Here is a 56,628-nt window from a genome sequence, read left to right as displayed (position 1 = left end):
TCGGCGGCGACCTTGATCCGTTCGGTCAGCGCGGCGTGCTGACTCTCGTCGCAGGCGAGGACGCGCTTGAGCTGCATGCCGTCCTGGGTCCAGCCACCCAACAGGGCCAGGGCGTCGCTCAGGTAATCCCCCCGAGTTCCCCGTGGTTTCCTGGCCCGCATCAGCCACACCCCCTTGGCGTCGTTGCCGGCTTGTGGCCAAATCGTCGCCATGTCGTCATGGTCGGTGGTGACAGTCTTGCCTCCCGCGTCAAGCGTGTCCACGCCCACATATCTGTGTTCTCCCGACGTTCGGGGCGGACTCGGGCAACCTGAACGGTCAAGATTTGTGGCACGCTGTTTGCTCATGCCCCAGGGACACCACGTCAGCAGCGCTTCGTCACCCAGAGTGATCGTGGCCGCCGTCATTGTCATCGATGGCCGGGTGCTGGCGTGCGAACGCTCGGCGCCGCCCGAGGCGGCCGGGCGCTGGGAGTTCCCCGGGGGCAAGGTCGAGCCGGGGGAGACCGACGCGCAGGCACTGGCCCGCGAGTGCCGGGAGGAGCTCGGCGTACGGGTACGGGTCGGCGCCCGGGTCGGCCCGGACGTGCCACTGGCGCGCGGCCGGGCCGTGCTGCGGGTCTTCGTCGCCGAGGTGCTGGACGGCGGGGTGCCGCGCGCCCTGGAGCACTCCGCGATGCGGTGGCTCGCGGCCGGCGAGCTGAACAGCGTGCCCTGGCTGCCGGCCGACGAGCCGATCGTGGCGGAGCTACCCGCCCTGCTGGGCGGGATCGGCGAACGTTCGGCGTAGCTCCCGCTTGAGCACCTTGTGGCTCGGGCCCAGTGGCAGGGACTCGGCGAAACGCACCTGACGCGGGTACTTGTGCTTGCCGAGGCGTTCGCGCGCCCAGGCGGTCAGATCCTCCTGCGTCACCCCGCCCGGATCGGCCACCACCACGGCGCAGATCTCCTCGCCGAGCACCGCGTCGGGTACGCCGATGACCGCGACCTGCACGACGGCGGGGTGCCGGGCCAGCACCTCCTCTACCTCGCGCGGGTACACGTTGAAGCCGCCCCGGATGATCATGTCCTTCTTGCGGTCCACGATGGTGAGGAACCCGTCGGCGTCCTTCGTGCCCAGGTCGCCGGTGCGGAACCAGCCGTCCACGAGCGCCGCCGCGGTCTCCTCCGGCCGGTTCAGGTACCCCGCGAAGACGTTGTGCCCACGGATGACGATCTCGCCCAGCTCGCCCGCCGGGAGGAACTCGATGCGCTCCTCGATCTCGGGCCGGGCGATCTCCGCCTCCACCCCCCAGATCGGGTGGCCGACCGAACCCGCGCGGGTGCCGAAGGCGGCCTGGTTCGTGGTGGCGGTCGGGGAGGTCTCGGACAGCCCGTACCCCTCGTAGATGGGCGCGTCGAAGGTCTCCGCGAACCGTTCCAGCACCGCCACGGGCAGCGACGCACCACCCGACCCGGCCAGCCGCAGCCGCGGCAGCGTCTCCGCCTTCGCAGCGGCCTCCAGCAGGGCGACGTACATCGTCGGCACCCCGTAGAAGCTGGTCACCTTCTCGCGCACCATCACGTCGATGGCCGCCTCCCCGGTGAAGCGGGCCAGCAGCACCATCGTGGCGCCCAGCCGGAACGTGCCGTTCATGCACACCTGGCCGAAGCTGTGGAACAGCGGCAGGCAGCCCAGGATCACGTCGTCCGGATGGCACTCGCTGGTGTCGAACACGCTCACGGTCGCGTTCAGCACCAGGTTCAGGTGGGTGAGCAGGGCGCCCTTGGACTGTCCGGTGGTGCCGCTGGTGTAGAAGACGACCGCGACGTCCTCGGCCTCGCGGGTCACGTACGTGCGCAGCGGCGGCACGGCCGAGGCCGCCTCCTCCAGCCGCGGCGGGGCGTCGGGCACTCCGGCGGGCAGCGGGCCGACCGTGGCCAGCCGGGTGCCCGCGGCGTGCGCGGCCGCGGTGGCGTTGGCCAACTGGCTGGAGTGCGCCACGAGCAGGTCGGTGCCGCTGTCCCGCAGGACGTACGCGATCTCCTCGGGGGTGAGCAGCAGGTGCACCGGCACCAGGGTGGCGCCGGCCGCCAGGGCGCCGTAGTAGACCCGGGGGAAGTCCAGCACGTTGGGGATCTGCACGGCGACCGTGTCACCGGGGCGGACCCCGAGCTCGCGCAGCCCCGCGGCGTACGCCCGGGCCTGCTCCCACAGCTCGCGGTACGTCACCCGGGCGTAGTCGTCCACGACCGCGACCTTGTCGGGGTAGCGCCGGGCCGCCTCGGCCAGCACGGTCGCCAGGGAAAGCGTCGTCACGCGGGTCCTCCTCTGCTCAAACGGATGTGGGTCCCCCGCGACAAACGATTCAGGCCCTAGCCGGTCAGGCCAGCGAGCCGCCGATCTTGGTGTAGCCCCGGAGCAGGTCACGGGCGATGATGAGGCGCTGCATCTCGTCCGTGCCCTCGTAGATGCGCATCAGCCGGACCTGCCGGTACCAGCGCTCGATGGGCAGCTCCCGGGTGTAGCCCATGCCGCCGTGGATCTGCAGGACCCGGTCGACGACCCGGTTCACCATGCCCGCGCCGTACAGTTTGGCCATCGACGAGGTGTGGCGCGGGTCCTCGCCCTGGTCCACCGCCCACGCGGCGCGCAGCACCAGCCAGCGCGCCGCCTCGAGCTCCACCTCGGAGTCGGCCAGCATCCACTGGATCGCCTGGTTCTCGCCGATGCGGCGGCCGAAGGTCTCGCGGCTGTTCGCGTACTCGAGAGCCATGGACAGGGCCCGTTCCGCGATGCCGATCGCGGCCGACGGGATCAGGTAGCGGCCCTTGCCGATCCACCTCATGCCGAGCTCGAAGCCCTGGCCCAGCTCGCCCAGGATGTTGCGCTGCGGCACCCGCACGTCCTCGAAGATCAGTGAGGCCGGGCCTCCCTCGCCCATCGTCTGGATGAACTCCGAGCGCCAGCCCATCGCACGGTCCACGAGGAACGCGGTCGCCCCGCCGCGCCGGGCGCCCTTCTCGGGGTCGGTGACCGCGACGACGATCGCGAAGTCGGCGTCGTTGCCGTTGGTGATGAACGTCTTCTCGCCGTTGAGGACCCAGTCGTCGCCGTCGCGGCGCGCGCTGAGCTTGATGTTCGCGGCGTCGGAACCGGCGCCCGGCTCGGTGATCGCGAAGCAGGAGATCCGGTCGCCCTCGATCGTGGGGAGCAGGTACTCGCGCTTCTGCTCGTCGTTGCCGAAGTACAGGATGTTGTCCGCCTCGCCGCCGAAGCGGAACTGCACGAAGGTACGGCCCACCTCGGTCACGATCAGCGACTGCAGGACGGCGGACAGGTCCATGCCGCCGTACTCGGCCGGGGTGCTCAGGCCCCAGAAGCCGAACTTCTTCGCCTTGAGCTGCAGCTCGCGCAGTTCGCCGGGCTCCAGGCCGGGCCGGTGGGCCCGCTCGCGGCGCAGCGCCTCCTGCTCCAGCGGCATGACCTCACGGCTGATGAACTGGCGGGCCGTGTCGCGGATCGCGCGTTCCTCGTCGCTCAGCGAGAAGTCCATGCGACTAAACTAGCGGTGCAAGTTTTCGCACGTCCAGAGCGAGAAACCGGCGAATTCAGGAGCACCCATGGCCCGGCCCCGGCAGACGCTGCTCACCCGGCAGCGGATCGTCGAGGCCGCCGCCGCCCTCGTCGACGCCGAAGGGCTGGCGGCGGTGTCGACCCGTCGCCTCGCCACCGAGTTGGGCGTGGCCGGGCCGTCGCTCTACCACCACTTCCCGACCAAGAACGAGATCCTGGACGCGGTGGCCGACGCGGTCGTGGCCCGGGTGGACGTCTCGTCGTTCGCCACCCACGACTGGCGCGACGCGCTGCGGCTCTGGGCGTGCTCGTACCATGCGGTGCTCTGCGCCCACCCCAACGTCGTGCCCGTCCTCGCGCACGGGCCCGGCCGCCGCCCGGCCGCGCTGGCCATGGCCGACACGGTCTACGGCGCGCTGATCGACGCGGGCTGGCCCCCCGCCCGGGCCACCCACATCGGGGCGCTGATGCGCTACCTGGTGCACGGTTCCGCGCTCGGGTCGTTCGCGCGCGGCTTCGACGAGGACCCCGGCGTCTACGCCGAGCGCTACCCGCACCTGCGCCACGCCCACCTGCTGGCCGAACACCAGCACAGCGTCGACGAGGGCGCGTTCGAACTCGGCCTCGACACGGTCCTCGCGGGCCTCGGCCGCCTGCTACCCCTCACGAAAGGCACGCGAACGTGACGCTCAGCCCCGACGTCCTGCTCAGCCGCGACCGGCTCTACCTCGGCGGGGCCTGGGTCCCGCCCGCCTCCGGCGAGCGGATCGCCGTCGAGAACCCGGCCACCGGCGACATCCTCGGCCACGTGCCCGCCGGCTCGGCCCCGGACGTGGACGCCGCGGTGGCGGCCGCCCGCGCGGCCTTCGACCGCTGGGCCGCCACCAGCGCCGCCGAGCGCGGCGCGGCGCTCACCCGCCTGCACGCGGCGCTGTCCGCCCGGGCCGCCGACATTTCCCGTACGGTCGGGCTGGAGCTGGGCGCGCCCCTGAAGATCGCCGCCGCCACCCACACCCGGCTGCCCCTGACCGTCCTGCAGGGGTACGCGGAACTGGCCGCCGGCCCGGCGCCCGCCGAGACGGTCGGCCACTCGCTGGTCGTGTCCGAGCCGGTCGGCGTGGTCGCCGCCATCACCCCGTGGAACTACCCGCTGCACCAGATCATCGCCAAGGTCGGCGCGGCGCTGGCGGCGGGCTGCCCGGTGGTGCTCAAGCCCAGCGAGCTCACCCCGCTGGTGGCGTACCTGCTGGCCGACGCGGCCGAGGAGGCCGGGCTGCCCGCCGGGGTGCTCAACCTGGTCCCCGGCACCGGGCCCGAGGTCGGCGCGGCGCTGGCCGCCCACCCGGACGTCGACATGGTGTCGTTCACCGGGTCCACGGCCACCGGCCGCGCGGTCGCCCACGCCGCCGCCGACCGCATCGCCCGCGTCTCCCTGGAACTCGGCGGCAAGAGCGCCAACGTGATCCTCGACGACGCGGACCTGACCCGGGCGGTCAAGGTGGGCGTCGGCAACGCCTTCCTCAACTCGGGACAGACGTGTACGGCGTGGACCCGCATGCTGGTCCACCGCAGCCGCTACGACGAGGCGGTGTCGATCGCCGCTTCGGCCGCCGCGAAGTACCACACCGGAGACCCGTTCGACGAGTCCACCCGGCTCGGCCCGCTCATCTCCGCCGCCCAGCTCGAACGGGTCCGCGGGCACGTCGAGCGCGGGCTGGCCGACGGGGCGCGGCTCGTCGCGGGCGGCCCGCACGCGCCCGTGCCGGAGCGGGGCCACTTCGTCGCCGCCACGGTCTTCGCCGACGTCGACCCGGACAGCGCCCTGGCCCAGGAGGAGATCTTCGGACCCGTGTTGTCGCTCATTCCGTTCACCGACGACGATGAGGCGGTGAGCATCGCGAACAACTCCCGCTACGGCCTGGCCGGCGGCGTCTGGTCGGCGGAACCGGAACGGGCCCTCGCCGTGGCCCGCCGGATGCGCACCGGCGCGGTCGACATCAACGGCGCCGCGTTCAACCCGGCCGCCCCGTTCGGCGGGTACAAGCAGTCCGGCGTCGGACGCGAACTCGGCGCGTACGGGGTGGCGGAGTTCCAGCAGATCAAGGCGATCCAGCGGTGACCGCGTACATCAAGGGCCTGGTCGCCCGGGACCGTGGCGTGCCGCCGGTGGTGGCCCAGCTGCGCCTGCCGGAGGTCGGGCCCGGGCAGGTCCGGGTACGGGTCCGGGCGGCCGGGGTGTGCCACTCCGACCTGGCCATGCTCGACGGCACCCTCGCACCGCCGCACCCGCTGGTGCTGGGTCACGAGGCGGCGGGCGAGGTCGTCGAGGTGGGCGCCAACGTCACCCGGGTCGCGGTGGGCACCCACGTGGCGCTGAACTGGTCGCCGGTCTGCCGTACGTGCTGGTTCTGCACCCACGGCGAGCCGTGGCTGTGCGCCACCGCGAACGTGGCCGCGCTGGAGAACGGCATGACGCTGGACGGGGCGCCGGTGCACGTGACGCTGGGGCTGGGTGCCTTCGCCGAGCAGGTCGTGGTGCCGGAGAACGCGGTCATCGCCGTACCGGGAGAACTTGCGTGGGAAAGCGCGGCCCTGCTCGGCTGCGCGGTGCTGACCGGTGCCGGCGCGGTGCGCAACACCGCCCGGGTGGCCCCCGGTGACGCGGTGCTGGTGCTCGGCCTGGGCGGGGTGGGCCTGACCGTGGTGGCGGCGGCCCGCGCCGCCGGGGCCGCCCAGGTCATCGCGGTCGACGTGGCCGAGTCCAAGAAGGCGCTCGCCGAGGCGGCCGGGGCGACCGAGTTCCTGGTCGCGGCGGACACGCTGTCCAAGGACATCCGGGTACGGACGCAGGGGCGCGGCGTCGACCACGCGTTCGAATGCGTCGGCAAGGCGGCGACGATCCGGGCGGCCTGGCGGGCCACCCGCCGCGGCGGCCACGTCACGGTCGTCGGCATGGGCCGCGCGGACGACATGCTGCAGCTGAGCGCGCTGGACATCTTCACCTCGGCGCGGACCCTGCGCGCCTGCGTGTACGGCGGCGCCGACCCCGAGGCGGCGCTGCCGGAGCTGGCCCGCGAGCTGCTGGACGGCACGCTGGCCGTGGAGCACCTCATCACCGACCGGATCGGTCTGGCGGAGATCCCCGCCGCCTTCGAGCGGATGGCGAGGGGCGAGGGGGCCCGCTCGGTCGTGGTGCTGTGACCTGGGTGTTCAGCGGGGATTCACGGGACAGTCGCGGACCCGTGTGACGGCGGGACCAAGGTCCCGACGAGTCGGTGAATTCGACCCGGGTGCTGCGGTGGGCGCGGGCGGAAGGTTGATCTGTCAAACGGTGAAGGACACGGAGGCAGCGATGACCGTCCACGCATCCACCAAGCGCACTCTGGAACGCCCCCTCGAGCAAGCCGAGATCCCCGGCTCGATGATGACCAAGTTCGCCGCCAAGGCGATCGCCGTCATGCGGATGGCCACCGGCTTCGTCTTCCTCTGGGCCTTCCTCGACAAGATGTTCGGCCTGAACTACTCGACCCCGTCCGAACGCGCCGTCATCAACGGTGGCTCGCCGACCAGAGGCTTCCTCTCCAACGTCGAGGTGGGGCCGTTCCAGTCGATGTTCCACTCGATGGCCGGGACCTGGTGGTGCGACTTCCTGTTCATGGCCGGTCTACTGGGGCTCGGACTGGCCCTGATGCTGGGCGTCGGCCTGCGGATCGCCGCGGTGGGCGGCACCATCATGATGGCGATGATGTGGCTGGCCGAGTGGCCGCTGGCGCAGCACACCGCCGGTGGTGACCCCAGCGGCTCGACCAACCCGATCGTCGACTACCACGTCATCTACGCGCTCGCGATGATCGTCGCCGCGGCGACCTACGCCGGGCACACCTGGGGCCTGGGCAAGATCTGGGGCCACATCCCCTTCGTCCGCAAGAACCACTGGCTGCTTTGACCTGACACCGCACCGCGTGGCCGGCGACCTACGGGTCGCCGGCCACGCGGCGTGGGCTGCGCCGCAGAGGTTGGAGAGTTTGGGTGAGCAGCTCGCCACAACTCGCCAAGATCCGCGACGATCGGCAGCGCCGATCAGGCGGTGAGAAGGGCGGCGACGGTACGGGTCAGCGCCGCGCGGGACTGCTCCGGGTCCAGCCCCATGGCGTCGCGCCAGGTGCCCCAGGTGGGCCACATGCTGACGCCGACCAGCGCGGTCAGCAGTTCGGGAGCGCGGTCGCCCGCGGCCGCCAGCTCCGGGGCGAACAGCGTACGCAGCTCGTCGCGGACCCCGTCCACGTGCGCGCGGCGGTTGCGCTGCAAGGCCGGGGAGAACGGCTCCTTGAGCGACGCCGCCTTGGCGGCCGGCGCGACCTGCTCGAGCAACCGGGCCCGCTGCACGCAGTACGCCTCGATCCGCCGGGGCAGCGGTAGGTCCACCGGTACCGGCTCGAACGCGGCGTCGCGCTGCTCCATGACCCGCTGACCGCTCGCCGCGAACAGCGCCTCCATGTCGGTGAAGTGGCTCCACAGTGCCCGCAGCGACACCCCCGCCAGCTTCGCGATGCGCTCCGCGGTGGGGCGTAACTCGCCGCCGAGAATCAGCTCGACGTGCGCGTCCACGATCGCGTTGCGGGTTCGCTCGGCCCGGGCCGTACGCCCGTCGATGCGCTGCGGTCGGGTCATCGCGCCCTCCGATGTCGGTCGGGGTTCCGGCGGTGGCGTTACCGATGGTGGTTCGCGGCGCCCGAGGGGCGTCATCGGCCGCTGCGGTAGCGGTTCAGCTCCCGGCGGGCCAGCGAGCGCTTGTGCACCTCGTCCGGGCCGTCGGCCAGCCGCAGCGTGCGGGCCTGGCTCCACAGCCGGGCCAGCGGGGTGTCCTGGCCGACACCGGCCGCACCGTACGTCTGGATCGCCTTGTCGATGATCCATTCGGCCGTGGCCGGAGCGATGATCTTGATGGCCTGGATCTCGGTGTGCGCGCCCTTGTTGCCGACCGTGTCCATCAGCCAGGCGGCCTTCAGCACCAGCAGCCGGGCCTGCTCCACGCGGACCCGGGACTCGGCGATCCACTCCCGCACCACGCCCTGGTCGGCCAGCGGCTTGCCGAACGCCGTGCGGTCCAGCGCCCGCCTACACATCAGCTCCAGCGCGCGCTCGGCCATGCCGATCAGCCGCATGCAGTGGTGGATGCGGCCCGGGCCCAGCCGCGCCTGCGAGATGGCGAAGCCGGAACCCTCCTCGCCGATCAGGTTGGCCACCGGTACCCGGACGTCGTCGAAGTCCACCTCGGCGTGGCCGCCGTGGTCGCCGTCGTCGTAGCCGAACACGGTCATGCCCCGGCGCACCGTCAGCCCCGGCGTGTCCCGGGGGACCAGCACCATGCTCTGCTGCAGGTGCCGGGGCGCGTCCGGGTCGGTCTTACCCATCACGATGAAGATCGCGCAGTTCGGGTTCATCGCGCCGGAGATGTAGAACTTGCGGCCGGTGATGACGTACTCGTCGCCGTCGCGGGCGATGCGGGTGCCGATGTTCGTGGCGTCCGAGGAGGCGACCTGCGGCTCGGTCATCGCGAACGCCGAGCGGATCGTGCCGTCCAGCAGCGGCGCCAGCCAGCGTTCCCGCTGCTCGGGGCTGCCGAACTCGGCCAGCACCTCCATGTTGCCGGTGTCGGGTGCGGCGCAGTTCAGCGCGGCCGGTGCGAGCGCGGGGCTGCGGCCGGTGATCTCGGCCAGCGGCGCGTACTGCAGGTTCGTCAGCCCGGCGCCGTGGCTGCCCGGCAGGAACAGGTTCCACAGGCCCAGGCGCCTGGCCTCGATCTTGAGCGGTTCGAGGACGCCGGGCGGCGACCAGTCGCCCCGGTAACTCGCCTCGAAATGCTCCTCGGCCGGGTAGACGTGTTCGTCCATGAAGGCCAGCAGCCGCTTGCGGTAGTCCTCGGTGGTCTCGTCGTACGCGAAGTCCATCAGTCTCCCTCCAGCGCCTCGTGTCCCTGGCGCACCAGCGGCGCGACGAGGTCCCCTACCGTGTCGAATCCTTCGCCGACGGTCTGCCCCTGCACGAAGCGGTAGTGCACGCCCTCCAGGATCACGGCCAGCTTGAACGCCGCGAAGGCCACGTACCAGTGCAGGTCGCTGACGTCGCGGCCCGAGCGTTTGGCGTAGTGCCCGGCCAGCTCGGACAGGCCGGGATGCCCGGGTACGGAGATCGGGGCGACCTGCCCGCCCGGGCCGGTGAGCAGCGGGCGGCCCGCGTAGACCAGCAGCAGGGCCAGGTCGCTCAGCGGGTCGCCCAGGGTGGACATCTCCCAGTCCAGCACCGCGTTGACCCGTAGGTCGGGGCCGATCAGCGCGTTGTCGAGGCGGTAGTCGCCGTGCACCACCGCGCCGCCGGGCGGACCCTGCGGCACGTCGACCGCCAGCCGGGCGTGCAGCTCGTCGATGCCCGGCACGTCGCGGCTGCGGGACGCGTCGAGCTGCTTCTTCCAGCGGCGCACCTGGCGGTCGTTGAAGCCCTCGGGGCGGCCGAAGTCGGCCAGTCCGATCGCGGCGGGTTCCAGCGCGTGCAGGTCGGCCAGCGTGTCGACCAGGCCGAGGATGAGACGGTGCACGGCCTCGGGTCCGAGCGCGGTCAGCGCGGCGGCGTCCCGGTAGATCACGCCGTCGACGTGCTCCATCAGGTAGAACGGGGCGCCGATCGGCTCGGGGTCGGTGCACAGTGTCACCGGGGCGGGCGCGGGGAAACCGGCCTGTGACAGCGCGGTCAGCACCCGGTGCTCGCGCGCCATGTCGTGCGCGGTGGGCAGGACGTGGCCGAGCGGCGGGCGGCGCAGCACCCAGCGGCTGGTGCCGTCGGTGACCGCGTACGTGAGGTTGGACCGGCCCCCGGCGAACATGGTGGCCCGCAGCGGCGGGCCGTCCCCGAGGTAGGCACGCAACCGCTCCAGGTCGAGTCCCTTCGGCCCGGTGCGTTCGCTCATGCTGTGCCCGCCTTTCGCCCGCGCTCGTGGCCCACGCTCACGCGGCGGGACCTTCGAAACCGCGCTGGATCTTGTTCATGCCGGCCAGCCAGCGGTCCGGGTCGTCGGCCCGGTGCCGGTAGTACTCGGCGACCTCGGGGTGGGGCAGCACCAGGAAACGGTCGCCCCGGATCGCGTCGGCGACCACCGCGGCCACCTCCTGCGGGTCCAGGGCGGTCGCGGCGAGCTGCGCCTTGCTGGCACTGTCCCCGCCGTCGGTGAGCATCGCGGTGCGCACGCCCTGCGGACACAGCGCCTGCACGACGATGCCGCGGTGCGCGTACGTGGCGCGCAGCCACTCCGCGAAGCCGAGCGCCGCGTGCTTGGTGACCGAGTACGGCGCGCTGCCCAGCAGCGTCAGCAGGCCGGCCGCGCTGACCGTGAGGAGCAGCCGCCCGCCGCCGGAGTCGAGCCAGCGGGGGAGCAGGGCGCGGGACGCGTACACATGCGACATGACGTTGACCTGCCACGCCCTCTCCCAGGCGGCGTCGGGGGCGTCCTCGGCGCCCCCGGGCAGCACCCCGGCGTTGGCGCAGAACAGGTCGCAGCCACCCAGCTCGGCCCAGGTGGTGTCGACGAGCTGCCGCACGAACGCCTCGTCGGCCGCGTTGCCCGGCACGGCCAGGCCGCCGATCTCGTCGGCGACGGCCTGGGCGGCTGCCGCGTCGAGGTCGTTGACGATGACGCGGGCACCGTCGGCGGCGAACCGGCGGGCCAGGGCCGCGCCGATGCCGCCGCCCGCGCCGGTGACGACGACCCGGGGGGCGCTCACTCGCCCGCCCCGGCCAGCGTCACGCCGCCGTCGATGACCAGGGTCTGCCCGGTGATCCAGCTCGCGTCCGGGGAGCTGAGGAAAGTCACCGCCCCGGCGATGTCCTCCGGCACGCCGAGGCGTCGCAGCGGGTACGTCGCCGCGACCTTCTCCTCCCGGCCCTCGTAGAGGGCGGTGGCGAACCGGGTCTTCACGACCGCGGGGGCCACCGCGTTGACCCGGACCTTCGGGGCCAGCTCGACGGCGAGTTCCTCGGTGAGGTGGATGAGGGCGGCCTTGGTGACGCCGTAGAAGGCGATGCCGGGGGCGGGACGCACGCCGGAGACCGAGGAGATGTTGACGATCGAGCCGCCGTGCTCGGCGAGACCGCCGCGCAGGGCCTCCTGCACCCAGCCGAGGGTGCCGACCACGTTGACGTCGAACATCTTGCGGGCGGCGCCCAGGTCCAGCGTGCCCAGCGGGCCGTACGCGGGGTTGATGCCGATGTTGTTGACCAGCTGGCTGATCGGGCCGAACGCGCCGACCGTGGTGTCGATGACCTCGGCGCGGTGGTCCGGGTCGTCGCCGCGCCCGGCGACCGCGATGGCGTGCTCGGCGCCGCCGAGGTCCTTGACGGCGGTCTCCAGAGCGGTCGCGTCGCGGCCGGTGATGCACACCCGGGCGCCTTCGGCGACGAAGCGCTGGGCGATGGCGAAGCCGATGCCGCGGCTGGCTCCAGTCACGATCGCCACTGCGCCTGCCAACTGAGTCATGCGAGCTCCTTCGGACATATCTGCACTCAGAGTGCGAACATTACCGGCCAGTACGCCCGTCGCCTACCCTCCCCCGAGCAGCGGTGCGACCGCAACAGGTGGCCGACGTGCCGCATGACACCCGGCGCCGGACCGGGACGCGGTACCGGGCGACGCGGTGGCGCCGCCCGGTGCCCCAGAGTGATCAGTCGACGGTGCGCGGCAGCGTACGGTCCGCCTCGCGCAGGGCGGCGGCCGCGCCCGCGTACGGGTTGTACGTGTAGGCGCGCGACAGGCCGCCCGGGACCGTGAAGTACTCGGCCGACAGCTTCGCCGGATCCGTGGCGATCTCGCCCCGGCCCACCGTGTCGTCGCCGTCGTCCCAGCCCCATGGCGCGTTCGCCGAGTCGGTCGTGCAGTCCCACGTGCCCGCCCCGCAGTCGCCGGAGTCGTCCCCGGCGAACGTGCCGAGGTGGACGAACAGGCTGGGGTTGGCGCGCTGCGCCCACAGCCCGCCGGGCGCGAACACGTCGATCAGCCGGTACCGGACGTCCCGGTCGTTGCCGCTGCTGGGCGTCTCGCCCTCGGTCGCCGGGTAGTAGACGATGCCGTCACCGTTGATCTTGTACTGCGGGTACGCCTTGAGGCCGTGCCCCCGGGCCTCCTGCGCGGTCACGGGATGCGGGAAACCGTCGTGCGGGGACGACTGGAACTGCAGCGTGCCGTCCACATTCTCCCGCCCGCCGGTCCACGTGCTGCCGGACGGCGTGTAGGAGTAGAAGTTCGTGTGCGCCACGGTCACCGCGGCGCGCAGCACCCCGTACGTCGAACCGTCCTTCTCGATGGCCAGCGTGGTCCCCTCGCCGTCGTTCTCGTGCTCGGTCTCGAAGAACGGGTGATCCACCCAGTCGCGCGGGTGGTAGAAGAAGTACGTGATGAACCAGTGCGTGCTGGTCTCGGCGACGGAGTAGTACGCCGCCGCGGTGAAGTCGGCACCGGCGCGCGCCGCGTCGTCCCAGTTGTCGCGGCCGATCAGGTCGCCGTCGAAGTCGACCCGGGTCAGGTAGTCGGACCTGCCGCCCAGCGCGTGGCTGCCCGTGGCGTCCACGTCCTGGTAGTGGATCGGCGCCCAGCGCAGCGCCAGCTCGGCGCGGCTGGGTGCCGCGGCGCGGCCGGGTGCCGCGTGCGCTGGAGCCTCGGTGCCGGTGATGACCAGAAGGGCCGCGGCGGCAGCCGCGGCGACGACCCGAATCCTGTCGAGCATGTGCGCTCCCACATCCGGTGTGATAGATCACCGTGAATCTATGTGATCGGCGGCACACTGGAAATGGAGATCAGGCTCCCATTAGGCGACATTGCGGGGTCGGAACTGGACGCTCACCCGTGGCCCCACGGGCCGGGCCGTCTTCGGGATCGCGTGCTCCCAGGTGCGCTGGCAGGACCCGCCCATGACGATGAGATCCCCGTGACCCACCGGGAAACGCAGGCTCGCGCCGCCCGCGCGGGGCCGCAGCATGAGGTTGCGGGGCGAGCCGAACGACACGATCGCCACCATCGTGTCGGCGTGGGCGGAGCGGCCCAGCGTGTCGCCGTGCCAGGCGACGCTGTCGCGGCCGTCCCGGTACAGGCACATGCCGGCGGTCACGAACTCCTCGCCCAGCTCGTCCGCGTAGTGCTCCGACAGCCGTTGCCGGGCCTCGGTGAGCGCCGGATGCGGCAGCGGCTCGCCGGGCCCGTACCAGTGCAGCAGCCGGGGCACGTCGACCACGCCGTCGTACATCTGGCGCCGCTCGGCCCGCCAGTCCACGTCGGCCAGCAGCGCCTCGAAGACGCTGTCGGAACCGTGCACCCAACCGGGCAGCACATCCACCCACGCACCCGCCGTCAGCGGATGGCGGGTGAGCCGGCCGGGCAGCGGCTCCAGCGTCACCCCGGCCGCCAGATCGAGCATCGAAGGCTGATATGCGCTGCTCACCGGCCCACTCTAGGCCGGATTAGTACGGGTGTGCCAATCACCACCGGACCGGCAGGGTGCGCAGGCTGTTCAGCAGCATCCCCTCCTTGAACGGCAGCTCCTCGACCGGCACCGCGATCCGCATGTCGGGCAGCCGGGTGAGCAGCCCCCGCAGCGCCTCCTGCAACTCGAGGCGGGCCAACTGGGCGCCGAGGCAGTGGTGGGGCCCCGCCCCGAAGCCCAGGTGGGCGGTCTGCGAACGGGTCACGTCGAGCCGGTCCGGGTCCGCCATGGCCGCCGGGTCGCGGTTGGCCGAACTCATCACCGGGAACACGGCCGATCCGGCCGGGATCCGTACGCCGCTCAGCTCGACGTCTTCGGTGGTGACCCGGGGCAGGCCCGCGCCGCCCGAGCCGAGCTGGACGAAGCGCATCAGCTCCTCGACCGCCTGCGGGATCGTCTCGGGCCGGTCGCGCAGCCGGTCCCGCTGCTCGGGGTATTCGTGCAGCGTCAGCAGGAACATGTTGATCTGGTTGGCGGTGGTCTCGTGGCCCGCCACCAGCAGCGTGTAGCAGAGCCGGACCAGCTCCGGCTCGGTGAGCCGGTCCTGCTCGTCGCGCGCGGCGATCAGCGCGGTCATCAGGTCGTCGTCGGGCCTGGCGCGCTTGCTGGCGATCAGCCGGCCGAAGTACTCGCCGAGCTGGTCGAGCGCCGCGTCGATCTCCTTGGGGTCGCGGCTCAGGTCGCTCATGACGGTGTCGGACCACTCGCGGAACTGGTGACGGTCGGCCGTCGGCACCCCGAGCAGCTCGCAGATCACCTGGATCGGCAGGGGCAGGGAGAAGTTCTCCACCAGGTCGGCGGGCTGCGGCAGGGTCAGCAGCCGGTCGATCAGCTCGTCGACCAGCTTGGTCACCCGGGGCCGCAGCGCCTCCACCCGGCGGGCCGTGAACGCGCCCGCGACCAGGCGGCGCAGCCGGGTGTGATCGGGTGGGTCCAGGCTCAGGATGGAGTCGGCGGCGGCCTGGCCGAGCCCGACGTCGGGAACGTCCGGGCCGGTCGCCGCGGCACGGCTGAACCGCGGATCGATGAGCACCTGCCGGACGTCCTCGTAGCGGGTGACCAGCCACGCGGTCTTGCCGTCGGGGAGCTGGACCTGCACGACCGGGTGGTGCTGCCGCAGCTCTGCCAGCTCCGGCTGCGGGTGGAAGATCGAGGGTGCCGGCGGGAACGGGAACGGGATCGGTGCCTCGGGCGCGGCAGACGGTCCGGCCAACGGGCTCACCTCCGTAGCGTGACGTCCCGCTAACGTATCGAAGTCGAGCGATCGACAACACCCTCGCCGCCCGCGCATACGGCGAAGGCCCGCCGGTCCACCGGCGGGCCTTCGGGAACGCGTTGCTCAGTGCGAGCTCGGCGGGGCCGCGTCCTTGCCCGGTGCGGGGTGCCGGTACGTCAGCTCCGAGCCCGGCAGGGGGAACTCCTGGTCGTCACCGAACGGGGACGGGCCGCCCGCGTTCGAGGCGATCAGCTCGGAGACCTCCATGCGGCCGTCCGGCCCCAGCGGCGGGCCCTGCGGCGGCCGGGCGCCCGACGGGCCCAGGCCCGCCGCGACACCCGTCACGCCCGCGGTGACGCTGGGCGTCATCTCACCGGCGTGCCCGGACTCCAGCTGGTCGCGGCGGAAGATCTTCCGGCCGAGCCAGACCAGCGGGTCGTAGCGGCGGTCGACGACCCGTTCCTTCATCGGGATGATGCCGTTGTCCGTGATCTTGATGTGCTCGGGGCAGACCTCGGTGCAGCACTTGGTGATGTTGCAGTAGCCCAGGCCCATGCTGGCCTGCGCGAACTCCTTGCGGTCGGTCCTGGCGTCCAGCGGGTGCATGTCCAGCTCGGCGGCGCGGATGAAGAACCGGGGGCCGGAGAACTCCGGCTTGTTCTCCTCGTGGTCGCGCACCACGTGGCAGGTGTTCTGGCAGAGGTAGCACTCGATGCACTTGCGGAACTCCTGCGAGCGCTCCACATCGACCTGCTGCATCCGGTACTGGCCGGGCTTCACCCCGGCCGGCGGGGCGAACGCCGGGGTCTCGCGCGCCTTCTCGTAGTTGAAGGAGACGTCCGTGACCAGATCCCGGATCACCGGGAACGTGCGCAGCGGCGTGATGGTGACGGTCTCGTTCGCCTCGAACGTGCTCATCCGGGTCATGCAGCCGAGCTTCGGCATGCCGTTGATCTCCATCGAGCACGAGCCGCACTTGCCGGCCTTGCAGTTCCACCGGCAGGCCAGATCCGGGCTCTGGGTGGCCTGGATGCGGTGGATGATGTCGAGGACCACCTCGCCCTCGTTGACCTCGACGTCGTAGTCCTGGATCTCGCCGCCCGACTCGTCACCGCGCCAGACGCGGAAGTGGCGCTTGGTGCCCATTACTTCGCCCCCTTGGTGGACGCGTCGAAGTCCGCGAGTTCCTCATCGGTCAGGTACTTGCCCAGCTCGGCGCGGTCGAACAGTTGCATCAGCTCGGTCCGGATCGTCGGCAGCGGCTTGCGTTCCAGCACCACGTCGTTGCCGTCCAGGGAGCAGACCAGGTTCACCCGGCGCCACTGCGGGTCCATCTTGGGGTAGTCCTCGCGGGTGTGCCCGCCGCGGGACTCCTCGCGTTCCAGCGCCGCCTTCGCGGTGCACTCGCTGACCACCAGCATGTTGCGCAGGTCCAGGGCCAGGTGCCAGCCCGGGTTGTAGCGGCGGCCGCCGCCCGCGCCGACGTTGGCCACCCGCAGCTTCAGCTCCTGCAGCCGCTTGAGCGCGTCGCTCAGCTCACCCTCGCGGCGGATGATGCCGACCAGGTCGCCCATCACCGCCTGGAGGTCCTGCTGCAACGTGTACGGGTTCTCCCCGCCCTCGCGCTGCAACGGCGCCAGCGCCGCGTCCACCGCCTTCTCCACGTCGGCCGTGGCCACCTTGGGCCGCTTGGCCAGCGAGTCGGCGTACGCGGCGGCGTGCTCGCCCGCCCGCTTGCCGAAGACCAGCAGGTCGGACAGCGAGTTGCCGCCGAGCCGGTTGGAGCCGTGCATGCCGCCGGACACCTCGCCGGCCGCGAACAGCCCCTCGACGTGACCGTGCGCGGCCGCCGAGTCCGGGTCGACCTCGACCCCGCCCATCACGTAGTGGCAGGTCGGGCCGACCTCCATCGGCTCCTTGGTGATGTCGACGTCGGCCAGTTCCTTGAACTGGTGGTGCATCGACGGCAGCCGCTTGATGATGGTCTCGGCGGGCATCCGGGTCGACACGTCCAGGTAGACGCCGCCCGCCTTGGTGCCCCGGCCCGCCTTCACCTCGCTGTTGATGGCCCGGGCCACCTCGTCCCGGGGCAGCAGCTCCGGTGGGCGCCGGTTGTTGTCCGGGTCGGTGTACCAGCGGTCCGCCTCCGCCTCGGTGTCCGCGTACTGCTTGCGGAAGACGTCGGGGACGTAGTCGAACATGAACCGCTTGCCCTCGGAGTTGCGCAGCACGCCGCCGTCGCCCCGGACCGACTCGGTGACCAGGATGCCCTTGACCGAGGGCGGCCAGACCATGCCGGTCGGGTGGAACTGCAGGAACTCCATGTTGATCAGCGTGGCCCCGGCGCGCAGGGCGAGGGCGTGGCCGTCCCCGGTGTATTCCCACGAGTTCGAGGTGACCTTGTAGCTGCGGCCGACCCCGCCCGTGGCCAGCACGACGGCGGGCGCCTCCAGCAGGATGAACTCGCCCGACTCGCGGTAGTAGCCGAACGCGCCCGCGACCTTGTTGCCGTCGAGCATCAGGTCGGTGATCGTGGTCTCGGCGAACACCCGGATGCGGGACTCGTAGCTGCCGGTCTCCCGGTGGTCCTCCTGCTGCAGCGAGACGATCTTCTGCTGCAGGGTGCGGATCAGCTCCAGGCCGGTCCGGTCACCGACGTGCGCCAGGCGCGGGTACTCGTGACCGCCGAAGTTGCGCTGCGAGATCTTGCCGTCCTTCGTACGGTCGAACAGCGCGCCGTACGTCTCCAGCTCCCAGATCCGTTCCGGGGCCTCCTTGGCGTGCAGTTCGGCCATGCGGAAGTTGTTGAGGAACTTGCCGCCGCGCATGGTGTCGCGGAAGTGCACCATCCAGTTGTCGCGGCTGTTCACGTTGCCCATGGCGGCGGCCGCGCCGCCCTCGGCCATGACCGTGTGCGCCTTGCCGAACAGCGACTTCGAGATGATCGCGGTCTTCTTGCCGGCCAGCCGGGCCTCGATCGCCGCCCGCAGGCCCGCGCCCCCGGCGCCGATCACGACGACGTCGTAGTGGTGTCGTTCGATTCGGGTTGTCATGTATGGGGGCCCTCTAGTTGATGAACCGCAGGTCGTTGATCCAATTCGCGGCGACCGCCATGACGTAGAAGTCGGTCAGCGCGAGCGTGCCCAGGGTGATCCAGGCCAGCGCCATGTGGCGGGTGTTCAGCTTGGACACGAGGTTCCAGAAGCTGTACCGCACCGGGTGCTTGGAGAAGTGCTTGAGGCGCCCGCCCACGATGTGCCGGCAGGAGTGGCAGGACAACGTGTACGCCCACAGCATCACCACGTTGCCGACCAGGATCACGTTGCCCAGCCCGAACCCGAAGCCCTCGGGGCTGTGGAACGCCACGATCGCGTCCCAGGTGTTGATGATCGAGATGACCGCGGCGGCGTAGAACGCGTAGCGGTGGATGTTCTGGAAGATCAGTGGGAACCGGGTCTCACCCGTGTACTTCTGGTGACCGTCGGGCACCGCGCAGGCCGGCGGCGACAGCCAGAACGCGCGGTAGTACGCCTTGCGGTAGTAGTAGCAGGTGAGCCGGAACAGCAGCAGGAACGGCAGCGTGAACGCCGCGTCCGGGATGAACCAGTTGGCCGGCAGCGGGGTGCCGAACTCGGCCGCGTTCCCACACCGTTCGGTGACGCACGGCGAGTAGAACGGGGTCAGGTAGTGGTACTCCTCGACCCAGAACCATTTGTGCATGAACACGCGGACGGTCGCGTAGGTGACCCACGCGGTCAGGCCCACGAAGGTGATCAGCGGCGGGAACCACCACCGATCCGTACGCAACGTCTTCGCCGCGATCGCAGCGCGTGTCCGCCCCGCGTCCGGCCTCGTTGCCGTCGTCGTCATTCAAGGTCTCCCTGAGAGTGCCCTGCATCGCGCGGCCCGCGCCCGATTTGCGGGCGTGTGCGGTTCCTGTGTGTGGCACACGTTACGCCGCGACTCCGGCGGTTCGTGCGCAAGGGAGTCTCGCGTGTGATCCCCGCGTGAAGCCAGAGCGTGACGTCGAACACAGCCACAGTGTGTACAACATCACTTTCAATCCCTCCGGCCCCGCCGGTCTCACCAGTCCCATTCGTGACTAACAGCCAGAAAAGGGATGAAAAGCTCAGCCGGAGGCATTGCCGGTCAGCTGCCACGAGGCCAGGTGCAGGGCGGGCGCCCGGTGCCGCACGCCGGACCAACGATCCGGCAGCGGCACGGACTCGGCGCCGATCCCGCGCACCGCGCCCGGGGCCAGCGCCAGCGGGTACGACTGCGTGAACCGCATGTTGCCGACCGCCCGGGTGATCCGGCCGTCCTCGATGAGCCAGACCCCGTTGCGGGTCAGGCCGGTGACGACCAGGCTCTTCTGATCCAGCACGCGGGTGTACCAGAGGTCCGTGATCAGCAGCCCGCGCGCCACGCCCGCGACCAGCGGAGCCGCCGACGGGGCCACCGGACCCGGCCCACCGCCCGCAGGACCGGCCGGGCCCGACGCGTCGCCCGCCCGGAAGGGCCCGGCCGGACCGGCCACCAGGCGCAGGTGGTGCGCGACCGGGCCCCACGACCGGGACACCGGCGAGCCGTGGCCGGTCGACGCCGCGCCCGCGTCAGCACCGGACCGGCGATCGTGCGTCACCGCCGCCGTGGTGCCGTTGCGGACCAGCACCAGCGCCGCCCGCGGCGTGCCCTCCACGTCGAACGGCAGGCCCGGCACCGGCTCGCCCGCGATCCCCAGCGGCTCGTCCACCAGCGTGATCGCCGGGTCGAACTGGGCCGCGCCCAGCTCCGCGAAGGACTCACCCTGCGCCCACGCCTTGCCGTTGAACCCGAACGCCGCCAGATTCGTCAGCAGATCCGCCACCGCCTCCGGCTCCAGCACCACCTCGTAGCGGCCCGGCGGCAGCTCGACCGGGTCGGCGGCGGCGCGCGCCTTGGCCGCCGCGCGGGCACCCAGCGCCGCACCGTCCAGCTCGGCCAGCCGACCGGTCGCCCAGCGGGCCACCCCGTCGGCCCCGGGCACCCGGGCGATGCCGTCCATGCCCGCGTCCGCCGCCCGCCCCTCGACGGACTGGCCGGCGCTGTTGGCGAACGCGGCGCCGGTGTGGCTGGTCCGGCAGAACCCGGCCGTCTCCAGGCCGCCCGCGGCGGCCACGAAGTCGCGGATCCGCGCGGCCCGCTCGTCCGGAGTGGCCTGCGCGGTTCCCTCGTCGACCAGGCCCGCCGCCGCCAGCGGTGCCGGCGGGGTCAGGCCCGGCCAGCGCGCGTCCGGCGGGCTGATCCGGGCGGCGGCGACCGTACGCTCGACCAGCGCCGCCAGCCCCGCCGCGTCCGTGACCGTGGTGGAGCCGACCGCCGTGCGCCCGTCCACGTGCAGGCGCAGCCGGACCGCCGTGGTGGCCTCCGCGACGTTCTGGTGGATCGCCGAGTTGGCGAAGCGGGTCAGCGCGTCCGCGGTGTGCGTCGCCACCACCTCCGCCTCGGCCCCCGGCCCGGCGATCCGGGCGGCGAGCTCCACCACGCGGCCCGCCAGCGTCAGCTCCGCGCCGCCGCGTACCGTCTCGGTCGTCATCCCCGCACCCCCACCCGGACGCCGGTGAAGCGGGCCGGTGCCGCCGGATGGCCGGTGTGGCCGATCTGGCCGGGCTGGCCCTTGCCGCAGTTCGGGGTGCCCCAGGCGACGATCTCCGACGACAGCATGTCCATCGACTGCCAGAACCTCGGGCCGATCCCCGTGTACGTGGGGTTGCGCAGCATCCGCCCCCGCTTGCCGTTCTTGATCTCATAACCGATCTCGCAGCCGAACTGGAAGTTCAGCCGCCGGTCGTCGATCGACCAGGAACGGTTGACGTCCATGAACACCCCGTCGTCCGTGGCCGTGATGATCTCGTCGAGGGTGTGCGGGCCCGGCTCCAGGCCCACGTTGGTCATCCGCACCATCGGCAGCCGCGCCCAGCCGTCGGCGCGGACGCTGCCCGCGTAGTCGAGCCCCGCGGCGGCGGCCGAATCCCGCCCGGCCAGCACCCCCACCCACCGCCCCTCGCGGACCGCGTCGCGCGGCGCCGCCGGGGTGCCCTCGTCGTCGTAGCCGAAGCTGCCGAGCGCGCCCGGGATCGTCGGGTCGATGGTGATGTTCATCAGCTCGGAGCCGTACCGCAGTGCGCCGAGCCGCTCCAGCTCCAGCCAGGACGTGCCCGCGAACGCGGCCTCCCAGCCGAGGATGCGGTCCAGCTCGATGGCGTGGCCGACCGACTCGTGGATCTGCAGGGCGAGCTGCTCGCTGCCCAGCACCAGGGTGGTCTCCTCGGCGGGGCACAGCGGCGCGCTCAACAGCGCCCGCGCCTCCTCGGCCATCCGGGGCGCGTGCTCCACCAGCGCCAGTTCGTCCACCAGCTCCCAGCCGCGCGTGCCGTACTGGCCGCGGTAGGACGGCCAGGACCGGCGCTGGATCTCGCCGTCGCCGAACGCGCTCGCGCTCACCCCGGCGCCGCACTCGCGGATGTGCTGGTCGATGCGGTGCCCCTCGCTGGAGACGAACCACTTGCGGGTGTCCCACAACTGGCAGATCCCCTCGGCCACGTCGGCGCCCGCGTCCCGGGCGGCGGCGGTGGCGCGCACCAGCAGATCGCCCTTGACCGACAGTGGCACCGACAGCGGGTCCACCTCGCACGGACTGGCCCAGCTCGCCTGCGCGGCGCCCGTCGGCACCAGCTCACCGGCGGCGCCGGGCACCGAGGCCGCGGCCTTCGCGAGCTGCGCGGCCTGCCGCCCGGCGGCCCGGGCCGCGGCGGAAGACAGTTCGGGTACGGCGTAGAAGCCCCAGCCGGAGCTGGTCAGCGCGCGTACACCCAGACCCGCGCTCTCGTCCGAACTCAGGTCCTCGATGTCACCGTCGCGGGCGGACACCGACTCGGTGCGGCGCAGCATCACGCGCGCGTCGGCGTAGCGGGCCCCGGCGTCGAGAGCGGCCTGCACCGCCGCCGACGCCTCGTCAAAGTGGCTCATGACGCGACCCTAGGCGACGGCTCCGACACGCCGCGCCCGAACCGTACGGTCATCCTGGCGGCAGCAGATCCTCCGGCCTGATCGTCGCCTGAACCGGATCGGTGAGGGTGAGCACGCCGCCCGGCAGCGTGACGGAGTGCTCGAGGTACCTGTCACCGGACAGCCGGTACAGGTGCAGCGCGCCGGTGTCCTGCTCCACGAGCAGGTACCAGGGAATCGCGGCGGCGGCGTAGTAGTGCATCTTGAGCACCTTGTCCGCCGAAGCGTTGGACGGCGACACGATCTCGCACACCATCCGCACCACGGCCGCGCTGACGAACACCTCGTCGAAGTCGAGGGGATCCGTGACCACTACGTCCGGGATAGGGACGCGGCCGGGGCGCAGCCGGACGTTGACGGCTTCGTGCACCTCAAGCTCGCCCGTATCCAGCGCATTGGCAAGACGTCGGGAGATGCGCTGGTGCCGGGGGGTGGGGGCGGGGGTCACGAACAGGCTCCCGTCGAACAGCTCGACGCGGTCGTTGGTCTCGCCGAGGGCGAGGAAGTCCTCCTCGGTCCACGGCCGCCCATGGCCGAAGATCGCTGTCGTCACGGGCACCTCCGGGTCCAATGGCGAACCTCGTCAGTCTCCCACGCCTCAGCGGCCGAACTCGACGCCTGTGACGCCGCCCAGGTGCATGACGTTGTCCTGGACGTACACGCCCTCCTTCAGGACGTAGCTGTACAGGCCGTTGAACTCCTGCTCGGCCAGCAGGTACCAGGGGATGCCCGCCGCCGCGTAGCAGTACATCTTCATCGCCCGGTCCACGGCCGCGCTGCCCGGCGACACCACCTCGCAGACCAGCCGCACCGCGGCCGCCTCGATGAACGGCGCGTCCAGGTTGATCGGGCCGGTCACCACCAGGTCCGGCACCGCGATCCGGCCCGGATCCAGGCGTACGGCGACGCTGGACAGGATGTTCATGTCGGCGCGCCCGGCGCGCAGCGCGACCGCCAGCGCGCCCACGATGAGCTGGTGCCGTGGCGTCTCCCGGGGGCAGGAGTGCAGGCTGCCGTCCCACAGTTCGACCCGGGCGCCGGTCGGGCCCAGCGCGAAGTAGTCGTTCTCGGTGAGCGGCAGGCCGGTGGTGGGCAGGACGCTGTCCGAAAGCAGGATCGTCATTCAGCGCTCCAGGCGGTCGGTGTGGTGGCGGATGAAGTCGAGCTCCCGCGCCGGGTCGGCGGCGCGGTCGAGCACGAGCAGCGCGTCGGTGGCCGGGTCCTCGGCGAGGCGGTGGTGGGCGTAGACCTCGGGGGAGTCGGCCTGGCGGCCCAGGTAGCGCTCGGCGAGGGCGGTGGGCAGGCGGGTGAAGTCGGTGACCGGGTCCCGGGCCACCGCGCAGCGGAACATGTCGTGGCGGCGGATCACCGCGAGGGCGGCCAGCCAGCCGCCGAGGCCGGTGCCGCGTACGGCGACCCGGGTCAGTTCCAGGTCGGGGTTCTTGCCGGTCAGCGCCAGCAGCGCGTCCACCTGGTCGGCGAGCGCCACATCGGCCAGCCGCCGGTGCACCACCTTCTCGAAGCTGGGCGCCACTCCGGGCGTACCCCGGGAATCGACGCTGACCACGGCGAACCCGGCGGCGGCCCACCACCGCCGGTCCCGCCAGGCCGCCTCGTCGAGGACGACCTGCTGGTGGCCGGGGCCGAGGCCGAGGTCGACCAGCACGGGCAGGCGGTTGCCGCTGAGATGGCCGGGCGGGTACAGCACCGCGGCGGGCAGCCGCCGGTCGGTGACCCGGGCGAGCGCCGGCTGCGGCACCTGCCGCGCGGATGCGGGGGCGGGGGCGGCCAGGATGCCGACGGCGGCGTCGCCGCGCCGGATCGTCCACGTCGGCGGCCCGGCCAGCGACGAGGAGGCCAGCACGACCACGTCGCCGCCGACCTCGGCGCGGTGCCAGCCGGGCTCGGTGGTCAGCCGCCGGGCGTCGGCCCCGCCGCCGACCATCGCGGTACGGATCGCGAACACGTGCTGCTCGGCCGGCTCGCCGTCGGTGCCCTCGACGATCAGGTCGGGTCCGGCCGCGGGGACGCCCGTGCGGGGCAGCACCCCGACCACCCGGCGCACGTAGAGGCCGGGCGGGGTGAGCAGGCTGCCGTCGGCGAACAGGCAGCGCGCGTCGAAGCCGTCGTGGGCGAGTTCCCCGCCGACCAGCACGCGGCCGTCGGGCAGGTGCCGGGGGGTGCCCGCGACCGGCTCGACCCAGCGGGCGTCGGCCAGCTCGGCGTGCACCTGGGTCTCCCCGGTACGCGGGTCGATGGAGAGCACCAGCCCGTGCTGCTGGGTGCGGCGCAGCACCGTGATCAGCGGCCCGCCACCGTCGCCCCAGTGCACGTCGACCAGGTACGGGTACGTCTCGCGGTCCCAGTGCACGTCGACCCAGCCGCCGTACAGGTCGAGCAGGTGCAGGCTGACCGACCCGGCGGCGCGTACGGCGAGGATCTGCCCGCCGCCGGGCGCCCACCACCAGCCGCGGGTCCGGCCGAACTGGGCGCTGGCCTCGTCCACCCGGCCCCAGCGCACGCCCGCCTCCCCGGCCAGCAGCTCGTCCGTGCCGTCCGGCGCGACGACCCGCAGGGTGTCCGCGTCGAGGTAGCCGATGTGGGTGCCGGTGGGATCGGGGTGGGGGTCGTCGGCGGGTGCGGGGGTGTCGACCTCGGTCACCTCGCCGGTGGCCAGGTCGGCGCGGTGCAGCCGCCCGTCGACCGTGAACGCGGCCGTGCGGGCGGGGCCGTCCACCCCGTACGCGCGGACCGGCCCCGGCGTGACGCAGCGCTGCGCGCCGGTGGCGACGGTGTGCACCCACAGCGCGCCCGCGCGCAGGAACGCCACGCGGGCGCCGTCCGCGCCGACCGTGACGGCGTACGGCGTGTCGGCCGCCCCGTCGGCCTGCTCCGTGAGCGTGGGAACCTCCACGACCACCAGCATCGCTGATCCGGCCCCCCTCGTGCGCCCCAAACCGGCATGACGGGCGCCGAACAGGGGCGCCGCGCGCAAGTGGGACACCCCTCGGGCGGCGGCGCCGCGCGTAAAGTTGCCGCCGTGACCGAGCCTTTACCGTCCCGCCGCCTGCTGCTGGTGCATGCCCACCCCGACGACGAGGTCATCGGGACGGGCGCCACGATGGCCCACTACGCCGCCGAGGGTGCCCTGGTCACGCTGGTGACCTGCACGCTGGGCGAGGAGGGCGAGATCCACGTGCCGGAGCTGGCGGAGCTGGCGGCGGGTCGGGCCGACCAGCTCGGCGGGTACCGGATCGCCGAGCTGCGGCGGGCCTGCGCCGCGCTGGGGGTCACCGACCACCGGTTCCTCGGCGCGGCGGGCCGCTACCGGGATTCCGGGATGATGGGGCTGCCCACCAACGAGCATCCCCGGGCGTTCTGGCAGGCGGATCTCGACGAGGCCGCCGGGTACCTGGTGGAGATCATGCGGGAGGTCCGCCCGCAGGTGGTCATCACGTACGACCCGAACGGCTTCTACGGCCACCCGGACCACATCCAGGCGCACCGGGTGGCGATGCGCGCCGCCGAGCTGGCGGACGCCGAGGGCTTCGGGCCGCAGAAGATCTACTGGACGGCGATGCCGGTCAGCGTGCTGGCCGAGGGCATGGAGGCGTTCCGGGAGTCGGCCAGCAACCCGTTCGCGGAGATCGAGCGGGTGGAGGACCTGCCGTTCGGCACGCCGGACGACGAGATCGCGGCCCGGGTGGACGGCACCGACCGGTACGAGCAGAAGATGGCGGCGATGCGCGCCCACGCCACCCAGATCCCGGACAACTCCTGGCTGTACGGCATCGCGGGCGACTTCGGCGGCGAGTTCATGGGCGTCGAGTACTACACCCTGGTCCGGGGCGAGCGCGGCGAGGTCAGTGGCCCGCACAAGTGGGAGAGCGACCTGTTCAGCAACGTCGTCGGCGCCGAGCCCCGATGACGGTTCAGGAGGCCGTGGTGGCCGAGCCGGTTCCGCCGCCGGGGCAGCCGCCGCGGCGGGCGCTGGAGACCGCCCTGCGTACGGCCGGGCTGGTGATCTCGGTGCTGGCGGCGCTGTTCAGCGGTCTGCTGGAGCTGTTCCTGACCCCGCTGCGGCTGGGCGGCGTGTGGGTCGGTGCGGCGGCGATTCCCGTCGCGGTGGCAGCCAACCTGGCACTGGCCTGGTTCGCGGTGACGACCGTGGGGCGCCGCTGGGCGCTGGGCCCGCCGTGGGTGGCCTGGACGGTGCTGATGCTGCTGGCCACGGGCTTCCGGCGGACCGAGGGCGATCACCTGGTGGACGCCCGGAATTGGGTGGCGCTGGCGACGGTGCTGGCGGGCAGCCTGGCGTTCGCGGTGTACGCGTACCGGATGATCCTGCGCTGGCCACCGGCCCCGCCGCGTTGAGGGCGGTGACCGCGGGGTCCCCGGGGCGCTACGATGCGCAGCCACGGCCGGTGTGCGTGCCGGGGCCGTGGCGCGTCCCCAGGGGAGGGCAACGATGAGGCAGCAGCGGTGGTTTCCGATCGTGGTTCTGGCGCTGAGCCTGTTCGCGATCAACGTGGTGGCCCGGCTGGTGATCCGGATCGGGTTCCCCGGAAACGAGACCGCCGAGAGCCGGGCGTCGGTCGTCATGTTCGCGGTCATCGGGCTGGTGCTGGCGACGCTCACGTTCCGGTGGTGCCAGCGGATGTCGCTGAGCCGGTGGCTGCCGGACCTGGCCGCGGCGGCGCTCGGGGGCATGCTGCTGACGGTCCTGGTCGGACCGTTCATCAGCGGCGACACGCCGTTCGCGGGCGGCGCGGGGAACTTCTTCTCCCAGATCTGGCTCTACAGCGGTTTCGCGATCGTCGGCACGCTGCTCGGCTACTGGATCGCCACGGCGCTCGGGCGCGACTACCGCTCGAAGTCGCTGCGCGCGTACGCGCAGGCCCGTACCACCCGGCCGCGCCGCGTCGTGGGTCGCTGACCGGCCTCAGACCGGGGCTTCCCGGGTGAGGTAGGTGTGGTGGGTGTCGAAGCCGACCCGCTGGTACAACGCGACCGCGCTCGTGTTGCGCTCCTCCACCTGCAGGTAGGCGCGGCTGGCGCCGCGCTGCGCCGCCCACCCGGCCATGGCCCGCAGGACGTGCTGCGCGAGGCCCTGCCGCCGCGCCCGGGGTGCGACCTGCAGCAGGCCGATGCCGTGCCACCGCCCGGCCCCGGTGACCGTCCCCCGGGCCACCGCCAGCAGCTCACCGTCCGCGTCGCGGACCTGCGCGAACACCGTTTCGGGTACGCCGGTGAGCACCCGCACGGCGGCCTCCGGCAGGCTGCCCTTGTGCTCGGCCACCATGGTGAACCAGTCGTCGGTCGGGGCGTCGGCGAGCTCGACCGCCGGTAGGTCGGGGCGCTCGGCGGTGGTGGCCAGCACCCGGCTCAGCGGCGCGGTCTGCACGAGGGTGAGCGGGCGGGCGGTCCAGCCGCGGTTGTCGAGGGCGGCGTTGACCGGGGCGGCCAGCGGCATCGGCGCGTTGATGAGGGCCTGCTGGCCGTGCCGGTCGTACCAGTCGACGACCGCGTCGATCGCGGCTTCGAGGGGGCGGTCGGGGTCGCCCACGGCGAGCGCGGAGTTGGCGCGGCCGGTCCAGTTCTGCGCGGCGCGCAGCACCCAGGCGCCGAGCCGGGCCTGGACGGCGGCGGGCCAGCCCTCGTTCGAGGCGAGTTCGAGGGCGATGACGTCGGCGGCGCGGGGGCGGCGGGTGGCCGGTACCCGTTTGGCCCGGTGCACCTCCTGCAGCGGCACGCGCAGCGGCCCCTGGGCGGTGGCCAGGGTGAGTTCCGTCTCGGTGAGGTCGACGAGTTCGCCGAGCGCATCCGTGAAAAGTGGGCGATCCTCAGATACGCCCACAATTCGGCGTACCACCACGCGGTGTCCTACATCCTGTCGCCGGAGCACGTGCGACCACCTCCGGCGGAGATACTAGGCTCACAACCGCCGTGGTCTGGTGCGGCGAGTCTTTGGAGGGAAAGGCCCGTGACCTACATCATCGCCGAGCCCTGCGTCGATGTCCTCGACAAGGCATGCATCGAAGAGTGCCCCGTCGACTGCATCTACGAGGGCAACCGGATGCTCTACATCCACCCCGATGAGTGTGTGGACTGCGGGGCCTGTGAGCCGGTCTGCCCGGTGGAGGCGATCTTCTACGAGGATGACGTCCCCGAGCAGTGGAAGGACTACACGAACGCGAACTACGAGTTCTTCGAGGACCTGGGCTCGCCCGGCGGCGCCTCGAAGGTCGGCAAGATCGACAAGGATGCCACGTTCGTGGGCGCCCAGCCCCCGCGCGGGGAGTGAGCACGCTCTCGTCGGCGCTGCCCGACTTCCCCTGGGATCTGCTGGAGCCCGCCAAGGCGGTCGCGGCGGCCCACCCGGGCGGAATCGTGGACCTGTCCGTCGGCACGCCGGTCGACCCCGTGCCGCCGGTGGTCACCGCCGCGCTGACGGCCAACGCCAACCTGCCCGGTTACCCGCTGACCGCGGGTACCGGGGAGGTCCGGGCCGCGATCGCCGCCTGGACGGCGGCGGCCTGCGGCGCGTCCGGCGAGGTCGGGGTGCTGCCGACCATCGGCTCCAAGGAGCTGGTGGCGTGGCTGCCCACCCTGCTCGGCGTGCGCCCCGGCGACACCGTGGTGATCCCCCCGGTCTGCTACCCCACGTACGAGGTGGGGGTGCGGCTGGCGGGGGCCACGGCGGTGCGTACCGACGCGCTGACCGCGGTCGGCCCGGATCCCCGGGTGCGGCTGGTGTGGATCAACTCGCCGTCGAACCCGACCGGCCGGGTGCTGCCCGCCGCCCACCTGCGCAAGGTGGTCGCCTGGGCCCGCGAGCGCGGCGCGGTCGTGGCCAGTGACGAGTGCTACCTGTCGCTGGGCTGGGACACCACGCCGGTCTCGGTGCTCTCCGACGAGGTCTGCGGCGGCGACTACACCGGCGTACTCGCCGTGCATTCGCTGTCCAAGCGCTCGAATCTGGCCGGCTACCGGGCCGGTTTCGTCGCCGGGGACCCGGCGCTGGTGGGCGAGCTGCTGGCCGTCCGCAAGCACGCCGGCATGATCGTGCCCGGCCCCGTGCAGGCCGCCATGGTGGCCGCCCTGTCCGACGAGTCGCACGTGGCCGAGCAGCGCACCCGCTACGGCGCCCGCCGCGAGCGGCTGCGCGCCGCCCTGACCGGCGCCGGGTTCGAGATCACCCACTCCGAGGCCGGGCTCTACCTGTGGGCCTCGCGGGGCGAGGACTGCTGGAAGACGGTCGACTGGCTGGCCGCCAAGGGCATCCTCGCCGCCCCGGGCGAGTTCTACGGCCCGGCCGCGGGCCAGCACGTCCGGGTCGCCCTGACGGCCACGGACGAACGCGTCGACGCGGCCATGCAGCGCCTGGCCGGCTGACGCGAGGCCCCGTCGCGGACGGCGCGGGGAATGATCAACGTCATATTGATTGGTGTCCTCCTGGGGCAATCGTTATGGTTCGCCACCATGACCAACATCAAGCGGGGGATCGCCGCGGTTGCGGCGGGTGCGGTGGCCGGCGTTCTCACTTTCGGCTCGGCGGCCTACGCCCGGCCCGTCCCGGTGACCGATTCGCCCTGTACCGACGAGCACATCTGCTTCTACGCGGGCGAGAACTTCGCCCGGCCGGCGCAGAGCGAGAACGCCGTCGACGACAACGGCTACCCCTGCCACAACATGTCCAGCGCGCTCAACAACAAGACCACGTCGATCGCGAACTTCACCCACTTCCAGTTCTACGTGTACGACAACGGCGGCTGCACCGGCTCGCCCCTGGCGACCATCTACGCGATGTCGGCGAACACCAACATCGGCCGCGCCAACAACGACCGGATCACCTCCTTCAGGATCTCCCGCCGCTAGTAACGCTGCGGCGAGACCACCGGGGCGCGCCCCGGTGGTCTCGCCGTTCTGGACGGCCCTGGTCCGGCGCGGCGTCCACAGGAGCGCGACCGCCGCCGTGCGGGCGTTGCCGCGCGCCGGTAGCGTCGGGGCCATGGCCGAGCAACCCACGGTGGTGGTCCGCGGCGAGGCGCTCCGGGAGGTGCCGCCCGAGCAGGCGGTCTTCTCCGTGACGGTGTCCGCCCGGGACAAGGATCGGGAGACGACGCTGGCCCGGCTCACCGAGCGGGCCGCCGGGCTGCGCCAGGCCCTGGACGACTATCCGGAGGCGATCGAGCGCCGGGAGACCAGCGGGATTTTCGTCCGGCCCGAGCTGAAGCGCTCCGGGGAGCGGGTGTCGGCGTACGCGGGGAGCGTCACGACGACGGTCACGGTCACCGACTTCACCGTGCTCGGGGAGCTGCTGCTGCGACTGGCCAACCGGGACCAGACCACGGTGGCCGGCCCGTGGTGGCAGTTGCGCCCCGGCAGCACCGCGGGCGCGGAGGTACGCCGCGCGGCCATCGCGGACGCCCTGTCCCGCGCCGCGGAGTACGCGGACGCGGTCGGCGCGCAGGTGGACCGTCTCGTCGAGATCGCCGACGAGGGCACCGGCCGGGCCCAGCCGATGATGCGCGCGATGGCGTTCGAGTCCGGTGGTGGCGCGCAGGGGATGGAGCTGGAGCTCGATCCGCAGCCGCAGACCGTGCAGGCCAGCGTGGTCGTCCGGGTGGCCGTCACGGAGCCCACGAAGCTGGGCTGACCTCGGCCGAGCTGCCCGGCGGCGCGGTCACCGGGCTATCATTCATTTCCGGCGCACCGCCTGCCCACGCTCTGTTACCGCGGTTTCGGCCGCCGACGGTGCGCCGCCAGCGCGACGGGTCTCTCCACGAGGGACCCGTTTTCGCGTTCTCCCGACCCCTCGCGCCGTCGACGTGGCCGCCGCCCCGACCGTCCGGCCGCCTGCGGGCGCATCGCACATTCCGGACCTGATTGTCATCAGCGACACTCCGGACGACCAGGCGGAGTATGCACCAATTCGGTCACTATGAGACTTTTGCCGGAATAACTACGCTTTGCTGATGCAGGCGTCCGGCGATCTCGCGCTCCAGGTCGTGCTGGCGGTCGCCGCGGTGGCCGCGGCCGCGTACGTCGCGGGCCGGGTGCACCAGTGGTACCGGCACGGCCTGCAGCGCGAGGTGGCCTACCGCCGCGGGTACGACCAGGCGTCGTCCACCCTGTTCGCGTTGGCGATCCGGACCCTGCGGGCCGCGTCGCCCCACGCCACCAACGATCGCGGGGGCTCGGCGACGCGCCTCGACGACCGGACGGGTGTCCGTTGATCAGTCAGCTTCGACCGGAGGGAAATGGCTCGGTATGACCGCGTCCGGCAATGACCTTGTCCCGATTCTGCTCGCGTTCGGGGTGATCATCGTGAGTGGATACCTCGCGGGCCGCGTCCACCAGTGGTATCGCACGGGGCTGCAGCGGGACGGGGCCTACCGCGCGGGGTACGACCATGCCTCCCGGTCCATGTTCGACATGGCGGTACGTGTCCCGCCGCCGCAGCCGGCCGTCGCGGCACCCGCACCGGCGCGCACACCCGGCTTGTCGATGGCCCGGCACACCCGGCCCGTCGGGCTGGGCCGCCGCCGGATCGTGGCCCACCGGCCGACCGTTCCGGACCGGCGCCGCCGCCGCGCGGCGCTGTGACGTGCGGCGACGTCAATGCGGACAAAAGGGTAAAAAGGATCAACCAGTGGGCGGGGGGAGTGTCGGCGCGGCCGATGCATCGGCCCTCCCGCGACTTCTAGGGTGGAGATCATGACTCCAGCAGGCAGCTCCGCGCTTCAGGTGGCGCTCGCGGTCGCGTTCGTCATCTTCACCGCGTACGCGGCGGGGCGCGTGCACCAGTGGTACCGGCAGGGTGCCGAGCGGGAGACGGCGTACCGGGAAGGCTACGACCAGGCTTCCCACACGCTGTTCCACCTGGCCACTCGCGCGCTGCCGGCACCGGGAGCCGAGCCGTCCACAGCCGATCCGGACGGCGGCGCCGTCGCCGGGTACGGCTGGGCGCGGGCCTCCTGAGAACGAAGCGAAACCGTTCCGCCCGATCCTCGGATGATCAGCTACTCGTCCGCCGACCTAGGGGTTTGAACAACGGCTGGTTAAGCCGATGGGTCGGCATTTCTGTAATCACTACGATCGTGAACATGACACCGATCGTGCTCCAGGTAGCGCTCTCCGTGGTTCTCGTCATTTTGACCGCGTACGCGGCGGGACGGGTCCACGAGTGGTACCGGCACAGTCGCGAGCGGGAAGCCGCTTATCGCGACGGGTACGACGAGGCGTCGCATTCCCTATTCCGCCTCGCCACCCGCACCGGCTCATCCGGTGGCGCCGCGCAGAACCGGTCCCGGCCGGCCGACGTCGTCCCCATCGACGCCGCCCGGCCGTCCCGCGGCGACAACCGGGAGGCCACCACCTACCGGCTACGACCCATCGGCACGCTCTGAACTGCGGGTCTCCTGCCGCGCGCTGTCCTCATCGCGGCCCCAGACCCGCCGGGGGAGCTGGACGGTCGCTCCACCGTCCCGACCCAGGAAAGAACGACCAGCATGACCGCACCCGGCAACAATGCCATTCTCATCGTGCTCGCCCTCGCGTTCGTCATCGCCAGTGGATACGCTTCGGGGCGAATTCACCAGTGGTACAAGAACGGTCTCGAAAGGGATCAGGCCTATCGCGAGGGATACGACCACGCATCGCATTCACTGTTCGACATGGCGATGCAGAACCGAGCCACCAGGGAACGGTCGGCCGAGGCGGTGTCGAAAGCGTCCGGAAAGGCCGTCGTGAAGCTCATGGAAACGGGCCGCACGCGTACGGTCGGTTCCGGTCGCCGGCGCATTCCCTCGGCCGGACCGAACCGTCCGGTCGACCAGAGGGGACGCCATTCGGCCGCCTGAGCCCGACCCGTCAGGCGCTGAGCACCGGGCCCCGACCCGGTGCTCAGTCGCTGGCGGGTGGCGGCGCGGCGGCGGACGGCGGCGTGGGGCTCGGCGAGCCGGAACAGCGCGAGCCACAGGTGGCGTCGGGTGAGGGACCCGTGGCCGGCGCGGACGCCGCGCCGGGATCCGAGCCCGGCCCGCCGCCCGACGTGGTGTCGCCGGTGGACTTGACGACCGGCGCCGGGGAGGCGGACACCCTCGGCGCTGGGGTGACGACGGTGCCGGACGGGGAGGGCGGGCGGCCGGCCGGGGGCGCGGGCGGGCTCATCGTGGTGCCGGCCACCAGGCTGGGATCCGCGCTGGGGTCGGCACCGCCCACCACCACGGGCGTGCCGTCGGGGCCGGGCCGCAGCTGGATCCCGTTCACGGTGATGGGTACACCCACCCCGGGCACGGTCACCGGCGCGCTCGGCCCACTGTCCACACTGACCCAGTGCGACCCGTACGCGGCGGCGACCGTGTACGTGGCCCGGTACCCGGCGGGTGCCTGCCGGTCCGTGCAGCGCGGCCGGGCGGTGGCGGGCACCTCGCAGGCCACCTGCGCGGCCGGGCCGAGGTGCCGGGTGACGACGTACCGGTCGACCGGGACACCACGCGCGAGCGGCTGCCACGCGATCCACGGCGGGGTGTGCACCCGGGCGCGCGGCGGGGCGGGCTGCGGGATCCGGGCCGCGTACACGGTGAAGGTGGCCGGTTGCACGGTGACGCTCCAACCGGCGAACGCGGCCACCCCGCCCGTGGCGGCCACGCCCAGCGCGGCGCCGACCACGATCAGCGGCTGGCGCACGAGGCCGCGCCGCGTACGGCCGCGCCGGCCCGCCGATCCGCGGCCGGTGTGGCCGCGCCGGTGGCTCACGGGGTGGCCCGGGTGGCGGCGGCGTCCAGCGCGATCGTGAACGTGGCCCGCTGGCAGGCGTCGACCACGGTGTTGGGCATGTGCAGCGGAACGGTGCCCGCCTCCCGGCTGTCCCCGGCGTCCACCCGCACCGGAAGCGGGCCGGTGTAGCGGCGCACCTCCAGGTTCGCGGGCACCGGCGCGCAGCCGGCGCGGGAGGTCGCCACGAGCGCGGCCCGCAGATCAGTGACGAGCAGATCGAAGTCGTACGGGTTGTCCAGCGTCAGCACGAGCCGCCGGTCCGTGCCGGGGACGAGGCCGTCGACGGGCGCCGCCCGTACGGTGAAGGAGAAGTGCTCCGCGCCGGAGGTCTGCTCGGCCGTGAGGGTCATCGCCTGCGCGCCCGGGTCGTCGTCGCGCAGCGCGACGCCCAGGGCCGCCGCGGACACGACGGCTGCCGCCGCGGCCGTGATGCGCTGCCACCGGTGCACGAGGGGACTCCGCTGTTTCAGGAAGCGTTGCTGACGCCGGTCGCCCGCACCGGGATGGTGAACGTGGCGCCCTGGCACGCGCTGTCGGAGGCGTTGGTCATCTTGACGCCGTCGGGGACGGTGAACACGCCGATGGTGTTCTTCGGGACCTCCCAGGACACCCGCAGCACATCCTGCGCGACGACGACGCCCGTGGTGCGGCAGCCGCCGTTGCGGTGCTCGCGGTCGGCGGTCACGTCGGCGGAGCCGGGCGACAGTGAGGTGATCCGTACCGGGAAGTTGTTCTGGTTGGTCACGGTGACGGTGAGGTTCGTCGTGCCGCCCGGGTAGAGCGGCCGGACGTCGTCGGACTTGCCTTCGAGCTTCAGCTCGATCGCGCTGCCCGCGACGGCCACCGCGTCGCCGCTGCCGCTGAGATTCCAGTACGCCCAGGCCGCGCCCGCGTTCACGAAGACCGCGGCCGCGGCCGCGACACCGAGGATCAGCTTGCCGCGGCGATCGAGCCTTCCTCGCGCCATCCTTCTCGCCTCCGGTTGACCGGCCCCCGGCACGCTGGGCGCGGCGGTGCCGCCCGGGGGGCCGCTGCGGCCTGCCACCCTCATCAGGAAGCCGCGCTGACCGCGTCGAGGTTGACCGTGAACGTGAACGGGGCGCCCTGGCAGGCATCCGCCGCGTCGGCGACCATGTGCAGCGGGCCGTCCCAAGTGATCTTCGCGGTGGCCGGTGCGTCGTCGCTGCCGGCGGGCACGGTGACCTTCGCCGGATCGGCGGGCAGCGGCGCGGAGTTCACGATGTCCACGTTGTCCCCGGCGTCGCAGCCCGGCACCGACGAGTCGATGTCGCTGAGCCGGATGTGGGTGATCCGTACCGGGAACTGGTTCCTGTTCTGCACCGTGAGCAGGACGGCCGTCGTATTGCCCGGGGTGAGGCCGGTGGCGGGCAGGCCCGCGCTGGTCACCTTCAGCTCCACCACCGAGCCGGCCTTCGCCTGGGCGTTGCCGGAACCGGTCAGGCTCCAGGCCGCCCAGGCCGCGCCGGCAGCACAGAGGCCGACCAGGGTGGTGACGGTGATGGCGGTGGTCCGTCTGCTGAGCTGGCGCATGCGCGCGGTCCTCCTGCGAAACTTAGGTGCGCCCCGGGGTCGTCGGGACCACGACCCGGGGCGCGGGAAACTGATGAGGCGCCATCCGGTGGAGGCGGATTCGGTGCCACACCACATTCCCCGACTGGGGGCAGACCTGCGATCGGGCGTAGGTGCGCGGTTGCTTGCGCATGATGCCCTTTGCGAGGCCTGTCCGGGTTAACCCGCAGGAGGGACGCGACGGGATCGGGCCGTCGGCGTCAGGGATGTACGGCGCGGTGCGCCGAGCCGGTCCCGTCGTACGCATCATCGCCCTCACCCCGCTCCTGCGCGTCGTTGTCGCGCCGCCCTCCCGAGGGGGCGGACACGGCGTCTTGCTAGGAAAACGCAGCTCGCGGCGGTGCGGAGATCGGGCGTACGTGCTCCGGTGGGTTCCGATGCATCGGTGATGGCTGCCGTTCCGGATTAACCCGTTCGTGTCAGCGCACACGAAGAACCGCCCTACCGCCGGCTCGGCGGTAGGGCGGTCTCCGATCTGATCAGGCGGCCGAGGAAGCCCTGCGGCGCCGGATCGTCCTACGGGTGATGACCACACTGCCGGCCAGCGCCATGGCGCCGAGTCCGGCGATGGCCAGGCCCACGGTGTCCGACGACTCGTGCGCCGGCGTCAGGGCGGGGGTACCGCCGTTCGTGACGCCGGAGGAGAAGGCAGCAGGTGTGATGACGATGCTGCCCGAACCCTTGCGCTTGCCGATGACCGAGATGGACGCGGACGCCTTCTTCTTGGACGTCTTGCCCAGGGCCTGGATCGAGATCTTTCCGGCCTTGGAGGTCCGGACGTGGAACGCGAACTTGCCGTTCTTGTCGACCCGGAAGGTCGTCGTCTTCACGACCTTCCAGTGGCGCGAGCCCTTCGGAAGGAAGCGGATGGTGACAACCACCCTTTCCTTCTTCGTGAACTTCTTGCCGCTGACCCGCACGTTCACGCGGATCTTCACGACGCCCTTGTTCACCGTGAGCACCGGCGGGGGCGGTGGGTAGTACCCGGGCGGCACCCGGGTGGGTGCGCTCGGGGTCGCCCATGCCGCCCCGCCGGCGAACAGCGTGATGCCCATGGCCATCGCCAGCGACGCGACGAGCGCCGCCAGCCGTGCTGACGCTCGGAAGCGTCTCATGTTTCCTCCTTTCGGTTTCCCTATTAGGGGGTCAAACGCTGAACGATCGCTTCACGTCGACGTTGCGGTTTCACGTCCGGGTGCATGCGGGGCCCGCGGTGACGGTCGTCTTCCACGGCCGTACCCCGGGGGTCGTCCACAGCCGGGGCATGGTGCCCGCCGCCGCTCGTGGCTGATCGGCTGTCTGCAGAGTCACGTCGAACGTCTGGCTGGATCCGGGCCCCAGATCCACGGTGAACACGGCGACCCCGCGGTTCCGCTCGACGCCCGAGCCGAATTCCACCTCCTTGCCGTTGAGGGTCACGCCGACGATGCCGCCACCGATGGGACTGAAGACCATGGCATTGGTCCGCACGGTGTAGGGATCGCCGGAGAGCGCGAGGCCGGTGACATAGGAGGGCAGGCCCGCGCCAGGGGCGGTGGAACCCAGCGTCAGCTTCAGGTGCAGCTCGCGGGTGCCGTCCTCGGTGCATTCGCCGCCGCTCAGCGCGGCCGTCTGGGTGAGGTAGTAGCTGAGCTTGCCGCCGCTGCCGTCGTTCAGGAACACCCCGACGGTCGGCGCGGCATCGTCGTTGTTCGGCAGGCGCCCTTCGAGCACCGTTCCGGCGAGAGCGGCCTGCTCGTCACGGTCGGCGCTCCACATCAGCAGGCGGCGCTCACCCGCGGCGCGGGACAGCTCGGTGATGATGCCCTTCGGGTTGCCCTGGCCACGGATCAGCGCGTTGAAGATGTCCCGCGCGGCACCGGCGAAGTAGGCGTCCTGGGCCGACGGGTTGGGGTACTTCGCGTACACCTCGGAGAGCAGCAGCCGGACCGCGTTCTCCGAACTCAGCGACTCACCCGTGGGCATGCGCACCGGGCCGGTGACGCGCAGCAGGTAGGACAGGGCGACCGGGTCGGTGGCCAGCACGCCGTCGACCGCGATGCCGGAGTGTTTCGCGTACATGGTGCGCGCCAGCTCGGCGGCGGTCGGGAAGTCCGGGCTGAGGTTCACGTCGGCGGGAAAGATCGCGGGCCGTTCGGTGTACAGCCCTTCCTCGTCGACGCCGAGCGCTCGCACCGGGGTCGGGAAGGTGCCGATCTTCGCGGCCGTGCCCTGGTCCGTGATGGTCACGGCACCCGCGTCGGCGTGGATGACCAGGTAGGCGCCCGGCATGCCGCCGGTGGAGCGAACCTCGGCGTTGTTCTGGAAAAGCACGAGATACGTACGGGGACCGTTGGCGCCCAGCATCGGCGGCAGCAGCTTCGCCGCGCGGTCGGCGGTGGCGACGATGCGTTCCGCCTCGGCCAGGCCGGTGCGCAGTTCGGTGACCGCCGCGGCGAGCTTGTCGACCAGGCTGGTGGTGTCGATGTCGGCGACCCCGGCCTGGGCGCGGCGGATGACCGCGAGGCCGCGGGCGATGCGCGGGGCGGCGGCGTTGAGGGCGGTCAGGTCGATGCGGCCGTTGCGCGGGGCGAGGCGGTGCGGGTCGAGCCCGGCGGCCACGTCGAGCAGGGCGGGCAGGCCGTTTCCGGCCAGGTCGTCCAGCACGTACGCGACGGTGCGCACGGCCTGCAGGTCGTCGCCGATGAGGGGGAGGTGGCCGGTGAGGGTCCAGCCGAAGCCGCCGGTGGATTCGCGGGCGGCCTTAGTCTCGCTCTGCAGCGCGGCCAGGGTGCCCCGGGCCGCCGAAACGTCGCCGCGCTGGACCTGCTGTTGCAGCTGGACGAAGAGACCGGCGGCGATCTGCAGGTGACCCTTGGCGCGCCAGCCGTCCACGCCGACCCAGCCCAGCGACATGATCAGTGCCAGGACGAGGCCTGTAGCGGTCAGCAGGTGCCAGCGTTGGAGCTTGAACCCGCCGCGTTCTGGCTTCTCGGGTGGTTTGCCGGGCGCCCGCCGTACCCTTTTGAACTCGATCTTGGGCGGGGCCTCCGGTGGGGTGAAGGCGTATCGGGCGGGGCCGGCCGGCGGCGTTTGAGGCTCCTGGCCTTGCTGACCTTCGTGCTCCACGGCAAATGAATCCCTACGGACGACGGCGCGCGCAAGACGCGTCATGTGTTGAATACGACATATGGATGATCCGCGCAATACAGTGCATAGCGGACTAACCGAAACACCCACCTTTATTGACTAACGGGCGTAGCCGCCCCGGGGATGTTCGGCCTACCCCGACGCGGTGAATTTGCCGTCGTGGGTGTGGCGTACCGACTCCTTCGAGGACTGTCCGATACCCCGGGGGCGGGGCGTCGTTGGTCGTCGGTGAATCGATCGTTTCCCAGCGATGCCTGCTGAACAGCGGGTGAACGGGAGGAACCTTCTTGTTGCCCACCCTCCAGGACCAACGTTTCCTCATCACCGGCGGCACCGGATCGTTCGGCCAGACCATGGTCGCCCGACTGCTCAACGCCGGGGCGGCGGAGGTGCGGGTCCTCAGCCGCGACGAGGCCAAGCAGGACGACATGCGACGCCGGATGCGCGACGAGCGGGTTCGGTTCTACGTCGGCGACGTCCGGGACCTCGACTCGGTGACCAAGGCGGCCGTCGGGGTGGACTACGTCTTCCACGCTGCGGCGCTCAAGCAGGTGCCCTCGTGTGAGTTCTTTCCGCTCGAGGCGATCCGTACCAACGTGCTCGGCAGCGCCAACGTCATCGAGGCGTGCGAGCGCAACGGTGTGCGGTCCGCCGTGCTGCTCAGCACGGACAAGGCGGTGCAGCCGATCAACGCCATGGGCATGAGCAAGGCGCTGATGGAGAAGGTTGCCCAGGCGCACGCCCGCAACAACCCCGATGCCGCGACCAACGTCTCGTGCGTGCGCTACGGCAATGTCATGTACTCGCGCGGATCGGTGATCCCGCTGTTCATCGAGCAGATCCGCGCCGGGCAGCCGATCACGGTGACCGAGCCCGCGATGACCCGCTTCCTCATGTCCCTCGAGGAGTCGGTCGAACTGGTCGAGCACGCGTTCACCCACGCGCAGCCCGGCGATGTGTTCATCCGCAAGGCCTCCGCGTGTACGGTGGCCGACCTCGGCGCCGCTCTGTGCAATCTGTTCGGGGTGCCCGCCAAGATGAACATCTTGGGCATCCGGCACGGCGAGAAGATGGCCGAGACGCTGGCCAGCCGCGAGGAACTGGAACACGCACAGGACTTCGGCGACTTCTTCCGGGTCCCCATCGACAGCCGTGACCTCAACTACGCCCTCTACGTCGACCAGGGCGAGACCGAACGCGAGACAATCTTCGATTTCAACTCCGCCAACGCACCGCGGCTGACCGTGCCCGAGGTGGAGAAGGTGCTGCTGGCCTTGCCTGAGGTGCGCGTCCAGCTCGCCGCCGCGGGACGTTCCTCGGACCTGGTGGACGCCTGATGTCCGGCACGCTCGCGCTCACCGGAGCCGGTGGCTTCCTCGGCTGGCACGTTCGCGTGCTGGCCCGGGCACTGGGCCTGCCCGAACCCGTCCTCATCGGCCGCGACGATCTGGCGAGCCCGGAACGCCTGGCCGGGCTGATGAACGGCGTCGACCGGGTCGTGCACGTGGCCGGGATCAACCGGGGCGAGCCCACGGACGTCGCCGACGGCAACGTGGCGCTCGCGCGGAACCTCTGCGCCGGGCTGCGCGCCTGCAACACCCCGCCGAAGCGGATCGTCTTCGCCAACTCGGTGCAGGCCGGGAACGGTACGCCGTACGGCGACGGCAAGGCAGCCGCCGCGGTGCTGCTGGCCGAGACGACCCGGTGGCTCGGCTCGCAGTTCGACGACATCCTGTTGCCGAACCTGTTCGGCGAGCACGGTCGCCCGCACTACAACTCCGTCATCGCCACCTTCTCCCGGATCCTCGCCGAAGGCGGCCAGCCGCGGGTGGACAGTGACCGCGAGCTCGACCTGCTGCACGCCACCGACGCCGCCGCCCTGCTGCTCGGCGAGGACGCGCCGGGCACCGCCCGGCGGTCGGTGCGGCAGCTCGCGGAGCAACTCACCGACTACGCCGAGACCTACCGCCGCGGCGAGATACCGGCGCTGCCGGACCGCTTCGACGTGCGGCTGTTCAACACGTACCGATCGCATCTGGCCCCTGCGGCCGTGCCGCTGCCCCGCCACGCAGACCAGCGCGGCGCGCTGGTCGAGGCGGTGAAGGTGCACAGCGGGGGAGGGCAGACGTTCTGCTCCTCCACGGTCCCCGGGGTAACCCGCGGACAGCATTTTCACCTCGCCAAGGTGGAACGCTTCGTGGTGGTCAGCGGCGAGGCCGAGATCCGGATGCGGCGGGTGCTGCACGACGACGTGGTCACGTTCCGGGTCACCGGGGACGAGCCCGCCCTGGTCGACATGCCCGCGATGTGGGCGCACAACATCACCAACGTCGGCGCCGGGGAACTCACCACGCTGTTCTGGGCCAACGACCTCTTCGACCCCGCGCATCCGGACACGTATCCCGAGGCGGTGTGATGCGAATCGGGATCGTCTCGCAGTGGTTCCATCCGGAGCCCGCGCCCATCCCCAGCAACCTCGCCGAAGACCTCGCCGCCCGTGGGCACGAGGTCCGGGTCCTCACCGGTTTCCCCAACTATCCCGACGGCAGGCTGTATCCCGGCTTCCGCCAACGGTGGAGGCACGTGTCGCGGACTGCGGGTATCACCACCCGCCGTGTTCCGCTGTACCCCAGCCACGACGGATCCGGGCTGCACCGGGCCGCCAACTACCTGTCCTTCGCCGCCACCAGCGCGCTGGCCGCCCCGCGCTACCTGAGCGGCGTCGACGTGGTCTACGTCTACCTGACCCCGGCCACCGTCTTCGCCGCTCCCGCGCTGCTGCGACTGCTGTGCCGGGTCCCCGCGGTCATCCACGTCCAGGACGTCTGGCCCGAATCCGTGACGTCGTCCGGCATGGCTCCCCAGGGCGTCGCCGGGCGGCTCATCGAGCGGTCGCTGCACGCGATGATGCGTCGCGTCTACCGGATGTCCGCGGGCATCGCGGTCATCGCGCCCTCCATGCGCGACCTCGTGATCGCGCGGGGCGCCAAACCGGAGCGGGTCCGCACGATCCTCAACTGGGCCGACGAATCGCTCTTCCATCCCGTGCCCGACGCCGCGGCCGCTCGCCGCGAGATCGGCCACCGTGGGAAAACCACCATCATGTACGCCGGCACGATGGGCCCCTTCCAGAACATCGAGGCATCCGTGCGCGCCGCCGCGGCCACCGCGGAGGACGTCGACCTCGTGCTGGTCGGTTCGGGCATCGCGGAGGAACCGGCCCGCCGGCTCGCCGACGAACTGGGCGCGACCAACGTACGGTTCCTCGGCCGCCGCCCGGCCACGGACATGGCGGCCCTCACCGCCGCCGCCGACTACCAGCTCGTGACCCTGCGCGACATGCCCATCTTCCGAGGCACCATCCCCTCCAAACTGCAGGGCGCCCTTGCCTGCGGCGCGCCCGTGCTGGTGTCCGTCCCCGGCGACTGCGCCACCCTCGTCGAGGAGAACGGCGTCGGTCTGGCGTGCCCGCCCGACGACTGGCGGCTGCTGGCCGACCGGTTCCGGCAGGCCGCGAAGGTGCCCGCCGAGGAACGCCGGGAGATGGCCCGCCGCGCCCAGCACCTCTACCAGGCCCGGATGTCACGAACCGCGGGCGTCGATCAGCTCGAGGACCTGCTCATCGCGGCCGCCACCCGAGAAGGAGACCAATGACCAAGGTCATGACGGTTGTGGGTACCCGGCCGGAGATTATCCGGTTGTCCCGCGTCATCAGCCGCCTCGACCGCACCGTCGATCACGTCCTGGTGCACACGGGCCAGAACTGGGACCCGATGCTCAGCGACGTCTTCTTCGACGAGCTGGAGCTACGCAAGCCGGACCGCTTCCTCGGCGTGGACACGGCATCACTGGGCACGGTGCTCGGAGGGGTCCTCGCGGGGGTCGAGCAGGCCATCATCGAGGAGCGGCCTGACGCGTTTCTGGTGCTCGGCGACACGAACAGCTGCATCGCGGCGCTGATGGCGCGGCGGATGAAGGTGCCGGTCTACCACATGGAGGCCGGCAACCGGTGCTTCGACCAAAACGTGCCGGAGGAGACCAACCGGCGCATGGTCGACCACGTCAGCGACTTCAACCTCGTCTACACCGAACACGCCCGCCGCAACCTGCTGGCCGAAGGGCTGCACCCGCGCCGGATTCTGCACACCGGCTCACCGATGCGCGAGGTCCTTGAGCATTACCGGCCGAAGATTGACGCCAGTACGGTGCTGCGCCGCCTGGAGCTTGAGCCGGGCGGGTACTTCCTGGTCAGCGCGCACCGGGAGGAGAACGTCGACGACCCGGGGCGGCTCGGTCGGCTGCTGGACTGCCTGCGGGCGGTGCGCGACCAGTGGGGGCTGCCGGTGCTGGTGTCGACTCACCCGCGGACGCGCAAGCGGCTGGAACAGCGCGTCGACGACCCGTCGACGCTGGAAGGGATCGTCTTCCATGAACCGTTCGGGTTGCTGGACTACGTACATCTCCAAATGGAAGCTCGGTGCACCTTGTCCGACAGCGGCACGATAAGCGAGGAAGCGGCGATCCTGCGGTTCCCCGCAGTTACCTTGAGAGACTCGATTGAGCGGCCAGAGGCATTGGATACCGGTTCCATAGTGATGTCGGGACTGGACGCCGCTGGTGTCCTTGCCGGCATTTCTATCGTGTCTGATCGAAACAACATGGCCTCACCTCTCTGTCCTGCCGACTACCGCGTCGCTGATACGTCTCGGCGGGTCGTCACGTTCATCAGCTCAACCGCTCGAGCTCACCATCAATGGGCCGGAATCCGTGTCTAGAGAATTTTGCGCGCCTTCCGGCCTCGAGTGTGCGATCCGCCGCCAATTCTAGATCGACGCATGTGTTCTAAAGTGGTCGTGTTCACCGGACTGGCATGACCCTCCATGTTCCGACGTTCGAGTCCGGTGGACTGAGGTGCTTCCGTGCCGCGACCACGCGTCTGGCGAATTATCTATGCCGTCACGATCGCATTGATGCTTTGCGCAGCCTCGTCGCAGCCAGTACTCGTCTCTACCAGCTACTATCCAAGGTATGCTGCGCTGCTAATACTGGCCGTTGTGACTTACCAGGGGCACCGGGCCAGGGTCATTAACATCAAAATGATGACGCGATCATCGCGCTTCCTTGTTCTCGGCATGTGGTTGGCAGTTGCAACCGGGGCATTGAGCTCTCTATGGTCCGTTGACCCAATCTTGACCCTGCAGCAGTCGGCAGCGCTGGCGGTGCTCGCTGGGACAATCCACGCAGTGTTGTCGAGGCGATGGACCAACAAGCGCTTCATTGAGGGGGATCTAGCTGTTGCATACTGGGTGCTTATCGCCTTCTTTGCGCTCGGCTTCGTGGGGCGCGCGATTGGTTTGCCAGGAACTCAATCGGTGGCTGGTTTCAACGGCTTTCAGCTTGTCGAGTTGCGATATCAGGGCCTCGCGGGAAATCCAAACATGCTGGCCGTTCTCGGCGTCCCTACCATTCCGATTGGATGGCACCTGTGGCTGCATTACCGCAAGGTCTCCTACCTTTTAGGGCTAGTTCCCGCAATATTTTCTGTGTTGATGTCGCAGTCTCGGACCGCGATGCTTGCAATTGCAGGCGGAGCGCTTCTCGCGTTGCTACGTCGGGGTCCGCGCGTCGCGTTCTCGGCCACAGCCGCTGGCACTGTTCTGATCGGACTCGGCTATGCTTCAGGCGTCGTCGGGCTTGTATTGTCGTCCCAGCTGCTTAATTCAATCGCCGATAGATTTGAATCTCGTGAGGGCGGTGGGGTGCTCAACGGACGAACTGCTGCGTGGGCGGAGACGGCGGGGCTTATCCAACAGCGGCCCGTGACGGGCTGGGGCTACTCAGCCGGGCCTCGCCTTTTCGAGCAGTTACGGGCGTCGGGTGACCTGGCATTCGGTCGTGATGTCGTCCATAACAGCTACCTCCAGTGGCTCCTGGAGACAGGTGCTATCGGCATTGCGGCTATCCTGGCCCTTGTTGTAGCTTGCCTGATCGCCGCATGGAAGTGCAGTGCGCAGGGTCGTACGTCTGGCCTTGCTTGGTGCCTGATTGCCGGCCTGGTCATGCAATTTACCGAATCCGCGATGCTCGGCACAGGTCAAGCCTATCCGGTGGTATTCTGGGTGGCTGCGGCTGCGGCAACCACCCACGCCATCCACGATGCAGCTACGCCAGCCCTAGCACATGCGCGATAATATTGCGGCTATCGGCCTTTGACTTCCAGCGCATATATGCCGCACCAGCTGCTCGCTTGGCTTCCCACCTTTGGTCAACGGTAGCATTGACTGTATTTTCAACGGCCTTGCGGAAACTCTCGATCGTCAACTTCGCGACGGCACCGCCACCGCCCTGGAGAACTTGAGTCCACGATGTCTGGTCCGAGCAGATCACCGGGCATGACGCCGATAATGACTCAGCGATTACATGGCCGAAGTTCTCCCCTAGCGTTGGCAGCACAAGCGCGTCGTAGCCGGCCATCGTGCTTCGAACCGCTGTGTATGGCAGAGCGCCGCGGTAGGTAGCCCGCACGGCGGGCGGCAGAGTGGCGATGATGTCCTGGCATCGCCGCCAGTATGGCTCGTCCTCGACCGGTCCGTAGATATCGAGTTCGACGCGGCAATCGATGCCCTGCAGCGCGGTCAAGGCAAGGTCAAGGTTCTTCATTCGGGATATCCGGGACAAGAATAGGAGGCGGGGCGTGTCTTGCGGCCGGATCGCGCAAAGACATTCACTCGGCAAGTCGCCCTGGTCGTGGCACACCTCGATGCGGGAATTCGGCCAAACGGAGCGGATGTCGGCGGCCTCGAGCTGTGATGTCGCATGCCAGGTCACGTCCAGGCCATGTAGAAACCGAAGCCAGATCTTCAGGAATGCGGCCTTCTTGCCAGACTTCAATGACAAGGCGCCCTGAGACAGCTCCCCTCGCGGTGCGATGAGGATCTTGCTCGCCGTGATTCCTCCTGTTCGGGCGGCGAGGACGGGCATGATCGAAAAGCGCGGATTGAACAAACTGTTCACATAAAGGAGATCGAAATTCCCCTCGCGCAGCCTGTCTGCGAGTACCTGCCGCTGCCGTCGGTTTGCCGCATCGACGTAGTGGACGGTTGCCGGGCCTCGCTGTATCCGAGCGCCTGATAACCCGGAATACGGCGCAGGGTCGCCAAGGTCCCGGTCCGAGGTTACCAGGGTCAGCTTCACCTCCTGCGGGATCGTGTCGACGATGCGGGCCACCGACCTGATCGGGCCGCCTGCCTTGAAGCCAGGCTCGAAGTACTGTGACATTGCGAGGACGTGAAACTTGGCCGGTTCACGGGACACTGTAGCTCCGATACATCTAGGAAGCTCTACCGATGAATTAACGACTCAACTGCCGAGGGGGGACGACGTGTCGTCACACACCGATGCCCCGTTGAACCGTTGTGCAGTCTCGGTTGGAAGGTCACACGCAAAGAACCCCAGCGGCCCCACCTCCGGGGCGGTCCGCGCCGCGGCGGGTAGCGGCTAGCTTCTTCGCCGCGCAGTTGGCTACTGGCGCTGGCGCGCTGGTGGTCAATGTCCTGTCGGCGCGCACTCTCGGGCCCGAGGGGCGGGGCCAGATCGCATTGTACTTGCAAGTCGGTGTCATTGCGGGTGTGGCGCTGCTAGCTGGCGTTGACCGCTCCTATCCGGCCATTGTTGTTTCGAACCCTACTCTGGGCACTGCCCTTCGGGACTTACGAAGGCTCATGCGCCCAGGCCTCATCGCGTGTGTCGGAGGGTGCAGTCTGGTCGCGCTGTGGCTGGCGTCGCAGGGTAGCGCTGAAGCATTGCCGACCGCGTTGACAGCGCTCCTAGCGGCCGGGTCCGCACTCGGATCGGTTGTGCGCAGCGCTGCCGCGGCTTCGGGGGTGAGTAGGTCGTTCCTGATCGCGACGGTTTCTGGGCAGGGCGCGCTTGCCTTTCTCTCCGTAATCTTCCTGGCCGCAGGAATTGGAGCACCGACCGTCTGGTTGATCGCGTATGGCCTATGCCTGCTTGTGCCGTTCCTGGTTGCGGGCCGCCCGGATCGGGATGCTGCACCCAATAGCCTGGGCGAGACCCGCAGGGTGGGGTTACGCCTGAGCCTTTCGATGGTGGCCGGTATGGTGATGTTGCGCTCCGACCGCCTTCTGCTGCCTGCCTTGGCTGGATACGGGCAACTTGGTATCTACGGCACCATCGCCACGATCACTGAGATGATTTCGCTGCCGGTGCAGGCGTACGTTGACTCGCACGTTCCAGCTTGGCGGCGTGCCCATGACGCTGGAAAATTGAACCGGTGGCGGCCCCTTGCTGCAGTCGTCGCATTCTCCCTGTCGACTGCGGCGGCAGTCACTCTCGTGGTGCGGGCGCTAGTCGTGCCCGCACTTGGCGAGCAATACAGGTCAGCCATTCCACTTGTCCTTCCCCTCGCCATTGCAGCCGCCCTGTATGCGGTCTCCCGTGCTGGCGTGGGGTTGGCGGTCGCATCGGGCAAGACGCGCGCCGTCGTTGCCGTGGACATGACTGCAATGACTACTTCGGTAGCGGGCTATCTGATCCTCATTCCGGATCATGGAGCAGCAGGAGCGGCCATTGGCTCGATAGTTGGGTACGGCATTGCGGCGCTAATCGCAACCGCAGTGGCCCTCGCAGCGAGCCGCACCGATGGGGGCGGGTCGTGATCGACGTCCTTTGCCCGGTCCCGAAGCCCGTCCGCCGACTGGGGTGCCCCTCGTTAGTGCTAGCCGGGATGACCGGTAGGTTGAACGGTGCTTAGCGCGGGCGCTCAAAACTCCTAACTTAACCGGTGCGTCGGTTTGACCTGACCTTTGGTGTGCTCGTTTGGGACGGCATGAGGAAGCGCGATTCAATCCTGGCTGGTCGACGACGACCTCCGGACCGGAATTGAGCCGTTGACCCCGAAGCGCCGGCCCCGGTCGGGTCCTGGTTGTCTACCAGTCAATGGCCGCAAAGTGCTGTGCGGCATAAGTTGGTTCTTTACACCGGCATCCGTAGGCAATGGCTACCCGACGAGCTCGGCTTCGGCTGCGGCATGACGTGCTGGCGGCAGCTGCGCGACCGGAACAACGCCGGTGTCTGGTGACGGCTACATGAGATTCTGCTGGCAGAGGTGCAGGCTGGACATGTCGCGGGCCGTGGTCGACTCTAGCCACATTCGGGCGCTCAAGGGCGGCCCAAGACCGACCGGAGTCCCCTAGCGCGAACGCGGACGACCCCGCCAGCGGGCTCGCATGGTTTACGCCGACCGCAGCTACGACCATGTCAGGACCGGGCAGGTCCGCGAGCTAGGCATCACCGCGGTCATCGCGCCCCGCGGCACCGAGCACACGGCTCCGGGCTCGCTCCGGGCAGGGCCGGTTTCGCTGGGTCGTCGAGCAGACTTTCGTGCCGCTGCACTGGTTCCGCGGTCTTCGCATCCGCTAGGAGGTCCGCGACGACATCCACGAATTTCCACCCAAGCTCGGCTGCCCCCTCATCTTCCGGCGCCGCCTCCGAACCACAAGAGTCAGGAGTTCTTGTACTCGACGGCTCCAGTAGCGACGAAAGCATGGCATTTGCCTCAGGGTCGTGCAGGCACGCCCTTCACCGTTGCCCCTTCCGGAACGTCACGTACGACGCAGGCCCCCGCACCGACGATCGCCCGAGATCCGACTCGAATTCCCTGTATGACGGCGGCCGTTGTGCCGATGAGTACGGTGGACCCGATACGACACGAGCCGGAGACGGCGCCTAGTGGATTCACCTGAGTGCAGTCCCCAAGATCAGAGTCGTGACCGACCGTAGCGTTCTGGTTTAGGTGAACGTGCCGCCCGAGTGTCACATTTGTTGTGACTCGTGCGCCAGCGAAGAGCACGACTCCGGCTCCAAAGCGGTTGTCCAATCCGGTGCTTGAGTTAGGGTGGATCAGCGTCGCAGCCGGGAGTGAGAACGGGTCAATTCGGTCGGCGATGCGTGCACGTACGCGCGGATCGCCGACTCCGATTACGTATCGAGCCTCTAGCTCGGCGAGTGCGGCGACGGGTCCCAGATGGTCGGCTCCGAGGCGCCGGATCAGCCGCAGATCAGCATCACTGGGCTGATCGTCGACGAAACCGGAGACTCTCCAAACTTTGTCCCCATTGGCTTCGTTAATCGCCGAAACGATTCCGAAGACCTCCCGGCCATGGCCGCCGCATCCGATGATGACGAGAGGTTCAGGCATTGCCCGACCGTCCGTCGACCTGTGGCCCGCTTCCCATGAACTCTGGCATGGTCGCGGTCCCCGCGGCCGAGATGCCCTCGCGGCGCAGCACGGTGACCAGCGTCGCGGCGCAGATCCGGGCGTTGAGGACGATGGACCGGTGGTCCACGTACAGCACATCCAGGGCGAACTTCTCCTCCCAGCTCAACGCGTTGCGGCCGTGCACCTGGGCCAGCCCCGTGACGCCGGGACGCACGAGATGCCGGCGGTGCTGCTCCGGGGTGTACCGGTCTAGGTAGCGCATCAGCATGGGCCGGGGCCCGACGAGGCTCATCTGCCCGCGCAGGACGTTCCACATGGTCGGCAGCTCGTCCAGGCTGGTGCTGCGCAGCAGCCGGCCGAACGGCGTCATCCGGTCGTCGTCGGTGACCAGGCCACGCTGCGGATCCACGTCGAGCATGGTGCGGAACTTGACCAGGGTGAACGGAACCCCGTACCGGCCGGGGCGCGGCTGGCGGAACAGGATCGGGCTGCCGAGTCTCACGCGGACGAGTACGGCCACGACCAGCATGACCGGGGAGAGGGCCGCGAGCACGGTGAGTGCCACGCAGACGTCGACCACTCGCTGGGTGATGTCGGTGGCCCGCCTCATCTGCGCCCCTCCAGGAAACCCGTGATGCTGTCGATGACCTTTCGCACCGCGGGATCGGTGAGCGCGGAGCCGCTGGGCAGAGTGAGGCCCTGTTCGAAGAGTTGCTGAGCCACCCCGCTGAGTGTGGTGCGGGCGCCGGCGAACACGGGTTGCAGGTGCATGGGCTTGAAGACTGGTCTCGTCTCGATGCTCGTCCCGGTGAGGTGGCCCGCCAGGTCCGCGGCGGTCCACCCGGTCCGGGTCGGGTCCACCACGATGCTGGTGAGCCAACAGTTGGCCCCGGCATCGTCGGCGCCGAGCAGGCGTACACCGTCGGTCGCGGCGAACAGCTTGGCGTAGCCGTCGCGGAGCGTCCGGCGGCGGGCGATCATTCCGTCGAGGCGTTGCAGCTGAGCGCGTCCGAGCGCGGCCAGCAGGTTACTGAGCCGGTAGTTGTACCCGATGTCGACGTGTTCGTAGTGGGCGACCGGCTGCCGCGCCTGGGTGGACAGGTAGCGGCACCGGTCGGCCAGGGCCGCGTCGTCCGACAGCAGCATGCCGCCACCGGACGTCGTCATGATTTTGTTGCCGTTGAACGACAGCACCGCGGCACGCCCGAGCGATCCGGCCGGACGACCACGATAGGTGGAACCCAGTGCCTCGGCGGCGTCCTCGATCACCGGCACGCCGTACCGGTCACACAATGGCAGCAGCTCGTCGTAGTCGGCGCAGCGGCCGTACAGATCGACCGGGAGTACGGCGCCCAGCCGCCGTCCCGTACGTTCCAGCTCGGTGCACAACGTCGCCAGCAGTTCGGGATCGATGTTGCCGGTGTGCGGGTCCACGTCCACGAAGACCGGCTCGGCTCCGGTGTACGCGACCGCGTTCGCGGTGGCGGCGAAGGTGAGGGTGGGTACGGCGACCAGGTCACCAGTGCCGACGCCGAGCGCCATCAGGGCCAGGTGCAGGGCGGCCGTGCCGGAGCTGGTGGCAACCGCGTGGGCTACCCCGCAGCGTTCGGCGATTTCCTGCTCGAATGCGGTGACCGAGGGTCCGGCTGGGGCCACCCAGCCGGAGCGCAGTGCCTCGACGAGGTATGTCTCCTCCAGGACGCCGACGTCAGGTGGGGATAACAGGATCTGATCTGTCAACGTGACGCATCCTTCCGAGGCCCGTTGGCCCGGTAGTCGGGGCCGCGGCGCGGGCGGCCAAGTGAGGGGCGCACAGCGGCGCCAGATGAGGAGTGAGCAAGGTGGACGACGACCGGTTCGAAATTCTGTTCGTGTGCCATGCCAACCTGTGCCGGTCGCCGTTGGCGGAGCGCCTGGCCCGGCGGGCACTGCAGGACGCGTTCGGCCCAGCGGCCCGGGCGGTACTGGTGTCCAGCGCGGGCACCCACGCGTTCGAAGCTCCCGCGATGCACGAGGGCAGCGCCGCTGTGCTGGCAGAATGCGGTATTGACGCGGGCGGGTTCACCAGCCGGCGGCTGCGGGAGTCGATGGTGGCGAACGCTGATCTGGTGCTCACGGCGGGGCGGGAACAGCGGGCCAACTGCGTGTCGCTGGCGCCCAGCGCACTTCGCCGCACCTTCACGCTTCGCCAGTTCACCCGGCTGGTCGCTGCGGTCCGGCCCACGCCCGACCTTGTGGCTGGGCCGGTGCCACGGCGCCTGCACGTACTCATCGACCGAGTGCACGACACCCGGCACCTGGTGCCCGCAGTCACGGCCGCCGAGGACGACCTGCCGGACCCCGTGAACCGGCCGATCGAGGCGTTCCGCGACTGCGCGGCCGAAATTTGGCAGTCGTTCGGCGCGGTCGTCGGCGCCATCGCGGCACCGCGACGCGGATCCGGCGAAGTCATCGCCGGATCCTGAGCGTCGACATCGACATCAGGCCGCCCTCACGTCCCGTCGACGGCTGGTGGGTGTGCGGCAGCCGGATCTCGGTAGTGGGAGCGTCGGCCCCGGATCGGCTGTGCCGGGCCGGGCGGGCCGGCGCCCGTCCCATGGCCGGGGCGGCCTCGAGCGGCTTTGGAGGTGCCGGCAGCTTGCCCAGGTTGCGCTTGGCAGGGATGACCGGTGCATGCAGCGGGACGGCGGGGGCCAGGTCCTCTTCGGAGGGGCCGTAGCTGTAGTACGCGTACGTGCCGCCACCCTTCCTGGGCGTCATGTTGAGCACACACCCGAGTAGCCGGGCGCCGACCGCGGTCAGCGCGCCGGCCGCCGACCCCGCCTGGGCGGTTGTTGTCTTGGCGTGCCGGGAGACCAGGATGCACCCGTCGGCGAGGGTGGCCATTACGGCCGCGTCGGTCACCGGCAGCAGCGGAGGTGTGTCGATGATGACGACATCGAAGGCGCTGCCGAGGCTGGTCAGCAGATCCGCCATGTTGCCCGAGCCGAGCAGCTCGCTCGGATTCGGCGGCACGTACCCGCTGGGCAACACCCACAGGCCGCTGCCACCCCACGACTGCACGACGTCGCGGACGTTCGCCTGACCGGCTAGGACGTTGGTGAGTCCGACCGCTCCTTCGAGGTCGAGATACTGTGCTAGCCGTGGGCGGCGCAGGTCCGCGTCGATGAGCAGGACGCGCTTGCCGGCCTCGGCGAACGCGATGCCGAGGTTGCAAACCGTGCTGGACTTGCCCTCGCCGGGAAGTGCGCTGCTGACGACGAGGCTGCGCAAAGGTCGGTCCACATTGACGAACTGCAGATTCGTCCGCAGCTGCCGCAAGGCCTCGGCCCGGGTCGACTGCGCACTGCCCTCGGTGATCAGCGGCGACTTTTCCGCCTTGCCGTCGAACGGGATGGCGCTGAGCACCGGCGCTGACGTGGCCTTGTTCAGCGCCTCCGGCGAGCGGATGGTGCTGTCCAGCGACTCGCGCAGCGCTGCGAACCCGATCCCGATGAGGAGCCCCACGACGATCCCGAGGCCGACATTGCGTACGGGCTGGGGAGAGACCGGAGCGTCAGCCAGTTTCGGCTCGGCGATCACCTTTACTCCAACGGTGGCGACCTTCGCGCCAGGCGGCGTTTCCAGCTTCTCGATCAGCAGCGGGAACTGAACCGAGAGGATCTGGGCGAGCTGCAGCGCCCGTGCCCGGTTCTCGTCCGTGACCGTCGCCCGTACCAGGACGGTGTCGGGAACGACCTGTGCGGTGATCTCCGACTGCACCGCTTCGGCCGACAGGTCAGTCTGCCCGGTGGCCACGATCGACTGAGCGAGCCGGTTGCTAGTGAGTACGTCGACGTACGACTTCACCCGTTGCTGGGAGAACAGACCGCCCTGGTATGCGTCGGACACGGCGGTTCCCCGCGTGCTGACGAAGAAGCTCGCGGAGGCCGCGTACTTGGGCGGGGTTAGCAAGGTGATCGTGATGGCGACACCGACGGCGACGGTGGTTGTCCCCACCACCAGCCACCAACGCTTGCGGATCGCGCGCAGATAATCGCGCAGGTCCATTAAGGAGCCTCCTCGTAATGTACGTCCCGGTATCCGCCATTCGGTCAGTTCGGACTGGCCGAACTGCGCATGTGTGTCGCTTGGTTTTGCGCGTTGTCCCTGTCGAGCCCGTCGCGCAGCGGGGCTCGACAGGGACAACGCCCCATAGCGCGTTTGATGATGGTCTGCAGCGCAAAAACTCCGATGGATGTCTAAGAATCACCCAGAAGAGGACGCATGAATTTTGCAGCGATGATCCAGCGGCGCAAAAGCCCAGTTCAGCGACCTCGTACACTCGGTCCATGGTTGATCGACGCGAGCGCTTGGGCGTTTGGTCTACTGGCCGCAATCCTCGCGCGATACGACCTTGACCCCGCGGCGTCACCCATGTTGGCGACCCTGGTCGCTATCGCGTGCGCCATTACCTTACAGACGGCAATTGGCCACCAGCAGTACCTTTATCGCGGCCGTTATGGCTTCGGCACCTTCGAGGAGGTGCGCGCGGTGTCCACCACCGTTCTCGCGGTGGTCGTGGTCCTTTCCGTGGTCGACCTGCTGGTGCCCGGACGGCCGATGCCGCTGAGCGCCCCGTTGCTGGGCGGTCCGGTCGCGCTCGTGGTGATGCTCGGCGTGCGCTACCTGCGCCGCCTGCAGACCGAGCGCCGGCTCCGGCCCGATGCCGCGCAGGCCACGCCGGTTCTTCTGTTCGGTGCGGGCGCGGCCGGGCAGCGTCTGCTCCGCTCGCTGTTGCAGGACCCGAGCGGCCAGTACGTGCCGGTCGGGCTGCTCGACGACGACCCGGCCAAGCGCCACCTGCAGGTCAGCGGCGTACCCGTCCTCGGCGCCCGGGAAAACATCCCGGACGCGCTGACCAGCACCGGCGCCCGGACGCTCATCTTCGCGGTGGCCAACGCCGACGGCTCGCTGATCCGGCACATCCGCGGCCTCACACTGGGCGCCGGAGCCAGCTTCAAGGTGGTGCCGTCCGTGAGCGAGTTGCTGGACGGCCGCGTTCGGGCGTCGGACGTGCGAGACGTGAAGGTGAGCGACCTGCTGGGACGGCACCAGATCGACACCGACCTGGAAGCGATCGCCGGCTATCTCAAGGGCAAGCGGGTGCTGGTCACCGGCGCCGGCGGCTCGATCGGCTCGGAACTGTGCCGCCAGCTCGACCGTTTCGAACCCGCTCAGCTCATGATGCTCGACCGCGACGAGTCCGCCCTGCACGCGGTGCAGCTCTCGCTGCGCGGCCGCGCGCTGCTGGACAGCCCGGACCTCATCCTCGCCGACCTGCGCGACACCGAGGGAATCAAGGCGCTGTTCGAGGAGCGCCGTCCCGAGGTCGTGTTCCACGCGGCGGCGTTGAAGCATCTGCCGCTGCTGGAGACCCATCCGGGCGAGGCGGTCAAGAGCAACGTCTGGGGCACCCAGACCGTGCTGGAGGCCGCCGCCGCGGCGGGGGTGGAGCGGTTCGTCAACATCTCCACCGACAAGGCCGCCAACCCGAGCAGCGTGCTGGGCTATTCCAAGCGGATCACCGAGCGGCTCACCGCACACGCCAGCACGACCAGCGACGGCACGTTCCTCAGTGTCCGGTTCGGCAACGTCCTGGGCAGCAGGGGATCGGTTCTCACCGCGTTCGCGGCGCAGATCGCCGCGGGCGGACCGATCACGGTCACCGATCCGGACGTCACCCGGTACTTCATGACCGTCCAGGAGGCGGTGCAGCTGGTCATCCAGGCCGCCGCGATCGGCCGCGACGGCGAGGCACTGGTGCTCGAAATGGGTCAGCCGGTGCGCATCGCGCAGGTCGCCAAGCAGATGGCGGAGCAGGCCGACACGCCGGTCGAGATCGTGTTCACCGGGCTGCGGCCCGGCGAGAAGTTGCACGAGGAACTCTTCGGCGAGGGTGAACAGGATGCCCGCCCGCTGCACCCGCTGATCTCACATGTGGCGGTTCCCCCGTTGGATCCCGCCGACGTTCGCGTGCTCGCTCCGTACGCGGAGAACGGCCAGGTCGTCAAGGAACTGGCCGTGCTGTGTGATGCCACGAGGGCCGAGGCGCGGATCACCCGCCAGGTCTCCTCCGCCGACCGCTCTCGAGAGATCGTCATGACCCTGGGTCCGAACGCCGCATAGAGATGCACCTTCGGACCACAGCGCAACCGCCTCGGGAGAGTTGAGCAGACATGCGCTCCACCGGACGAATCGTTGATATGCGTGCGCACCACGCGAATCGGCTTCACAGCAGCATGCCGGTCCAGCGCGCGGTGGCGGACGCCTCCTTCGCGTACGACACCGCCGTCGTCGGCCTGGGCTACGTCGGCCTGCCCACCGCGCTCGCCCTGCACGACAGCGGCCTGCGTGTGCTCGGCCTCGATGTCAGCGAGGCCCGCATCGCCGACATCCGTGCGGGCCGGGCGGACCTGCTGGCCGCCGACCGCCAGCGGCTGGCATCCGCGCTCACGACCGGCCCGGACGACGGATCCTTCGTGCTGACCAGCGAGGCGGGCCGGCTGCCGGAGGCGGAGACCGTACTCGTCTGTGTGCCGACGCCGATCGACGAGCACCTCGCGCCCGATCTCACGGCCCTGCGGGCGGCCTGCCGGACCGCGGTGGAACATGCCGTGCCCGGCCAGACCCTCGTGCTGACCTCCACAACGTACGTGGGTTGCACCCGCGACCTGCTCGTCGGGCCGCTGCGGGAGCGCGGCTTCGAGGTCGGTGTCGACATCTTCGTGGCGTTCGCGCCGGAACGCATCGACCCCGGCAACGACCGCCACGTGCAACAGCAGGTGCCGCGCGTCGTCGGTGGCGTCACGTCGGAATGCGTGAAGCGGACCGCCGCGCTGCTGGAGCACTGCGCGGGCTCCGTGCACGCGGTCAGCAGCGTCGAGGCCGCCGAGATGACCAAACTGTACGAGAACACGTTCCGCGCGGTGAACATCTCGATGGCCAACGAGTTCGCGGACATCAGCCGCGGCCTGGGCCTCGACATCACCGAGGTCATCACGGCGGCGGCCACCAAACCGTACGGATTCATGCCGTTCTTTCCGGGCCCCGGCGTCGGCGGGCACTGCATCCCGTGCGACCCGCACTATCTGCTGTGGCAGTTGCGCGGCGACCGGGTCAGCTCGCCGCTGATCGAGACCGCGATGACCCTCGTCGCTGGGCGGCCCACCAAGGTGGTGCAGCGCGCCGTCGAGGTGCTGGCGGAACGGGAGACGTGCATCGTGGGCGCGCGGGTGCTGATCCGTGGGGTGGCCTACAAGCCCGGGGTCGCCGACGTCCGCGAGTCGCCCGCTCTGGAAATCATCGAGCGGCTGCGCCGCGCCGGTGCCCGGGTCTGGTTCACCGACGAGCTGGTCGACACGGTACGGGTGGCAGGCGTCGAGTTGACCTCGGTCGTGGAGCCGGGTTCGACGGACTGGGACCTGGTCATCGTCCATACCGTGCATCCCGGGGCGGATGTCTCCTGGCTGAGTGCCGTTCCGGCGGTGCTGGACACGACGTAT

General features: G+C 70.4%; 57 protein-coding genes (2 of these 57 running past the window's edge). 26 read left to right on the top strand and 31 right to left on the bottom strand.

Features of this window, described 5'->3' with window-relative positions:
* On the bottom strand, positions 1–161 hold the 5' portion of the coding sequence (locus EV385_RS09680) for a 4a-hydroxytetrahydrobiopterin dehydratase (protein ID WP_130513194.1). It extends 151 nt beyond the left edge of the window; the window shows 161 of its 312 coding nt (coding positions 1–161); its start codon is at positions 159–161; the stop codon falls past the left edge of the window.
* Positions 162–345: 184 nt separating this feature from the next.
* On the opposite strand from EV385_RS09680, the gene EV385_RS09675 reads away from it, so the two are divergent.
* Positions 346–789, top strand: coding sequence for a (deoxy)nucleoside triphosphate pyrophosphohydrolase (locus EV385_RS09675; RefSeq protein WP_207229789.1), 444 nt, complete (start codon positions 346–348; stop codon positions 787–789).
* Here the strand turns inward: EV385_RS09675 and EV385_RS09670 are convergent.
* Both EV385_RS09670 and EV385_RS09665 read right to left on the bottom strand, forming a co-directional pair.
* Positions 748–2,298 (bottom strand): long-chain-fatty-acid--CoA ligase, encoded by a 1,551-nt coding sequence (locus EV385_RS09670; protein ID WP_130509165.1) that lies wholly within the window; start codon positions 2,296–2,298, stop codon positions 748–750. The genes EV385_RS09675 and EV385_RS09670 overlap by 42 nt on opposite strands.
* A 64-nt stretch (positions 2,299–2,362) precedes the next feature.
* Positions 2,363–3,535, bottom strand: a complete 1,173-nt coding sequence (locus EV385_RS09665; protein WP_130509164.1) for an acyl-CoA dehydrogenase family protein — start codon at positions 3,533–3,535, stop codon at positions 2,363–2,365.
* A gap of 67 nt (positions 3,536–3,602) precedes the next feature.
* Here EV385_RS09665 and EV385_RS09660 point away from each other — a divergent pair, with 67 nt between their 5' ends.
* From EV385_RS09660 to EV385_RS09645, 4 genes are all read left to right on the top strand, one after another.
* On the top strand, positions 3,603–4,241 hold the full coding sequence (locus EV385_RS09660) for a TetR/AcrR family transcriptional regulator (RefSeq protein ID WP_130509163.1): 639 nt from the start codon (positions 3,603–3,605) through the stop codon (positions 4,239–4,241).
* On the top strand, positions 4,238–5,674 hold the full coding sequence (locus EV385_RS09655) for an aldehyde dehydrogenase family protein (protein WP_242624800.1): 1,437 nt from the start codon (positions 4,238–4,240) through the stop codon (positions 5,672–5,674). The genes EV385_RS09660 and EV385_RS09655 overlap by 4 nt, the downstream gene beginning before the upstream one ends.
* Positions 5,671–6,756: an alcohol dehydrogenase catalytic domain-containing protein gene (locus EV385_RS09650; protein WP_130509162.1), complete on the top strand. Its 1,086-nt coding sequence runs from the start codon at positions 5,671–5,673 to the stop codon at positions 6,754–6,756. Before EV385_RS09655 ends, EV385_RS09650 begins: the two co-directional genes overlap by 4 nt.
* A 151-nt stretch (positions 6,757–6,907) precedes the next feature.
* Positions 6,908–7,501 (top strand): DoxX family membrane protein, encoded by a 594-nt coding sequence (locus tag EV385_RS09645; protein ID WP_130509161.1) that lies wholly within the window; start codon positions 6,908–6,910, stop codon positions 7,499–7,501.
* Between the two features lie 134 nt (positions 7,502–7,635).
* Here the strand turns inward: EV385_RS09645 and EV385_RS09640 are convergent, their stop codons facing one another.
* The 16 genes from EV385_RS09640 to EV385_RS09565 form a co-directional block, all read right to left on the bottom strand.
* Positions 7,636–8,226, bottom strand: a complete 591-nt coding sequence (locus EV385_RS09640; protein WP_130509160.1) for a TetR/AcrR family transcriptional regulator — start codon at positions 8,224–8,226, stop codon at positions 7,636–7,638.
* Positions 8,227–8,297: 71 nt separating this feature from the next.
* Positions 8,298–9,506 (bottom strand): acyl-CoA dehydrogenase family protein, encoded by a 1,209-nt coding sequence (locus EV385_RS09635; protein ID WP_130509159.1) that lies wholly within the window; start codon positions 9,504–9,506, stop codon positions 8,298–8,300.
* Positions 9,506–10,519 (bottom strand): phosphotransferase family protein, encoded by a 1,014-nt coding sequence (locus EV385_RS09630; protein WP_130509158.1) that lies wholly within the window; start codon positions 10,517–10,519, stop codon positions 9,506–9,508. The genes EV385_RS09635 and EV385_RS09630 overlap by 1 nt, the downstream gene beginning before the upstream one ends.
* A gap of 37 nt (positions 10,520–10,556) precedes the next feature.
* Positions 10,557–11,330 (bottom strand): SDR family oxidoreductase, encoded by a 774-nt coding sequence (locus tag EV385_RS09625; protein WP_130509157.1) that lies wholly within the window; start codon positions 11,328–11,330, stop codon positions 10,557–10,559.
* Positions 11,327–12,082 carry an SDR family oxidoreductase gene (locus tag EV385_RS09620; RefSeq protein ID WP_130509156.1) on the bottom strand — a complete coding sequence of 252 codons (756 nt, stop codon included), beginning with the start codon at positions 12,080–12,082 and terminating at the stop codon, positions 11,327–11,329. The genes EV385_RS09625 and EV385_RS09620 overlap by 4 nt, the downstream gene beginning before the upstream one ends.
* Positions 12,083–12,266: 184 nt before the next feature.
* Positions 12,267–13,325 (bottom strand): hypothetical protein, encoded by a 1,059-nt coding sequence (locus tag EV385_RS09615; protein WP_130509155.1) that lies wholly within the window; start codon positions 13,323–13,325, stop codon positions 12,267–12,269.
* A gap of 81 nt (positions 13,326–13,406) precedes the next feature.
* A complete protein-coding gene (locus EV385_RS09610; protein WP_130509154.1) occupies positions 13,407–14,036 on the bottom strand; it encodes an alpha-ketoglutarate-dependent dioxygenase AlkB in 630 nt (209 codons plus the stop codon).
* Positions 14,037–14,073: 37 nt separating this feature from the next.
* Positions 14,074–15,291, bottom strand: a complete 1,218-nt coding sequence (locus EV385_RS09605; protein WP_242624799.1) for a cytochrome P450 — start codon at positions 15,289–15,291, stop codon at positions 14,074–14,076.
* A gap of 126 nt (positions 15,292–15,417) precedes the next feature.
* The gene (locus EV385_RS09600) at positions 15,418–16,440 is read right to left on the bottom strand and encodes a succinate dehydrogenase/fumarate reductase iron-sulfur subunit (RefSeq protein WP_130509152.1); all 1,023 of its coding nucleotides are present in this window, start codon (positions 16,438–16,440) and stop codon (positions 15,418–15,420) included.
* The gene (locus EV385_RS09595) at positions 16,440–18,347 is read right to left on the bottom strand and encodes a fumarate reductase/succinate dehydrogenase flavoprotein subunit (protein ID WP_130509151.1); all 1,908 of its coding nucleotides are present in this window, start codon (positions 18,345–18,347) and stop codon (positions 16,440–16,442) included. Before EV385_RS09595 ends, EV385_RS09600 begins: the two co-directional genes overlap by 1 nt.
* Before the next feature lie 13 nt (positions 18,348–18,360).
* Complete coding sequence (locus EV385_RS09590; RefSeq protein WP_130509150.1) at positions 18,361–19,164, bottom strand: hypothetical protein; 804 nt, start codon at positions 19,162–19,164, stop codon at positions 18,361–18,363.
* Positions 19,165–19,423: 259 nt separating this feature from the next.
* Complete coding sequence (locus tag EV385_RS09585) at positions 19,424–20,869, bottom strand: TldD/PmbA family protein (RefSeq protein WP_130509149.1); 1,446 nt, start codon at positions 20,867–20,869, stop codon at positions 19,424–19,426.
* A complete protein-coding gene (locus EV385_RS09580) occupies positions 20,866–22,302 on the bottom strand; it encodes a TldD/PmbA family protein (RefSeq protein ID WP_130509148.1) in 1,437 nt (478 codons plus the stop codon). Before EV385_RS09580 ends, EV385_RS09585 begins: the two co-directional genes overlap by 4 nt.
* Before the next feature lie 49 nt (positions 22,303–22,351).
* Positions 22,352–22,894, bottom strand: coding sequence for a Uma2 family endonuclease (locus EV385_RS09575; RefSeq protein ID WP_130509147.1), 543 nt, complete (start codon positions 22,892–22,894; stop codon positions 22,352–22,354).
* Between the two features lie 45 nt (positions 22,895–22,939).
* Positions 22,940–23,464, bottom strand: a complete 525-nt coding sequence (locus tag EV385_RS09570; RefSeq protein WP_130509146.1) for a Uma2 family endonuclease — start codon at positions 23,462–23,464, stop codon at positions 22,940–22,942.
* Entirely contained in the window at positions 23,465–25,267 is a 1,803-nt protein-coding gene (locus EV385_RS09565) for a prolyl oligopeptidase family serine peptidase (protein WP_130509145.1), read from the bottom strand. It lies immediately after the preceding gene.
* A 114-nt stretch (positions 25,268–25,381) separates the two neighbouring features.
* Here EV385_RS09565 and mshB point away from each other — a divergent pair, with 114 nt between their 5' ends.
* From mshB to EV385_RS09550, 3 genes are all read left to right on the top strand, one after another.
* Positions 25,382–26,269 carry an N-acetyl-1-D-myo-inositol-2-amino-2-deoxy-alpha-D-glucopyranoside deacetylase gene (gene mshB, locus EV385_RS09560; protein ID WP_242624798.1) on the top strand — a complete coding sequence of 296 codons (888 nt, stop codon included), beginning with the start codon at positions 25,382–25,384 and terminating at the stop codon, positions 26,267–26,269.
* Entirely contained in the window at positions 26,266–26,715 is a 450-nt protein-coding gene (locus EV385_RS09555; protein WP_165449433.1) for a hypothetical protein, read from the top strand. Before mshB ends, EV385_RS09555 begins: the two co-directional genes overlap by 4 nt.
* Before the next feature lie 94 nt (positions 26,716–26,809).
* Positions 26,810–27,277: a hypothetical protein gene (locus EV385_RS09550; RefSeq protein ID WP_130509143.1), complete on the top strand. Its 468-nt coding sequence runs from the start codon at positions 26,810–26,812 to the stop codon at positions 27,275–27,277.
* Between the two features lie 6 nt (positions 27,278–27,283).
* On the opposite strand, the gene EV385_RS09545 is transcribed toward EV385_RS09550, so the two are convergent.
* On the bottom strand, positions 27,284–28,246 hold the full coding sequence (locus EV385_RS09545) for a GNAT family N-acetyltransferase (RefSeq protein ID WP_130509142.1): 963 nt from the start codon (positions 28,244–28,246) through the stop codon (positions 27,284–27,286).
* Positions 28,247–28,324: 78 nt separating this feature from the next.
* Between EV385_RS09545 and fdxA the strand changes: the two genes are divergently transcribed.
* The 9 genes from fdxA to EV385_RS09500 all read left to right on the top strand — a co-directional run bounded on the left by fdxA (position 28,325) and on the right by EV385_RS09500 (position 33,206).
* Positions 28,325–28,645 (top strand): ferredoxin, encoded by a 321-nt coding sequence (gene fdxA, locus EV385_RS34945; protein WP_242624797.1) that lies wholly within the window; start codon positions 28,325–28,327, stop codon positions 28,643–28,645.
* Positions 28,642–29,736, top strand: coding sequence for a succinyldiaminopimelate transaminase (dapC, locus tag EV385_RS09535; protein WP_242624796.1), 1,095 nt, complete (start codon positions 28,642–28,644; stop codon positions 29,734–29,736). The genes fdxA and dapC overlap by 4 nt, the downstream gene beginning before the upstream one ends.
* Before the next feature lie 30 nt (positions 29,737–29,766).
* Positions 29,767–30,219, top strand: coding sequence for a peptidase inhibitor family I36 protein (locus EV385_RS09530; RefSeq protein ID WP_130509140.1), 453 nt, complete (start codon positions 29,767–29,769; stop codon positions 30,217–30,219).
* 133 nt (positions 30,220–30,352) lie between these two features.
* Positions 30,353–31,000: an SIMPL domain-containing protein gene (locus tag EV385_RS09525; RefSeq protein ID WP_130509139.1), complete on the top strand. Its 648-nt coding sequence runs from the start codon at positions 30,353–30,355 to the stop codon at positions 30,998–31,000.
* A 319-nt stretch (positions 31,001–31,319) separates the two neighbouring features.
* On the top strand, positions 31,320–31,580 hold the full coding sequence (locus EV385_RS09520; RefSeq protein WP_130509138.1) for a hypothetical protein: 261 nt from the start codon (positions 31,320–31,322) through the stop codon (positions 31,578–31,580).
* A gap of 34 nt (positions 31,581–31,614) precedes the next feature.
* Complete coding sequence (locus tag EV385_RS09515; RefSeq protein ID WP_130509137.1) at positions 31,615–31,950, top strand: hypothetical protein; 336 nt, start codon at positions 31,615–31,617, stop codon at positions 31,948–31,950.
* 111 nt (positions 31,951–32,061) lie between these two features.
* Positions 32,062–32,325, top strand: coding sequence for a hypothetical protein (locus EV385_RS09510; protein ID WP_130509136.1), 264 nt, complete (start codon positions 32,062–32,064; stop codon positions 32,323–32,325).
* A gap of 125 nt (positions 32,326–32,450) precedes the next feature.
* Positions 32,451–32,753 carry a hypothetical protein gene (locus EV385_RS09505; protein WP_130509135.1) on the top strand — a complete coding sequence of 101 codons (303 nt, stop codon included), beginning with the start codon at positions 32,451–32,453 and terminating at the stop codon, positions 32,751–32,753.
* 102 nt (positions 32,754–32,855) lie between these two features.
* The gene (locus EV385_RS09500; RefSeq protein ID WP_130509134.1) at positions 32,856–33,206 is read left to right on the top strand and encodes a hypothetical protein; all 351 of its coding nucleotides are present in this window, start codon (positions 32,856–32,858) and stop codon (positions 33,204–33,206) included.
* A gap of 43 nt (positions 33,207–33,249) precedes the next feature.
* Here the strand turns inward: EV385_RS09500 and EV385_RS09495 are convergent, their stop codons facing one another.
* From EV385_RS09495 to EV385_RS09470, 6 genes are all read right to left on the bottom strand, one after another.
* Positions 33,250–34,035: a hypothetical protein gene (locus EV385_RS09495; RefSeq protein WP_130509133.1), complete on the bottom strand. Its 786-nt coding sequence runs from the start codon at positions 34,033–34,035 to the stop codon at positions 33,250–33,252.
* Positions 34,036–34,100: 65 nt separating this feature from the next.
* Positions 34,101–34,574 carry a hypothetical protein gene (locus EV385_RS09490; protein WP_130509132.1) on the bottom strand — a complete coding sequence of 158 codons (474 nt, stop codon included), beginning with the start codon at positions 34,572–34,574 and terminating at the stop codon, positions 34,101–34,103.
* A 17-nt stretch (positions 34,575–34,591) separates the two neighbouring features.
* Positions 34,592–35,092 (bottom strand): hypothetical protein, encoded by a 501-nt coding sequence (locus tag EV385_RS09485; RefSeq protein WP_130509131.1) that lies wholly within the window; start codon positions 35,090–35,092, stop codon positions 34,592–34,594.
* Between the two features lie 83 nt (positions 35,093–35,175).
* The gene (locus EV385_RS09480) at positions 35,176–35,676 is read right to left on the bottom strand and encodes a hypothetical protein (protein ID WP_130509130.1); all 501 of its coding nucleotides are present in this window, start codon (positions 35,674–35,676) and stop codon (positions 35,176–35,178) included.
* A gap of 518 nt (positions 35,677–36,194) precedes the next feature.
* Positions 36,195–36,830, bottom strand: coding sequence for a hypothetical protein (locus EV385_RS09475; protein WP_130509129.1), 636 nt, complete (start codon positions 36,828–36,830; stop codon positions 36,195–36,197).
* Between the two features lie 70 nt (positions 36,831–36,900).
* Positions 36,901–38,823, bottom strand: coding sequence for a DUF4012 domain-containing protein (locus tag EV385_RS09470; protein WP_130509128.1), 1,923 nt, complete (start codon positions 38,821–38,823; stop codon positions 36,901–36,903).
* A gap of 308 nt (positions 38,824–39,131) precedes the next feature.
* Between EV385_RS09470 and EV385_RS09465 the strand changes: the two genes are divergently transcribed.
* The 5 genes from EV385_RS09465 to EV385_RS09445 all read left to right on the top strand — a co-directional run bounded on the left by EV385_RS09465 (position 39,132) and on the right by EV385_RS09445 (position 45,035).
* A complete protein-coding gene (locus EV385_RS09465; protein WP_278044971.1) occupies positions 39,132–40,181 on the top strand; it encodes a polysaccharide biosynthesis protein in 1,050 nt (349 codons plus the stop codon).
* On the top strand, positions 40,181–41,260 hold the full coding sequence (locus EV385_RS09460; protein WP_130509127.1) for a polysaccharide biosynthesis C-terminal domain-containing protein: 1,080 nt from the start codon (positions 40,181–40,183) through the stop codon (positions 41,258–41,260). The genes EV385_RS09465 and EV385_RS09460 overlap by 1 nt, the downstream gene beginning before the upstream one ends.
* Complete coding sequence (locus tag EV385_RS09455) at positions 41,260–42,498, top strand: glycosyltransferase family 4 protein (protein ID WP_130509126.1); 1,239 nt, start codon at positions 41,260–41,262, stop codon at positions 42,496–42,498. Before EV385_RS09460 ends, EV385_RS09455 begins: the two co-directional genes overlap by 1 nt.
* Complete coding sequence (gene wecB, locus EV385_RS09450; protein ID WP_130509125.1) at positions 42,495–43,619, top strand: non-hydrolyzing UDP-N-acetylglucosamine 2-epimerase; 1,125 nt, start codon at positions 42,495–42,497, stop codon at positions 43,617–43,619. The genes EV385_RS09455 and wecB overlap by 4 nt, the downstream gene beginning before the upstream one ends.
* A 279-nt stretch (positions 43,620–43,898) precedes the next feature.
* The gene (locus tag EV385_RS09445) at positions 43,899–45,035 is read left to right on the top strand and encodes an O-antigen ligase family protein (RefSeq protein ID WP_165449432.1); all 1,137 of its coding nucleotides are present in this window, start codon (positions 43,899–43,901) and stop codon (positions 45,033–45,035) included.
* Here EV385_RS09445 and EV385_RS09440 read toward each other — a convergent pair.
* Entirely contained in the window at positions 45,007–46,158 is a 1,152-nt protein-coding gene (locus tag EV385_RS09440) for a glycosyltransferase (protein ID WP_130509123.1), read from the bottom strand. The genes EV385_RS09445 and EV385_RS09440 overlap by 29 nt on opposite strands.
* A gap of 569 nt (positions 46,159–46,727) precedes the next feature.
* Here EV385_RS09440 and EV385_RS09435 point away from each other — a divergent pair.
* The gene (locus EV385_RS09435; RefSeq protein WP_130509122.1) at positions 46,728–47,522 is read left to right on the top strand and encodes a lipopolysaccharide biosynthesis protein; all 795 of its coding nucleotides are present in this window, start codon (positions 46,728–46,730) and stop codon (positions 47,520–47,522) included.
* An 899-nt stretch (positions 47,523–48,421) separates the two neighbouring features.
* Here the strand turns inward: EV385_RS09435 and EV385_RS09425 are convergent.
* Genes EV385_RS09425 through EV385_RS09415 form a run of 3 tightly spaced genes read right to left on the bottom strand, consistent with a single transcriptional unit; the run spans position 48,422 to position 50,824 of the window.
* Positions 48,422–49,063 (bottom strand): acetyltransferase, encoded by a 642-nt coding sequence (locus tag EV385_RS09425; RefSeq protein ID WP_130509121.1) that lies wholly within the window; start codon positions 49,061–49,063, stop codon positions 48,422–48,424.
* Positions 49,056–49,694 carry a sugar transferase gene (locus EV385_RS09420; protein ID WP_165449431.1) on the bottom strand — a complete coding sequence of 213 codons (639 nt, stop codon included), beginning with the start codon at positions 49,692–49,694 and terminating at the stop codon, positions 49,056–49,058. Before EV385_RS09420 ends, EV385_RS09425 begins: the two co-directional genes overlap by 8 nt.
* Positions 49,691–50,824, bottom strand: coding sequence for a DegT/DnrJ/EryC1/StrS family aminotransferase (locus EV385_RS09415; protein ID WP_242624795.1), 1,134 nt, complete (start codon positions 50,822–50,824; stop codon positions 49,691–49,693). The genes EV385_RS09420 and EV385_RS09415 overlap by 4 nt, the downstream gene beginning before the upstream one ends.
* A 101-nt stretch (positions 50,825–50,925) precedes the next feature.
* Between EV385_RS09415 and EV385_RS09410 the strand changes: the two genes are divergently transcribed.
* On the top strand, positions 50,926–51,549 hold the full coding sequence (locus EV385_RS09410) for an arsenate reductase/protein-tyrosine-phosphatase family protein (protein WP_130509120.1): 624 nt from the start codon (positions 50,926–50,928) through the stop codon (positions 51,547–51,549).
* Here EV385_RS09410 and EV385_RS09405 read toward each other — a convergent pair.
* On the bottom strand, positions 51,533–53,134 hold the full coding sequence (locus EV385_RS09405) for a tyrosine-protein kinase domain-containing protein (protein WP_130509119.1): 1,602 nt from the start codon (positions 53,132–53,134) through the stop codon (positions 51,533–51,535). The two genes, EV385_RS09410 and EV385_RS09405, sit on opposite strands and share 17 nt — an antisense overlap.
* 483 nt (positions 53,135–53,617) lie before the next feature.
* Here EV385_RS09405 and EV385_RS09400 point away from each other — a divergent pair, with 483 nt between their 5' ends.
* Complete coding sequence (locus EV385_RS09400) at positions 53,618–55,252, top strand: polysaccharide biosynthesis protein (protein WP_423203031.1); 1,635 nt, start codon at positions 53,618–53,620, stop codon at positions 55,250–55,252.
* A gap of 113 nt (positions 55,253–55,365) precedes the next feature.
* Positions 55,366–56,628, top strand: partial view of a nucleotide sugar dehydrogenase gene (locus EV385_RS09395; protein ID WP_130509118.1) — the 5' portion only. It continues 36 nt past the right edge of the window; only the first 1,263 of its 1,299 coding nucleotides appear in the window; the start codon lies at positions 55,366–55,368; the stop codon falls past the right edge of the window.

The organism is Krasilnikovia cinnamomea, assembly GCF_004217545.1.
Taxonomy (GTDB): domain Bacteria; phylum Actinomycetota; class Actinomycetes; order Mycobacteriales; family Micromonosporaceae; genus Actinoplanes; species Actinoplanes cinnamomeus.
The sequence above is the reverse complement of the archived record's forward strand: the minus strand, read 5'-3'. Positions and strand labels throughout refer to the sequence as shown.

Bases quoted from the DNA above. Each gene is read 5' to 3' on its own strand.
- EV385_RS09675 (WP_207229789.1), top strand. From the start codon at position 346: ATGCCCCAGGGACACCACGTCAGCAGCGCTTCGTCACCCAGAGTGATC.
- EV385_RS09665 (WP_130509164.1), bottom strand. From the start codon at position 3,535: ATGGACTTCTCGCTGAGCGACGAGGAACGCGCGATCCGCGACACGGCC.
- EV385_RS09660 (WP_130509163.1), top strand. From the start codon at position 3,603: ATGGCCCGGCCCCGGCAGACGCTGCTCACCCGGCAGCGGATCGTCGAG.
- EV385_RS09645 (WP_130509161.1), top strand. From the start codon at position 6,908: ATGACCGTCCACGCATCCACCAAGCGCACTCTGGAACGCCCCCTCGAG.
- EV385_RS09640 (WP_130509160.1), bottom strand. From the start codon at position 8,226: ATGACCCGACCGCAGCGCATCGACGGGCGTACGGCCCGGGCCGAGCGA.
- EV385_RS09635 (WP_130509159.1), bottom strand. From the start codon at position 9,506: ATGGACTTCGCGTACGACGAGACCACCGAGGACTACCGCAAGCGGCTG.
- EV385_RS09630 (WP_130509158.1), bottom strand. From the start codon at position 10,519: ATGAGCGAACGCACCGGGCCGAAGGGACTCGACCTGGAGCGGTTGCGT.
- EV385_RS09620 (WP_130509156.1), bottom strand. From the start codon at position 12,082: ATGACTCAGTTGGCAGGCGCAGTGGCGATCGTGACTGGAGCCAGCCGC.
- EV385_RS09615 (WP_130509155.1), bottom strand. From the start codon at position 13,325: ATGCTCGACAGGATTCGGGTCGTCGCCGCGGCTGCCGCCGCGGCCCTT.
- EV385_RS09600 (WP_130509152.1), bottom strand. From the start codon at position 16,440: ATGGGCACCAAGCGCCACTTCCGCGTCTGGCGCGGTGACGAGTCGGGC.
- EV385_RS09595 (WP_130509151.1), bottom strand. From the start codon at position 18,347: ATGACAACCCGAATCGAACGACACCACTACGACGTCGTCGTGATCGGC.
- EV385_RS09590 (WP_130509150.1), bottom strand. From the start codon at position 19,164: ATGACGACGACGGCAACGAGGCCGGACGCGGGGCGGACACGCGCTGCG.
- EV385_RS09585 (WP_130509149.1), bottom strand. From the start codon at position 20,869: ATGACGACCGAGACGGTACGCGGCGGCGCGGAGCTGACGCTGGCGGGC.
- EV385_RS09580 (WP_130509148.1), bottom strand. From the start codon at position 22,302: ATGAGCCACTTTGACGAGGCGTCGGCGGCGGTGCAGGCCGCTCTCGAC.
- EV385_RS09570 (WP_130509146.1), bottom strand. From the start codon at position 23,464: ATGACGATCCTGCTTTCGGACAGCGTCCTGCCCACCACCGGCCTGCCG.
- EV385_RS09565 (WP_130509145.1), bottom strand. From the start codon at position 25,267: ATGCTGGTGGTCGTGGAGGTTCCCACGCTCACGGAGCAGGCCGACGGG.
- EV385_RS09555 (WP_165449433.1), top strand. From the start codon at position 26,266: ATGACGGTTCAGGAGGCCGTGGTGGCCGAGCCGGTTCCGCCGCCGGGG.
- EV385_RS09550 (WP_130509143.1), top strand. From the start codon at position 26,810: ATGAGGCAGCAGCGGTGGTTTCCGATCGTGGTTCTGGCGCTGAGCCTG.
- EV385_RS09530 (WP_130509140.1), top strand. From the start codon at position 29,767: ATGATCAACGTCATATTGATTGGTGTCCTCCTGGGGCAATCGTTATGG.
- EV385_RS09525 (WP_130509139.1), top strand. From the start codon at position 30,353: ATGGCCGAGCAACCCACGGTGGTGGTCCGCGGCGAGGCGCTCCGGGAG.
- EV385_RS09520 (WP_130509138.1), top strand. From the start codon at position 31,320: ATGCAGGCGTCCGGCGATCTCGCGCTCCAGGTCGTGCTGGCGGTCGCC.
- EV385_RS09515 (WP_130509137.1), top strand. From the start codon at position 31,615: ATGACCGCGTCCGGCAATGACCTTGTCCCGATTCTGCTCGCGTTCGGG.
- EV385_RS09510 (WP_130509136.1), top strand. From the start codon at position 32,062: ATGACTCCAGCAGGCAGCTCCGCGCTTCAGGTGGCGCTCGCGGTCGCG.
- EV385_RS09505 (WP_130509135.1), top strand. From the start codon at position 32,451: ATGACACCGATCGTGCTCCAGGTAGCGCTCTCCGTGGTTCTCGTCATT.
- EV385_RS09500 (WP_130509134.1), top strand. From the start codon at position 32,856: ATGACCGCACCCGGCAACAATGCCATTCTCATCGTGCTCGCCCTCGCG.
- EV385_RS09485 (WP_130509131.1), bottom strand. From the start codon at position 35,092: ATGGCGCGAGGAAGGCTCGATCGCCGCGGCAAGCTGATCCTCGGTGTC.
- EV385_RS09480 (WP_130509130.1), bottom strand. From the start codon at position 35,676: ATGCGCCAGCTCAGCAGACGGACCACCGCCATCACCGTCACCACCCTG.
- EV385_RS09475 (WP_130509129.1), bottom strand. From the start codon at position 36,830: ATGAGACGCTTCCGAGCGTCAGCACGGCTGGCGGCGCTCGTCGCGTCG.
- EV385_RS09460 (WP_130509127.1), top strand. From the start codon at position 40,181: ATGTCCGGCACGCTCGCGCTCACCGGAGCCGGTGGCTTCCTCGGCTGG.
- EV385_RS09455 (WP_130509126.1), top strand. From the start codon at position 41,260: ATGCGAATCGGGATCGTCTCGCAGTGGTTCCATCCGGAGCCCGCGCCC.
- wecB (WP_130509125.1), top strand. From the start codon at position 42,495: ATGACCAAGGTCATGACGGTTGTGGGTACCCGGCCGGAGATTATCCGG.
- EV385_RS09425 (WP_130509121.1), bottom strand. From the start codon at position 49,063: ATGCCTGAACCTCTCGTCATCATCGGATGCGGCGGCCATGGCCGGGAG.
- EV385_RS09420 (WP_165449431.1), bottom strand. From the start codon at position 49,694: ATGAGGCGGGCCACCGACATCACCCAGCGAGTGGTCGACGTCTGCGTG.
- EV385_RS09405 (WP_130509119.1), bottom strand. From the start codon at position 53,134: ATGGACCTGCGCGATTATCTGCGCGCGATCCGCAAGCGTTGGTGGCTG.